General features: G+C 49.9%; 59 protein-coding genes and 2 pseudogenes (2 of these 61 only partly in view). 48 read left to right on the plus strand and 13 right to left on the minus strand.

What is annotated here, in order from left to right; translation table 11 throughout:
• The 10 genes from ISF27_RS08130 to ISF27_RS08175 form a co-directional block, all read left to right on the plus strand.
• Positions 1-2,714, plus strand: partial view of a DNA polymerase III subunit alpha gene (locus tag ISF27_RS08130; protein WP_194610992.1) — the 3' portion only. 844 nt of this gene lie to the left of the window's left edge; only the last 2,714 of its 3,558 coding nucleotides appear in the window; its start codon lies beyond the left edge, outside the window; its stop codon occupies positions 2,712-2,714.
• Between the two features lie 85 nt (positions 2,715-2,799).
• Positions 2,800-3,774, plus strand: a complete 975-nt coding sequence (gene pfkA, locus ISF27_RS08135; protein ID WP_194610994.1) for a 6-phosphofructokinase — start codon at positions 2,800-2,802, stop codon at positions 3,772-3,774.
• A gap of 17 nt (positions 3,775-3,791) precedes the next feature.
• Entirely contained in the window at positions 3,792-4,217 is a 426-nt protein-coding gene (locus ISF27_RS08140; protein WP_456236838.1) for a DUF6145 family protein, read from the plus strand.
• Positions 4,214-5,173, plus strand: a complete 960-nt coding sequence (gene dusB / locus ISF27_RS08145) for a tRNA dihydrouridine synthase DusB (RefSeq protein ID WP_328701563.1) — start codon at positions 4,214-4,216, stop codon at positions 5,171-5,173. Before ISF27_RS08140 ends, dusB begins: the two co-directional genes overlap by 4 nt.
• Positions 5,174-5,631: 458 nt before the next feature.
• Positions 5,632-6,111: a transcription elongation factor GreA gene (gene greA, locus ISF27_RS08150; protein ID WP_235986116.1), complete on the plus strand. Its 480-nt coding sequence runs from the start codon at positions 5,632-5,634 to the stop codon at positions 6,109-6,111.
• A gap of 9 nt (positions 6,112-6,120) precedes the next feature.
• Positions 6,121-7,629, plus strand: coding sequence for a lysine--tRNA ligase (lysS, locus tag ISF27_RS08155; RefSeq protein WP_194610998.1), 1,509 nt, complete (start codon positions 6,121-6,123; stop codon positions 7,627-7,629).
• 267 nt (positions 7,630-7,896) lie between these two features.
• Positions 7,897-9,306: a zinc-ribbon domain-containing protein gene (locus ISF27_RS08160; RefSeq protein WP_194611000.1), complete on the plus strand. Its 1,410-nt coding sequence runs from the start codon at positions 7,897-7,899 to the stop codon at positions 9,304-9,306.
• A gap of 3 nt (positions 9,307-9,309) precedes the next feature.
• Complete coding sequence (locus ISF27_RS08165; protein WP_194611002.1) at positions 9,310-9,471, plus strand: hypothetical protein; 162 nt, start codon at positions 9,310-9,312, stop codon at positions 9,469-9,471.
• A gap of 131 nt (positions 9,472-9,602) precedes the next feature.
• Positions 9,603-10,424 (plus strand): ParA family protein, encoded by an 822-nt coding sequence (locus ISF27_RS08170; protein ID WP_194611004.1) that lies wholly within the window; start codon positions 9,603-9,605, stop codon positions 10,422-10,424.
• On the plus strand, positions 10,381-11,310 hold the full coding sequence (locus ISF27_RS08175) for a ParB/RepB/Spo0J family partition protein (RefSeq protein ID WP_194611005.1): 930 nt from the start codon (positions 10,381-10,383) through the stop codon (positions 11,308-11,310). The genes ISF27_RS08170 and ISF27_RS08175 overlap by 44 nt, the downstream gene beginning before the upstream one ends.
• A 292-nt stretch (positions 11,311-11,602) precedes the next feature.
• On the opposite strand, the gene ISF27_RS08180 is transcribed toward ISF27_RS08175, so the two are convergent.
• Positions 11,603-12,019 carry a YjdF family protein gene (locus tag ISF27_RS08180; protein ID WP_194611007.1) on the minus strand — a complete coding sequence of 139 codons (417 nt, stop codon included), beginning with the start codon at positions 12,017-12,019 and terminating at the stop codon, positions 11,603-11,605.
• Positions 12,020-12,373: 354 nt separating this feature from the next.
• Here ISF27_RS08180 and ISF27_RS08185 point away from each other — a divergent pair, with 354 nt between their 5' ends.
• Together ISF27_RS08185 and ISF27_RS08190 are read left to right on the plus strand one after the other, a co-directional pair.
• Positions 12,374-12,829, plus strand: coding sequence for a GNAT family N-acetyltransferase (locus ISF27_RS08185; protein ID WP_194611009.1), 456 nt, complete (start codon positions 12,374-12,376; stop codon positions 12,827-12,829).
• 23 nt (positions 12,830-12,852) lie between these two features.
• Positions 12,853-13,119 carry a hypothetical protein gene (locus ISF27_RS08190; RefSeq protein ID WP_194611011.1) on the plus strand — a complete coding sequence of 89 codons (267 nt, stop codon included), beginning with the start codon at positions 12,853-12,855 and terminating at the stop codon, positions 13,117-13,119.
• A 60-nt stretch (positions 13,120-13,179) separates the two neighbouring features.
• Here the strand turns inward: ISF27_RS08190 and ISF27_RS08195 are convergent, their stop codons facing one another.
• Complete coding sequence (locus tag ISF27_RS08195; RefSeq protein ID WP_194611013.1) at positions 13,180-13,440, minus strand: hypothetical protein; 261 nt, start codon at positions 13,438-13,440, stop codon at positions 13,180-13,182.
• Positions 13,441-13,457: 17 nt separating this feature from the next.
• On the opposite strand from ISF27_RS08195, the gene ISF27_RS08200 reads away from it, so the two are divergent.
• The 13 genes from ISF27_RS08200 (at position 13,458) to ISF27_RS08250 (ending at position 29,265) form a co-directional block, all read left to right on the plus strand.
• Complete coding sequence (locus ISF27_RS08200; RefSeq protein ID WP_194611015.1) at positions 13,458-13,697, plus strand: hypothetical protein; 240 nt, start codon at positions 13,458-13,460, stop codon at positions 13,695-13,697.
• Position 13,698: 1 nt separating this feature from the next.
• Positions 13,699-14,346 carry a DUF7007 domain-containing protein gene (locus tag ISF27_RS13345; RefSeq protein WP_235986118.1) on the plus strand — a complete coding sequence of 216 codons (648 nt, stop codon included), beginning with the start codon at positions 13,699-13,701 and terminating at the stop codon, positions 14,344-14,346.
• Positions 14,343-15,290, plus strand: coding sequence for a hypothetical protein (locus ISF27_RS08210; protein ID WP_235986119.1), 948 nt, complete (start codon positions 14,343-14,345; stop codon positions 15,288-15,290). Before ISF27_RS13345 ends, ISF27_RS08210 begins: the two co-directional genes overlap by 4 nt.
• Entirely contained in the window at positions 15,287-15,832 is a 546-nt protein-coding gene (locus tag ISF27_RS08215; RefSeq protein WP_194611016.1) for a hypothetical protein, read from the plus strand. The genes ISF27_RS08210 and ISF27_RS08215 overlap by 4 nt, the downstream gene beginning before the upstream one ends.
• Before the next feature lie 857 nt (positions 15,833-16,689).
• Positions 16,690-17,043, plus strand: a complete 354-nt coding sequence (locus tag ISF27_RS13155; protein ID WP_207727419.1) for a TnpV protein — start codon at positions 16,690-16,692, stop codon at positions 17,041-17,043.
• Positions 17,044-17,093: 50 nt separating this feature from the next.
• Positions 17,094-24,134 carry an SNF2-related protein gene (locus tag ISF27_RS08220; RefSeq protein ID WP_235986126.1) on the plus strand — a complete coding sequence of 2,347 codons (7,041 nt, stop codon included), beginning with the start codon at positions 17,094-17,096 and terminating at the stop codon, positions 24,132-24,134.
• A 155-nt stretch (positions 24,135-24,289) separates the two neighbouring features.
• On the plus strand, positions 24,290-24,616 hold the full coding sequence (locus ISF27_RS08225; RefSeq protein WP_194611020.1) for a DUF6664 family protein: 327 nt from the start codon (positions 24,290-24,292) through the stop codon (positions 24,614-24,616).
• Between the two features lie 95 nt (positions 24,617-24,711).
• A complete protein-coding gene (locus tag ISF27_RS08230) occupies positions 24,712-25,161 on the plus strand; it encodes a helix-turn-helix domain-containing protein (RefSeq protein ID WP_194611022.1) in 450 nt (149 codons plus the stop codon).
• Between the two features lie 158 nt (positions 25,162-25,319).
• Positions 25,320-26,207, plus strand: coding sequence for a DMT family transporter (locus tag ISF27_RS08235; RefSeq protein ID WP_194611025.1), 888 nt, complete (start codon positions 25,320-25,322; stop codon positions 26,205-26,207).
• Between the two features lie 71 nt (positions 26,208-26,278).
• The gene (locus ISF27_RS08240; RefSeq protein ID WP_194611027.1) at positions 26,279-26,950 is read left to right on the plus strand and encodes an ankyrin repeat domain-containing protein; all 672 of its coding nucleotides are present in this window, start codon (positions 26,279-26,281) and stop codon (positions 26,948-26,950) included.
• A 221-nt stretch (positions 26,951-27,171) separates the two neighbouring features.
• Positions 27,172-28,611: an ATP-binding protein gene (locus tag ISF27_RS08245; RefSeq protein ID WP_194611029.1), complete on the plus strand. Its 1,440-nt coding sequence runs from the start codon at positions 27,172-27,174 to the stop codon at positions 28,609-28,611.
• A gap of 89 nt (positions 28,612-28,700) precedes the next feature.
• Positions 28,701-28,835 carry a hypothetical protein gene (locus ISF27_RS13450; RefSeq protein ID WP_268904253.1) on the plus strand — a complete coding sequence of 45 codons (135 nt, stop codon included), beginning with the start codon at positions 28,701-28,703 and terminating at the stop codon, positions 28,833-28,835.
• A complete protein-coding gene (locus tag ISF27_RS08250) occupies positions 28,828-29,265 on the plus strand; it encodes a helix-turn-helix domain-containing protein (protein WP_194611031.1) in 438 nt (145 codons plus the stop codon). Before ISF27_RS13450 ends, ISF27_RS08250 begins: the two co-directional genes overlap by 8 nt.
• A gap of 136 nt (positions 29,266-29,401) precedes the next feature.
• Here the strand turns inward: ISF27_RS08250 and ISF27_RS08255 are convergent, their stop codons facing one another.
• From ISF27_RS08255 to tnpA (ISF27_RS08270), 4 genes are all read right to left on the minus strand, one after another.
• The gene (locus tag ISF27_RS08255) at positions 29,402-31,633 is read right to left on the minus strand and encodes an IS1634 family transposase (RefSeq protein WP_194610061.1); all 2,232 of its coding nucleotides are present in this window, start codon (positions 31,631-31,633) and stop codon (positions 29,402-29,404) included.
• 224 nt (positions 31,634-31,857) lie between these two features.
• Positions 31,858-33,492, minus strand: coding sequence for an IS66 family transposase (gene tnpC, locus ISF27_RS08260; RefSeq protein WP_194611033.1), 1,635 nt, complete (start codon positions 33,490-33,492; stop codon positions 31,858-31,860).
• Between the two features lie 127 nt (positions 33,493-33,619).
• Positions 33,620-33,979 carry an IS66 family insertion sequence element accessory protein TnpB gene (tnpB, locus tag ISF27_RS08265; RefSeq protein WP_194611034.1) on the minus strand — a complete coding sequence of 120 codons (360 nt, stop codon included), beginning with the start codon at positions 33,977-33,979 and terminating at the stop codon, positions 33,620-33,622.
• Positions 33,973-34,386 (minus strand): IS66 family insertion sequence element accessory protein TnpA, encoded by a 414-nt coding sequence (tnpA, locus tag ISF27_RS08270; RefSeq protein ID WP_194611035.1) that lies wholly within the window; start codon positions 34,384-34,386, stop codon positions 33,973-33,975. Before tnpA (ISF27_RS08270) ends, tnpB (ISF27_RS08265) begins: the two co-directional genes overlap by 7 nt.
• 115 nt (positions 34,387-34,501) lie before the next feature.
• Between tnpA (ISF27_RS08270) and ISF27_RS08275 the strand changes: the two genes are divergently transcribed.
• Genes ISF27_RS08275 through ISF27_RS08285 form a run of 3 tightly spaced genes read left to right on the plus strand, consistent with a single transcriptional unit; the run spans position 34,502 to position 37,152 of the window.
• Entirely contained in the window at positions 34,502-35,170 is a 669-nt protein-coding gene (locus tag ISF27_RS08275; RefSeq protein WP_194611036.1) for a tyrosine-type recombinase/integrase, read from the plus strand.
• The gene (locus ISF27_RS08280; RefSeq protein ID WP_194611037.1) at positions 35,163-36,140 is read left to right on the plus strand and encodes a tyrosine-type recombinase/integrase; all 978 of its coding nucleotides are present in this window, start codon (positions 35,163-35,165) and stop codon (positions 36,138-36,140) included. The genes ISF27_RS08275 and ISF27_RS08280 overlap by 8 nt, the downstream gene beginning before the upstream one ends.
• Entirely contained in the window at positions 36,130-37,152 is a 1,023-nt protein-coding gene (locus ISF27_RS08285) for a tyrosine-type recombinase/integrase (RefSeq protein WP_194611038.1), read from the plus strand. Before ISF27_RS08280 ends, ISF27_RS08285 begins: the two co-directional genes overlap by 11 nt.
• 20 nt (positions 37,153-37,172) lie before the next feature.
• Here ISF27_RS08285 and ISF27_RS08290 read toward each other — a convergent pair whose 3' ends face one another.
• From ISF27_RS08290 to tnpA (ISF27_RS08300), 3 genes are all read right to left on the minus strand, one after another.
• A complete protein-coding gene (locus ISF27_RS08290; RefSeq protein WP_194611039.1) occupies positions 37,173-38,285 on the minus strand; it encodes an IS66 family transposase in 1,113 nt (370 codons plus the stop codon).
• Between the two features lie 273 nt (positions 38,286-38,558).
• Positions 38,559-38,915, minus strand: a complete 357-nt coding sequence (gene tnpB, locus ISF27_RS08295; RefSeq protein ID WP_194611040.1) for an IS66 family insertion sequence element accessory protein TnpB — start codon at positions 38,913-38,915, stop codon at positions 38,559-38,561.
• Positions 38,905-39,309: an IS66 family insertion sequence element accessory protein TnpA gene (gene tnpA / locus ISF27_RS08300; protein WP_194611041.1), complete on the minus strand. Its 405-nt coding sequence runs from the start codon at positions 39,307-39,309 to the stop codon at positions 38,905-38,907. Before tnpA (ISF27_RS08300) ends, tnpB (ISF27_RS08295) begins: the two co-directional genes overlap by 11 nt.
• 373 nt (positions 39,310-39,682) lie before the next feature.
• Here tnpA (ISF27_RS08300) and ISF27_RS08305 point away from each other — a divergent pair, with 373 nt between their 5' ends.
• Positions 39,683-39,889, plus strand: a complete 207-nt coding sequence (locus tag ISF27_RS08305) for a hypothetical protein (RefSeq protein WP_194611042.1) — start codon at positions 39,683-39,685, stop codon at positions 39,887-39,889.
• A 6-nt stretch (positions 39,890-39,895) separates the two neighbouring features.
• Positions 39,896-40,126 carry a DUF434 domain-containing protein gene (locus ISF27_RS08310; protein ID WP_235986128.1) on the plus strand — a complete coding sequence of 77 codons (231 nt, stop codon included), beginning with the start codon at positions 39,896-39,898 and terminating at the stop codon, positions 40,124-40,126.
• 71 nt (positions 40,127-40,197) lie between these two features.
• Here ISF27_RS08310 and ISF27_RS08315 read toward each other — a convergent pair whose 3' ends face one another.
• A complete protein-coding gene (locus ISF27_RS08315) occupies positions 40,198-40,431 on the minus strand; it encodes a hypothetical protein (protein ID WP_194609766.1) in 234 nt (77 codons plus the stop codon).
• The gene (locus tag ISF27_RS08320; protein ID WP_194609764.1) at positions 40,431-42,128 is read right to left on the minus strand and encodes an IS1634 family transposase; all 1,698 of its coding nucleotides are present in this window, start codon (positions 42,126-42,128) and stop codon (positions 40,431-40,433) included. The genes ISF27_RS08315 and ISF27_RS08320 overlap by 1 nt, the downstream gene beginning before the upstream one ends.
• Positions 42,129-42,205: 77 nt before the next feature.
• Between ISF27_RS08320 and ISF27_RS08325 the strand changes: the two genes are divergently transcribed.
• From ISF27_RS08325 to ISF27_RS08385, 13 genes and pseudogenes are all read left to right on the plus strand, one after another.
• A complete protein-coding gene (locus ISF27_RS08325; RefSeq protein WP_194611043.1) occupies positions 42,206-42,865 on the plus strand; it encodes a DUF5616 domain-containing protein in 660 nt (219 codons plus the stop codon).
• Positions 42,862-43,201 (plus strand): annotated as a pseudogene (locus ISF27_RS08330) (arsenate reductase family protein). Before ISF27_RS08325 ends, ISF27_RS08330 begins: the two are co-directional and overlap by 4 nt.
• A 53-nt stretch (positions 43,202-43,254) precedes the next feature.
• The gene (locus ISF27_RS08335) at positions 43,255-44,940 is read left to right on the plus strand and encodes an ATP-dependent nuclease (protein ID WP_194611044.1); all 1,686 of its coding nucleotides are present in this window, start codon (positions 43,255-43,257) and stop codon (positions 44,938-44,940) included.
• Complete coding sequence (locus ISF27_RS08340) at positions 44,941-45,858, plus strand: UvrD-helicase domain-containing protein (protein WP_194611045.1); 918 nt, start codon at positions 44,941-44,943, stop codon at positions 45,856-45,858. It begins immediately after the preceding gene.
• A gap of 548 nt (positions 45,859-46,406) precedes the next feature.
• Positions 46,407-46,721 carry a hypothetical protein gene (locus ISF27_RS08345; protein WP_194611046.1) on the plus strand — a complete coding sequence of 105 codons (315 nt, stop codon included), beginning with the start codon at positions 46,407-46,409 and terminating at the stop codon, positions 46,719-46,721.
• Between the two features lie 8 nt (positions 46,722-46,729).
• Complete coding sequence (gene crcB / locus ISF27_RS08350) at positions 46,730-47,089, plus strand: fluoride efflux transporter CrcB (RefSeq protein ID WP_194611047.1); 360 nt, start codon at positions 46,730-46,732, stop codon at positions 47,087-47,089.
• Between the two features lie 140 nt (positions 47,090-47,229).
• Positions 47,230-47,638 (plus strand): annotated as a pseudogene (locus ISF27_RS08355) (peptide deformylase).
• Positions 47,635-47,988, plus strand: a complete 354-nt coding sequence (locus ISF27_RS08360; protein WP_194611048.1) for an iron chaperone — start codon at positions 47,635-47,637, stop codon at positions 47,986-47,988. The pseudogene ISF27_RS08355 and the gene ISF27_RS08360 overlap by 4 nt, the downstream one beginning before the upstream one ends.
• Before the next feature lie 128 nt (positions 47,989-48,116).
• Positions 48,117-49,466, plus strand: a complete 1,350-nt coding sequence (locus ISF27_RS08365; RefSeq protein WP_194611049.1) for a hypothetical protein — start codon at positions 48,117-48,119, stop codon at positions 49,464-49,466.
• A 50-nt stretch (positions 49,467-49,516) separates the two neighbouring features.
• Positions 49,517-50,491 (plus strand): helix-turn-helix transcriptional regulator, encoded by a 975-nt coding sequence (locus ISF27_RS08370; RefSeq protein WP_194611050.1) that lies wholly within the window; start codon positions 49,517-49,519, stop codon positions 50,489-50,491.
• Between the two features lie 156 nt (positions 50,492-50,647).
• The gene (gene lexA, locus ISF27_RS08375) at positions 50,648-51,250 is read left to right on the plus strand and encodes a transcriptional repressor LexA (RefSeq protein WP_194611051.1); all 603 of its coding nucleotides are present in this window, start codon (positions 50,648-50,650) and stop codon (positions 51,248-51,250) included.
• Positions 51,251-51,402: 152 nt separating this feature from the next.
• Positions 51,403-51,723 (plus strand): hypothetical protein, encoded by a 321-nt coding sequence (locus tag ISF27_RS08380; RefSeq protein WP_194611052.1) that lies wholly within the window; start codon positions 51,403-51,405, stop codon positions 51,721-51,723.
• 503 nt (positions 51,724-52,226) lie between these two features.
• Positions 52,227-52,580, plus strand: coding sequence for a helix-turn-helix domain-containing protein (locus ISF27_RS08385; protein ID WP_194611053.1), 354 nt, complete (start codon positions 52,227-52,229; stop codon positions 52,578-52,580).
• A 4-nt stretch (positions 52,581-52,584) separates the two neighbouring features.
• Here ISF27_RS08385 and ISF27_RS08390 read toward each other — a convergent pair whose 3' ends face one another.
• Both ISF27_RS08390 and ISF27_RS08395 read right to left on the minus strand, forming a co-directional pair.
• The gene (locus ISF27_RS08390) at positions 52,585-53,157 is read right to left on the minus strand and encodes a Fic/DOC family protein (protein WP_194611054.1); all 573 of its coding nucleotides are present in this window, start codon (positions 53,155-53,157) and stop codon (positions 52,585-52,587) included.
• Entirely contained in the window at positions 53,150-53,494 is a 345-nt protein-coding gene (locus ISF27_RS08395) for a type II toxin-antitoxin system RelB/DinJ family antitoxin (RefSeq protein ID WP_194611055.1), read from the minus strand. The genes ISF27_RS08390 and ISF27_RS08395 overlap by 8 nt, the downstream gene beginning before the upstream one ends.
• A gap of 412 nt (positions 53,495-53,906) precedes the next feature.
• On the opposite strand from ISF27_RS08395, the gene ISF27_RS08400 reads away from it, so the two are divergent.
• The 5 genes from ISF27_RS08400 to ISF27_RS08420 form a co-directional block, all read left to right on the plus strand.
• Entirely contained in the window at positions 53,907-54,497 is a 591-nt protein-coding gene (locus ISF27_RS08400) for a hypothetical protein (RefSeq protein WP_194611056.1), read from the plus strand.
• Positions 54,494-54,700 carry a DUF6462 family protein gene (locus ISF27_RS08405; protein WP_194611057.1) on the plus strand — a complete coding sequence of 69 codons (207 nt, stop codon included), beginning with the start codon at positions 54,494-54,496 and terminating at the stop codon, positions 54,698-54,700. The genes ISF27_RS08400 and ISF27_RS08405 overlap by 4 nt, the downstream gene beginning before the upstream one ends.
• A gap of 151 nt (positions 54,701-54,851) precedes the next feature.
• A complete protein-coding gene (locus ISF27_RS08410; protein ID WP_194611058.1) occupies positions 54,852-56,090 on the plus strand; it encodes a tyrosine-type recombinase/integrase in 1,239 nt (412 codons plus the stop codon).
• Positions 56,091-56,423: 333 nt separating this feature from the next.
• Positions 56,424-56,777 carry a methionine--tRNA ligase subunit beta gene (locus ISF27_RS08415; RefSeq protein WP_330362081.1) on the plus strand — a complete coding sequence of 118 codons (354 nt, stop codon included), beginning with the start codon at positions 56,424-56,426 and terminating at the stop codon, positions 56,775-56,777.
• A 424-nt stretch (positions 56,778-57,201) separates the two neighbouring features.
• A protein-coding gene (locus tag ISF27_RS08420) for a group II intron maturase-specific domain-containing protein (protein WP_407926081.1) crosses the window boundary here: on the plus strand, positions 57,202-57,245 show its 5' end (the start). Its footprint extends 412 nt past the window's final position; 44 of the gene's 456 nt are visible here — the first part of the coding sequence; it begins with the start codon at positions 57,202-57,204; its stop codon lies off the right edge, out of view.

Below are 57,245 nucleotides of genomic sequence, written 5' to 3' on the forward strand. Positions count from 1 at the left end.
AGCTTCCGAAATTTGCGGTGCCAGAGGGGTTCACCTCCTGGCGCTATCTCCGGAAGCTCTGCTATGAGGGCTTCGTCCGCCGGTATCCGGATGCCGTAGTGCCGGGCGAGGAGGAATTTCTCGCTGCCGGCGACCGGATTGATGCGCCCGCAGCGTCCGCAGGATGCCCGGATTCCCGCCTGGCGCGCCTGGAGACGGAGCTCGGCGTCATCCACCGGATGGGCTTCGTCGATTACTTTCTGATCGTCTGGGATTACTGCCATTTTGCCCGGTCCCACGGGATCATGGTCGGGCCGGGGCGCGGCTCGGCGGCGGGGAGCATCGTCTCCTATTCCCTCGGGATCACGGACATCGATCCGATCCGCTACCAGCTGATTTTTGAGCGTTTCCTCAACCCGGAGCGTGTCTCCATGCCGGATATCGATGTGGACTTCGAGTACGAGCGGCGCCAGGAAGTGATCGACTATGTGACGGAAAAGTATGGCCGGGAGTGTGTCAGCCAGATTATCACCTTCGGGACCCTGGCGGCACGCGGCGTTGTCCGCGATGTCGGGCGCGTCCTCGACCTGCCCTACGCCAAATGCGACCAGATCGCCAAGATGATCCCGCAGGATCTCGGGATCACTCTCGACCAGGCGCTCTCGGCGAACCCGGAGCTGAAGCAGGCCTATGACAGCGACGCCGAGATTCACTACCTCATCGACATGAGCAGGCATCTCGAGGGGCTGCCGCGGCACACCTCGATCCACGCCGCCGGCGTCCTGATCTGCGCGGCGCCGGTGGACAATTACGTGCCGCTCTCCCGCGGCTCCGACGGCTCGCTCACCACGCAGTTTGAGGCGCCGATCCTGGAGGAGCTCGGTCTTCTCAAGATGGACTTCCTCGGCCTCAGGACCCTGACCGTCATCCAGGACGCGGTGAAGCTCGCGGAGAAGAGCAGCGGGAAGACGATCGACATCGCGGAAATCAACTATGACGACCGGAAGGTCCTCGACTACATCGGAACCGGGAAGGACGAGGGCATTTTCCAGCTCGAGAGCTCCGGGATGAAGGGGTTCATGAAAGAGCTGAAGCCGGAGGGGATCGAGGATTTGATCGCCGGCATTTCCCTCTACCGGCCAGGGCCGATGGACTTCATCCCCAAATACCTCAAGGGCAAAAATGACCGCTCGTCCATCACCTATGACTGCCCGCAGCTTGAGCATATCCTGGCGCCGACCTACGGCTGCATCGTTTACCAGGAGCAGGTCATGCAGATTGTCCGTGACCTCGGCGGGTACACCTGGGGGCGGAGCGATCTCGTGCGCCGCGCCATGTCCAAGAAAAAGGCGCATGTCATGGCGGAGGAGAGAAAGAATTTCGTCTACGGCAATCCGGAGATCGGCGTCTGCGGCTGCATCGCAAACGGGATCGACGAGAAGACGGCAAACCGAATCTATGACGAGATGACCGATTTTGCCAAGTACGCCTTTAATAAGTCCCACGCCGCCGCCTACGCGATCGTGGCGTATCAGACCGCCTGGCTGAAATATTACTATCCGGTGGAATTCATGGCGGCTCTCATGACTTCGGTGCGGGACAACAATTTCAAGGTCTCCCAGTACATCATGGACTGCCGAAAGATGGGCATCCGGATCCTCCCGCCGGACATTAACGTGGGCGAGGCGGAATTTTCCGCCTCTGACGGTGCCATCCGGTACGGCCTGACCGCTCTCCGCAGCGTCGGGGAAAATGTGGTCAGCCTCATCATCGGCGAGCGGGAAAAGCATGGAAAATACACCTCCCTGGAAAATTTCATCGACCGTGTCGGCGGCATGGAGGTGAACCGCCGCGCGCTGGACAGCTTTATCAAATCCGGGGCGATGGACTGCCTCGAGGGGACAAGAAAGCAGAAATGCATGGTCGCCGGGGATATGCTGGACAGGAAGAGCCGGGAGAAAAAGAACAGCATGGCCGGGCAGATGTCCCTGTTTGATTTTGTGGATGAGGAGACGAAGAAGAGCTTCCGGATAGCACTGCCGGACGTCGGGGAATTCAGCCGGGCTGAGCTTCTCGGCTTTGAGAAGGAGATGCTGGGCGTTTACATCAGCGGCCACCCGCTGGAGGCGGATGAGGATCTTCTCCGGAAAAACGCGACTGCCCAGACAGCGGACCTCGTGGTGGACGAGGAGACGGGCGAGTCCGCGCTCCGGGACGGCGAGAGCGCGGTTCTCGGCGGCATGATCACGGATAAGAAGATCAGGACGACCAAGAACAGCCAGGTCATGGCGGTGATTACGCTGGAGGATATGGCGGGAAGTATCGAGGTCCTGGTCTTCCCGAAGAGCTATGAGAAATACCGCGGCCTGCTCCAGGAGGATGCGAAGGTCTTCATCACCGGGAGGGCTTCCATCGGCGACGACCCGGCAGGGAAACTGATCTGCGACCGGGTGGTGTCCTTTGACGCGGTTCCGCGGGAGGTGTGGATCCAGTTCGCGGACATGGAAAGCTACCGCGCGGCGGAAGAAGAGCTTACCCGGCTTCTGGGACAATCCGCGGGGAAAGACCAGGTGGTCATTTACCTGAAAAAAGAGCGGGCAAAAAAAGTCCTGCCTGCCCAGTATGCGGTCCGCTCCGCGGATGAAGGTTTCCTGCGGGAGCTGGAGGAGGCGTTCGGGAAGGACAACGTCCGGACCTGCGCGAGGAAGATGAACCTCCTCCGGAAATATGGGTAATGCCGGAAGCTTTACTTTACAACCCGAGGCGGATGATTTAAAATCAGAAGCGGAATGTTAAAAAAAAATCAGGAGGTTGCGGCCCATGGCAAAGAAAATCAAGACGATCGGTGTGCTGACCAGCGGAGGCGACGCGCCCGGCATGAACGCCTGCATCCGGGCAGTCGTGAGGACAGCGATCAATAACGGTCTTAAGGTCAAGGGAATCATGCGCGGCTACGCGGGACTTCTCCAGGAAGAGATTGTGGATATGAACGGCCTCAGTGTCGCGGATATCATCGCCCGGGGCGGCACCATCCTCTATACCGCCAGGTGCCCGGAGTTTATGACCGAGGAAGGCCAGAAGCGCGGCGCGGAGATCTGCCGGAAGTACGGCATCGAGGGCCTCATCGTCATCGGCGGCGACGGTTCCTACCGCGGCGCCGGAAAGCTCTCCGCCCTCGGCATCAACACCATCGGGCTTCCGGGAACCATCGACCTGGACATCGCCTGCACGGACTATACCATCGGCTTCGATACCGCCATCAATACCGCCATGGAGGCCATTGACAAGGTCCGCGATACCTCGACCTCCCACGAGCGCTGCTCGATCATCGAGGTGATGGGCCGCCATGCGGGCTATATCGCCCTATGGTGCGGCATCGCCAACGGCGCTGAGGACATCCTCCTGCCGGAGAAATACGACGGTGATGAGCAGGCGCTGATCAATAAGATTATCGACAGCCGCAAGCGCGGCAAGAAGCACCATATCATCATCAACGCGGAGGGCATCGGCCATTCCGCTTCCATGGCCCGCCGGATCGAGGCCGCGACGGGCATCGAGACCCGGGCGACCATCCTCGGCTACATGCAGCGCGGCGGCTCGCCGACCTGCAAGGACAGGGTTTACGCCTCCATCATGGGATCCAAGGCGGTCGACCTGCTGATCCAGGGCAAGACCAACCGGGTGGTGGCGTACAAGCACGGCGAATTTGTCGATTTCGACATCCAGGAAGCGCTTGCCATGAAGAAGGAGCTGCCGCAGGATGAGTATGCGATCAGCCGGATCCTCATCCGATAAGGCAGGGCAGTCAGTTTATGGAAAATCACGGGACAGGCGGGGCAGACAGCACCCGCAGGGAGTTTGAAGAAAAAGCGGGGATGGAGGACGGCAATATCGTCCTCTGCGGCGCGAGCTCCTATACACAGAAATATTTTCTCAATCCGCTCTTTGCGAAGCTTCCCCAGGGCGTCCAGGACGATCTGAAAATCATGTGTGTGACGTTCACCGCGCAGATCGGCGGGACGATCCTCCTGGAATTCACCCCGGAGGGAAACCTGGAATTCCGCACCGAGGCGGAGGAGAATGATTACCTTTATGACGAGATCGGAAGCGGCCTCCTGATCGAGCGGATGAGAAAAGAGCGCCGGGAGCTGCTTCAGGCATTGGAAATGTTCTACCGCGTCTTTGTTCTCGGGGAACCTCTTGAGGATGACGGCGGGGAGGACGGAGAAAACGAGTGAAAATCGGAAATATCGAGTTGCAGAATAACGTGGCGCTGGCTCCCATGGCCGGCGTCACGGATCTGCCGTTCCGGCTCCTCTGCAGGGAGCAGGGATGCGGCCTCGCGTGCACGGAGATGGTGAGCGCGAAGGCCATTTTTTATCACAACAAAAATACGGCGCAGCTGATCGCCACGAGGCCGGAGGAGGCGCCGCTGGCGGTCCAGCTGTTCGGCTCGGATCCCGCCATCATGGCGGAGATGGCAGCCTTACTGGCGGACGGGCCTTATGACATCATTGATGTCAACATGGGCTGCCCGGTTCCGAAGGTGGTGAAGAACGGCGAGGGCTCCGCCCTTATGCGGAATCCCCGGCTGGCGGCGGAGATCATCCGCGCGATGGTGTCCCGGGTAAAAAAGCCGGTGACGGTCAAGTTCCGGAAAGGATTCAATGACCAGGAGGTCAATGCGGTCGATTTCGCGAAGTGCATGGAGGATGCCGGAGCAGCGGCAGTCGCGGTTCACGGGAGAACCCGGGAACAGTATTACCGGGGGAAGGCGGACTGGGACATCATCCGGCAGGTGAAGGAGGCGGTGAATATCCCCGTGTTCGGGAACGGGGATATATTCCAGCCGGAGGACGCGGTGCGGATGCTTCGGGAGACCGGCTGCGACGGGGTTATGATCGCCCGGGGAGCCAAGGGCAACCCGTGGATCTTCCGCCGGACGGTTCACCTGATCAGGACCGGGGAGCAGCTTCCCCTGCCCACGAAGGGCGAGGTGAAGGCGATGATTCAGCAGCACGCCGCGATGCTGGCGGAGTTCAAGGGCGAGCTGACCGCAATGCGGGAAATGCGGAGCCATGTGGCGTGGTACACGGCCGGGTTCCCCAACTCCGCCGCCCTCCGGAACGAGGTCAGTCAGGTGGAGACGATGGAGGAGCTGATGGGGCTGCTGGAAAAGTTCGCCGGGGAGTGATGCGGGAATCTGTAAAGATCAGGCAGGGAGGAAAAAATGCTGACAAACTTTAGGGAAATGCTGCAGAACGCCTGGAAAGGGCACTATGCGGTCATCCGGGAGGCAATTGAAGCCGATGGGAGGAAGAAAAATGAATAATCTGACAATCGGACTGGGCTTAACCATTGTCTGCATAATCATTGTGGCATTTCTGTGTGCCAGGGTTCCTGAAAAAAATGACGGAAAGAAGAACATCTGATCGCCGGGCAGAATCTTGATGACAGGGCAGTCCTGAACAGTTGCCCGGGGACATAGCTGTCCGGAACCCCGCGGTTTCTAGCTTGACAATCCGCGGCTAGTTCCCTATAATTTCAAAGTATGTAACTTTCCTGAAGGCAGGCATCCGGCAGCGAATGCCTGTCTTTCGTGCACGATTTCCCTTATTTCCGAATGGGGATGAAGTTTGGAGGAATGCTGTCTTGGATAAGAAAACCATTTTAACAAGTGCGGGTCTGAAAAAATATCAGGAAGAGCTCGAGGATCTCAAGGTTAACCGCCGTCATGAGATCGCCGAGAAGATCAAGGAAGCCAGAGAGCAGGGCGATCTGTCCGAGAACGCGGAGTACGATGCGGCGAAGGATGAGCAGCGCGATATCGAGGCCCGGATCGAGGAGCTTGAGGCGCTCCTGAAAAATGTCGAGGTCGTTGACGAGGGGGATGTCGGCACGGACAAGATCAGCGTCGGCTGCCAGGTCAAGATTCTGGACATTGACGAGGATGAGGAGATGGATCTCAGCATCGTCGGCTCCAGCGAGGCGAACAGCCTGCAGAACCGCATTTCCAACGAATCCCCGCTCGGGCGCGCCCTTCTCGGCAGAAGCAAGGACGAGGTTGTGGACGTGGAAACGCCGGCAGGGGTTTTCCAGTATAAAGTACTTGACATCAAGAAGGTATCTTAAGGAGCGGACATGGGCCAGAATGAGAATCAGCAGAATAAGAACAACGCGGCGCAGCAGGACATCAGCCAGCTTCTGAAAGTCCGCCGGGACAAGCTAGCCGAGCTTCAGGCGGCCGGAAAGGATCCCTTCAAGATCACGACCTATGATCAGACGGCGCACAGCGCTGAGATCAAGGAAAATTTCGATACGATGGAAGGGAAAGAGGTCTCCGTCGCCGGAAGGATGATGGCGAAGCGTGTGATGGGCAAGGCATCGTTCTGCAATGTGCAGGACAAAGAGGGAACCATCCAGTGCTATGTCGCCAGAGATGAGGTCGGCGAGGATCCCTATAAGGATTTCAAGAAGTTTGATATCGGCGATATTATCGGGGTGAAGGGCTATGTCTTCCGCACCAAAACGGGGGAGACCAGTGTCCATGCGAAAGAGATCACGCTGCTCTCCAAGAGCCTGCAGATTCTCCCGGAGAAATTCCACGGCCTGACCAACATGGATCAGCGCTATCGCCAGAGATATGTTGACCTGATCATGAACCCGGAAGTGCGGGACACCTTCATCAAGAGATCCCAGATCATCAAGGAGATCCGCAGTTTCCTGGACGGCAGGGGATTCATGGAAGTGGAAACCCCGATGCTGGTGGAAAATGCCGGCGGTGCCGCGGCGCGCCCGTTTGTGACCCATTACAATGCGCTGAATGAAGACCGGAAGCTGCGCATTTCCCTGGAGCTTTATCTGAAGCGCCTGATCGTCGGCGGTCTTGAGCGTGTTTATGAGATCGGCCGTGTATTCCGCAATGAGGGACTGGACACCAAGCACAATCCGGAGTTCACCCTGATGGAGCTCTATCAGGCATACACCGATTATAACGGGATGATGGAACTGACCGAGAGCATGTTCCGCTATCTCGCACAGAAGGTTGTCGGCAGCGAGAAGTTCCAGTACAACGACACCGTCATTGACTTCGAGAGCCCGTTCCGCAGGGTTACGATGACTGAGGCGGTAAAGGAATACTCCGGTGTGGATTTCGACCAGGTCGAGACGGACGAGGACGCGAAAAAGATCGCCGCGGAGCACGGTATCGCGTATGAGGACCGCCACAAGAAGGGTGACATCCTCAACCTGTTCTTCGACGAGTATTGCGAGGCAAGGATGATCCAGCCGACGTTTGTCACAGATCACCCGATTGAGATTTCCCCGCTGACCAAGAAGAAGCCGCAGGATCCCACCAAGGTGGAGCGCTTCGAGCTCTACATCTACGGCAGGGAAATGTGCAACGCCTACTCGGAGCTGAACGATCCGATTGACCAGCGCGAGCGCTTTGCCGCGCAGGATGCCCTGTCTGCGGCCGGTGATGAGGAAGCGCAGCACACGGACGAGGATTTCCTGAACGCCTTGGAGATCGGCATGCCGCCCACAGGCGGTATTGGCTACGGAATCGACCGTCTTGTCATGCTGCTGACCAATGCGCAGGCCATCCGGGACGTTATCCTGTTCCCGACAATGAAGTCCATCAGGGAGTGATGATGCCCGGAAAACCAGTGTTTATGCGGGTTTGAGAAGATGAAGGAGCCGCAGATTTCTACATCTTACATCAAACTTACATCAAACGGTGCAGAAAACCATGCAAGAGAAAAACAATCGTACATTTGCTTTCAAGAAAGCCCTGAGAAATCAATATTCTCGGGGCTTTTTCAGGCTTGAAAATACATGCCGGAAGAATTCGCAGACTATATCCTCCCCTCATATTCCTCTATACTCTGTATAGAACGATAGGGGAGGTGTGAATCTATGGACAACAGTTTTGCTTCGGTTCACCCGGAGCTTGTTGGTGAATGGTCAGAGCGAAATACTCAGCTGTCTCCGGATAAGGTTACATATGGATCAAATAAAATAGTATGGTGGAAAGCAAGCTGCGGCCACGAATGGCAGGCAAGCCTGAAAAGCCGTTCTGCCGGTGAGAGTTGCCCGATCTGTTCCGGGAAAAGAGTCGTTCCGGGAATCAATGACCTGTCTACCCTAAAGCCGAGGCTGGTACAAGAGTGGTCTGATCTGAACGAAATAAAACCAACCGAAGTTGGCGTCGGATCACATAAGAAAATTTTGTGGCATGGCGTCTGCGGACACGAATGGACGGCTTCCGTAAAGAGTCGTGTTAATGGCAGCGGCTGTCCATACTGTTCACACAATAAAGTACTGGCTGGTTTCAACGATCTCGCTTCTCGGTATCCTGATGTCGCGGCGGAATGGTCTGATAGAAATGCTCCTTTGCAGCCGACAGAGGTAACCGCATTTGCCAACCGAAAGGTCTGGTGGAGATGCCGGGAGGGTCACGAGTGGCATACGCTGATTTCGACCCGCTCTGGAGGAAGCAAATGTCCATATTGCAGTGGGATCAGGCTGTTAACTGGATTTAACGATCTTGCGACAAGGTATCCGAGACTTGCGGATGAATGGTCCGGAAAAAACGAGCCGCTGATGCCGAATATGATCAATGAAAAATCCAGGAAGAACATATGGTGGCATTGCAAGAAATGCGGCTTTGAATGGAAAGCAGTCGTGTATTCACGTGTCAGGGGCAGCGGCTGTCCGGTATGCGCCGACAGACAGATCATGAGTGGGTACAACGATCTTGCAACGACAAACCCACATCTTCTTTCTGAGTGGGATTATGAAAAGAATACGACGATCAGTCCGGAAATGGTTTCAGCAAACTCTTTGAAAAGTGTTTGGTGGAGGTGCGGCTGTGGACATTCGTGGAAAGAAAAAATCCAAAAGCGGGTATTTGAAGGTGAGGGATGTAAAGTATGTGAGCATGAGTTTCAAAGCGTATTACCCCAGCTGGCAATCAAGTATTATGCCGAAAGGAACGGGCTGAGAACCCGGTTTTATGCCGCTGAAGTTATCGGATTACCTCTTGATGCTTATATTCCGGAAGAAAGACTTGCTATTTCTGTCCATACAGAAACGGAGGCAATGGAAAGAGTAAAAGAGTATTTATGCCGACAGAGGGGAATTCGTTATATAAAGATGCCATATAGGAATCGTAGAGATGTATCAGGCTACATGCATGATATTATGACGGTGTTTCAGATAGCGCATATTTACTTTTCAACGGATGTTGACAGAGACCTTGTTTATATCAGAACCCGATTTATGGAATGGAGAATCAAACAGAAGCTTTTGCAGACAGGAGGATAAATTATGTGGTGGAAAAAGAAAGAAAAGTATTATCTCTATCTTACATACAATGAACTGCGGGTCGTCATGGCCAGCCTGGTCCATTGCAAAAACAAGCTGATCCGCGAAGGCAGGTACACCGACTGTATCGACGAAATGATCGTGAAGATAGCCAGCCTGATGTGAAAGCCTACAATTACATACCGTTTCTTTGAGAGCCGCTTATTCTAACGCAGAGTAAGCGGCTTTTTCCATTTCCGTACATAGCCGCCTGTTGCCGCAGGCGGCTAAATCTATGAAAAGGAGGAAGTCATGCAATGGCAAACACAAAGGTTATCGTCGTAGCCAATCAGAAAGGCGGTGTCGGCAAAAGTACGTCTGTGTACTGTATCGGCGCGGGGCTTGTCACCGCTGGGCACAAAGTCCTGCTTGTGGATGTGGACCCGCAGGGCGATCTGACAAAGATGCTGGGCCAGCGTAAGCCCCATGAGCTGTCGCTGACCCTGGCAAACAAGATGAATGATGTTGTTGCAGGTATCAACGCTGCGGAACATCCGGAAGTTATGCACCATGCGGAGGGCTTTGATTTCATCCCGGCCAACCGGACGCTCTCTGCCGTAGAGGTGGGGCTGGTCAACGTGATGAGCCGGGAAACCGTGCTGCGGCAATATCTGGACAACGTAAAGAAGAATTACGACTATGTGCTGCTGGATTGTCGTCCGTCCCTCGGTATTCTGGTCATTAACGCCCTGTCCGCCTCAGATTATGTTCTGATTCCTGTGCAGGCAGATTACCTTGCGGCGGAGGATATGACGGAGCTGATCGGCACGGTGCAGAGTATTAAAAGACAGATCAATCCCAAGCTAAAGGTGGGCGGCGTGTTCCTGACGATGGCGAATGAAACAAATTTCCGCAGGGATATTGTGAAATCCGTCCGTGAGAACTTCGGAAAATATCTTCCAGTCTTGCAAACCGTTATCCCCTCTACGGTGCGTCTGGCAGAGATCAGCACCGCAGACAAAAGTATCTTTTTACATGAACCAAAAGGGAAAGCGGCGGACGCCTATCGCAGTCTGGTGAAGGAGGTGATGAGCATTGGAGAAAAAGAGCGCAGCCGAGCTTCTGACCTCGATAGATGATCTTTTTACCACGCAGGCAGAACGGGACGAGGCAAAACGGGAAACAGTAAAGAGTATTCCCATATCAAAAATCAGTGACTTCCCGAATCACCCCTTTAAGGTGCGGATGGATGAAGCCATGTTGGAAATGGCAGAAAGTGTAAAGCAGTACGGGGTGCTTGTTCCGGCAATGGTACGTCCCAAGCCAGAGGGCGGCTATGAGATGGTGGCCGGACACCGGCGCAAGCTGGCCGCGGAATTGGCGCAGCAAACGGAAATCCCATGCCTTGTCCGCGAACTTACCGATGATGAAGCCGTAATTATCATGGTGGACAGCAACTTGCAACGGGAAAAGATCCTGCCATCGGAGAAAGCCTTTGCATACAAAATGAAGCTGGAAGCTATGAAACGACAAGGACAACGCGGCGACTTAACTTCGGACCCATCGGGGCCGAAGTTGCATTCACGATCAAATGAGGAATTGGCAGCAAGTAGTCCGGATGGAAAAACACAAATACAACGCTATATACGCCTGACATATCTTATCCCACCTTTGTTAGACATGGTGGACGAAGGCAAGATCGCCATGAGGCCAGCCGTGGAGCTGTCCTACCTACCCGAAAACGAGCAGACCGCCTTACATGAAACGATGGGAATGGAGGATTGCACCCCTTCCCACGCACAGGCCATCAAGCTGCGTAGATTCTCAGAGGAAGGGAAGCTGAATGAGGAGGTGGTCCTGTCCATCATGCAGGAAGAAAAGCCAAATCAGAAGGAACAGGTGCGGATACCGAGAGACCGTATCAGCAAGTATTTCTCGCCGGGGACGCCCGCAAAGACCATTGAAGATACCATCATCAAGGCGTTGGAGCTTTACCGAAAGCGCCAGAGAGACAGGGAGAGATAAGACCATTACCGCCAAGGGGGACGTGTGCCCTGTTGTTGGAAAACGTCTGTGTTTTGTTTCCCCCTCTCCACACCTCACCCCCTGTTACCAGCTGTACCAGCTGAAAAAAGAAAACTGACGACTTTCACTTCCTGCGGGATTGCCGACACGGAGGCTTTTCTTTTTCAGCCGGTAGGCAACATTGGCAAGACAAATGCCAGACCACCCACCAGAGAACGATGCGCAGAAAAACAGCGGCCATACCAGCAAGAGGATGGTCGCTGTTTTGAGCAAAGAAAATGGGATTTTGCAGTCAATGACCTCTGTGCTTCTGCTTACGCTTTTGCTGCTTCAGGTCAAACTGACGCTGCTTTTCCGCTTCCTTCTGTTCCTTGCTCTGTTGTTTGCGTTCGGTTTTGGATTCCTCCAACTGCAACTGTAAAGCCTGCTGTGATTTTGTCCCGACACCGTTGTTCTGCAACTGCTTTCTTGCGTTTCTCTGTCTGCGTTTCGGATTGTCAGCAACCTGCTTTACGTTAGTGGAGACGGGTGGGCTGAATTTGAGTTCGTAGTAGTGGTGAAGTATGAAGTCGTACACTTCATAATTCTTTGGCTCTGCGCCAAACGTGACTTTGGAAACCGTCAGCTTTCCGTTCTCGATCCGCTCAAAGACTCCGACCCAAAACGGTGGATCGAAAAATACGGTCAGCTTTCCACTTGCCTGTTCCATGAAGATCCCTCCTTAGATGTGGTACAGGCAAAGAACGGACAACCCAAGGAGGGAGGGTTACTTACCCTGTCAGGATGGACAGGACGGCCGGGCTACCTACCGGCTCTGGCACGCGGAAAAGGCGTGCGTTGCGTTTTTATCTTTGCTTTGCAGCTTCCGTCCGGCATTACCATACCTGGAATCTGCAAGATCATTATAACAGGAAAACAGGGACAATTCTATATGAGAATTAGCAATAGTTCCGATGCTCCAATGCCCTATCCCGGGACGCCAGAGGCCAAAGGATAGAATTGTTCACATTTCTATGCTATACTAACTAAAATATTGGCAAACTGGGACCTGAGAGGATCACTCATGGATATAAGATTTGAAAAAGGGATAAGCAAAGACAACGTTCTACTTTTGTGTGAGTGGTCTAATGAAAAGGGAAAAGAATTTCAAGAGCAATGGATGGGACCAAAGATTTCTTATCTCCTGAATTATGAAAAGATTAAAGAACTGGAAAATGTTTTTTCTATCTTCGATGAAGAGAAGTTTATCGGGATGATACAAGAAGTACGAATCGACAAGGATAATGTTCACATAGGGAGATTCGTATTGGATCCCCGAAAAACCGGATTAGGTCTTGGAACAGAGGCGATGAAGGGATTTGTGGACTTCATTTTTGAGGATGCCAATATTAAAAGTATCTCTTTAACAGTTTTTGATTTCAATCAAAGCGCAAAGAGACTCTATGAGAAACTTGGTTTTGAAATTGAAGAGGTAATTGAAACTCCAAAACGGAAATACATTATGAAAAGGTTTAGATAAATCGTCAATTTGAGGAGGACGTAATGAACAACAAGTTTAGTACAATAGCATTGATTCTCGCTGGGTTAGTTTGCGGGTTTCTAATACTTGAATGGTTCAATCCTACATCATCACTTACAATATTTCTGTCAATGGTAGCTGTTGCTGTGATAGATATTGCCCTTGCCATAATGGGTATAAGAAAACAGAAATCTGCACTAAGCATAATTGCATTAGTAGCCGCTACGGTATCGGCAGGAATTATGATTATAATACTTGGGATAATGCTCATTATGGGGAGGGGGGCATAATAGCAAATTCCAGTTGAACTATCAACATAGGGGTGGCGGTCAATAATGCTGTTGTCCTCTCTAATTAAAAATTGAAAATTCACCGCCCATCATGGCGGCACACGAAGCAGTAAGTCTTTTAAGAAGATTTACTGCTTTTTTGTTGCCCTGCAAAGAAGGTAATTTCACGGAAAGGAGGCTGTCAGAATGGATACGAAAACCATCGTTGGAATCGTGCTTGTTGTCGCGGTTGCCGGTGCGCTGGCGTTCCTGAAGATCAGGTCCAGACGCAAGTAAACACCCTGGGCGGCGTACTTTGCCGCCCATTACATATCCCATCAAGAAAGGAGATTTTCGATATGAAACGAGAACGATTTGAGCAACGACTTTTTCGTATCTTTGCCGAGGCCGGGTATTCCCCGGTGCAGCTTCTGACCGTCACACCGGAGGAGATGATGGAGATACCGGGGATCACGGTGCCGAATATCCGTGCTGTCCTCTGTGTACAGAACAAGGTGCTGTCGGAAAAGAACCGGAACCGGGCAGGCAGCCTTCTGGAAAAGGCTCTGCGGGAGATCAAAGAAAGCGAGGGACAATGACATGAGTTTACGAATCAATGAAGGATATATCATCACCGACTCCATCCATATCGGTGACTATGAGTTTGTGCTTGGCGTCAGCCAGCATATCGCCAATGACTTTGTGACATGGCGCTGCAATAACGGCAACTATTACTATTGGGGGCACTACCACAATGACCTGTTCAGCGCAGAAAAAGACCTTGTGGAGCGCGCCGCAGAGAAGGTGCGGGAGCTACAGGAGGTGCTTGACGCAAAAAAAGCAATGGAGCCGACCTTCTCCCCGTGGGGTGAGGTGCAGACCTGCAAGGAACTCTGCCGCGGCGTTTATTCCGTCAGCACGGCGGGACATGGCGGCCTTATGGCACATCTGGATGTGGCGGACAAGGTTTTTTCCGTAGCTGCCCAGAAATGCGGCTTTACAGAGGGACGCTATCTCTGCTTTGAGGAGGACTGTGACGAACAGGTGGCACTACGGGAGCTGATGGATAAAAAGCTGTTCAAAGCGCCGGTCAATGACCAGTTTTCTCCGGGACAGTACGAAAAGGTGATCGACTCCAGCATTCAGGCATATCATCCGGATTACTGGAACTTCCGTAAAACCCACTTGCTGAAAGCTTTGGAGAATGGTGGAAACATGAAAAAGAAGGAAAAGGAGCGTGAGCGATGATGGAACTGCAAATCAGAGAAATGACGCCTCAGGAGCGGCATTACTGCTATTCCCAGAGCGCCCAGATCGAGGCGCAGACCGGCTGCATCGGCCATCTGCGGGCAGATATGGACAGCAACGGCAAGGGATTCTTCTCCTCTTGGACGGATCACCGCGACGACCTGAAAACACAGTCATTCAAGGATGAATTTGATGAAGTTCTCAATGCTCTTCGCTTTGAGAGCGACTATGGCGGCATCCTGAAAGACCGGAACAGCCTTTCACGCTACTGCTACAGCCACCCGGAAGCCAGCTTTGGGAATGACCGGGAGTGGGGCTTCCGTGCGGATACGCCCGATTATACCTATATGCTCCGGCTAAATCCCCATAAAGGCGAGTACAACCTGTACTGCTACTGCTTCCAGCGCGTTTGGCTGGAGCAACATATGAAGTGCGCAGAGAAAGGCATCCGCTTTATTACCCCGGATTACCGGGAGAGGTTTAAGATCGCGGACGGCGAGCAGATCCGGATCACGGGCCAGGATGGCACAAAACGAGACTGCGTCTGCCGGTATATTGACGACTACCACCTGGAAGTCGGAAGCAACCTTTATCATATCTGTGAGCTTGCCGAGCGTCTGGAACAGGCAGGTAATACAGTCATCCCTCTGCGTGCAGACCTCCCGGAGAAATGCTTTGTCTATGTGGAATCCACAAACGAGATCGGGATCGTCACGAAAGGCGAAAAAGGATATATCCCGCTTGGACAGAAACCGGAGGGCGTTTCTGTCCGGGAGGGCGCTGCGCTTCTCAACGAGACACAGGGCGTCACCAAAGCACAGGCGGAGGCCATGAAAGCCGGTTCCCTGTTTGGCTGGGATACGCCTGCTGCGGACCCGAAGAACTATGACGGTGCCGGGAAACCCCTCCGGCCAAAGCACAGAGAGCGAGGCGAGGCGCGATGAAAGCAGAAAAGCATATCATCTGGAGCAACTACTTTCTGGACTATGACGACTGGAAGGCTGACCTTGAGGAACTGTATCCGGACTTGTCCGAGGACGAGCGCATCTCCCTGATGTATGAGATCAACAACGACTATCTGAGCGATGAGCGCATCAACCTCAACATCCAGCTGGACCGCCCGATTTTAGTAATCGGGGATCTGGGCCTCTGGAATGGTCGTCGCAGCGGATATAAGGAGATCGAAAGCGGCAACATCCGGGATTGCCTGTATGCCGACACGGATTACAGCACCTGGTACGTGGATAAGCTGGGCGACCTGCGGTGTGACGCCATCCACCATGACGGCACCAACCACTACCTCTACCGAGCCTATAAGGACGGTGTGAGTGAGTCCCAGATCGACTTGCTGAAAGAAAAACTATACTACGGAACGGCGACCCGCGCCGATATAACGAGAGTGACCCGCAGACTGGGCGACGACATCGCCAAAGTCTACGGGTTTTCCATTCCCCGGCAGCGGCAGAGCACGGAACTGCAACGATAAGGAGGCGTAAGCGATGGCAAGAAGATACGAGCTGATCACAGAGCTGTATGAACGCACAAGGGCGGCAGTTACGTCACCTCAGGAGTGGCAGAAATTCCTCGCCACGGCCTGCCGGAACTATAAGCTCCCCTTTGACGAGCAGCTCCTGCTTTTCGCCCAGCGCCCGGATGCCACCGCTGTATTGGAGATCGAGCGATGGAACAAACAGTTTGGGCGCTGGGTCAACCGTGGCTCGACGGGGATTGCGGTCTTTGACCGGAACGCTCCCGGACGGGCACGGCTGAAATACTACTTTGACATCTCCGACACCCATCCGGGACGCTTTGCAAGGCGCGTTCCGCTCTGGCAGGTTCGCTCGGAGCATGAGGCGGAGATCACGGAGGCTCTGGAAAACAGCTTTGGCGAGCTGGCGGACAAGAGCAGCTTTGCCGAAGCCCTGCTGTCTGCAGCGAAGAACGCCGTGGAGGACAATCTTCCGGATTACTTCTCGGAGCTGAAATATTACAAGGAAAACAGTCTGCTGGAAGAGTTGGACGATTTCAATCTGGAGGTCTCCTACCGGAACGCGGTGAGAAACAGCGTGGGCTATATGCTCCTTGCCCGGTGCGGTATCAATCCGGCCCTATACTTTACCGATGATGATTTTCGAGACGTGATTGATTTCGATACGCCGCAGGTCTTAAACGCTTTGGGCGTGGCTACCGGCGACATCGGGCAGATGTGTCTTTCAGAGATTGCCCGTACCGTTACGGCGCTGGAGCGGCAGGTAAGTTTGAATCGCACAGTTGCAGAACTTCCGGAGGATGCTTATCCTATAACCGGAAACAGGACTATAACACAGGAAAGGAGCGATCTACATGAACGGGATCACATACAGAACGCAGGACGGCTATCGGCTTCCGAACCTGCTTCCTCCGCAGGAGCCGGAGGTAACGATTGGGAAATACGGCCTGCTGCGCAGGAGGTTCCTGCAGGAGCATCGCAGGGTGATGTTCACCAACCTGTTGACCAGCGGCAAGCTGACAGAGCATCTGCAGGAAATCGAACAGGCGGCCAGGAGCCGGGTGGAACAGATCACGGAACAGATGGCGAAAGCCGAGGGCGTGACGGAGCAGATGAAGGCCGCCGACCAGATGAAGTGGGTGGGGCTGATGAACAGCATCCGGCAGGCCGCGGAGGAGACCGTACTGGAGGAACTGATCTACAGCTAAAGGAAGAAACACCGGAGGAAAACGCGGGAGGCGGCGGGCTTCCCGCGTTTTTGGATGAGGAATTGATCAATGCCATCCTCTCCAATCCGGACGATGACCTGAAATACAAGAAGGCGCAGATCGAGATGTATTTTGCCGCCCATCCGGATACTGCGGAACGGGCGGAATATCTCAAAAGCGCCTACCCGGACCGCTTCACGGAGCTGCTTGTGGGCGCATCCCGCAAGCGTGTAGGCTACCATGCGCAGAAGGACGGACTTCTTTTGTGGGAGGGTTCCTACCTCTCCCGCACCAGTGAAAGCGTTTTTTCCTGGCAGGTCGTGGCAGAACTGTCCGCGCAGATCATCGACAAAGGCGAATACCGCATCAACAGGGACAGCAAGGGGCTGAAAACACAGGAGGCTCAGCAGCTGTCCCTGTTTGATTTTGCAGACTTTACCGAGCCGGAGCAGACGGCACCGGCACAGCCCGTGTCCTACGGCCTCCGCTATCCACAGCAGGTGATCGACGAAGCCCTCTGTATCGGAGCCAATGACCGGAACAGCCGTCTGATCATCTGTGCGTACTTTATGAAAAACAAGTCCCTTGCGGAGAACGCTCATTTTCTCATGGAACACTACGGCGAAAACGGCGCGGGGTTCTATCTGAACGACCGACAGTATGCCATCTGGTACAACGCCGAGGGTATCCGCCTCTCCTCCGGGGACAGCGTGCGGGGCAACACCGCCATGCTGATCTCCTGGGAGGACGCAGCCAGACGTATCCGGGAACTGTTGGACGCCGGGCGTTACATGCCCCAGGCGGAACTTGACCAGGTGGAGGACTTTGAACTTCAGGAAGTGGCAAACAGCCTCTGGTATCTCCGTCAGGACTTTTCCGAAGACGCAAGGGAGCAAAACCTGTTGCCGGAGATCGGCCGCATTTATGCGTCAGGCGGCGGTTTCCCGGAGCAGACGGCACAGATCAAGGAGCTGCTGAAACAGTCGGAGACCTTGGAGGGTCTTGTGGAGGAAGTGCAGAGCTTTATCTCCGCCCACGAGGGAAACCGTGATCTTCTGCGTTTTCACTTCCACCGTCCGAAACGAATACTGGAACGGCTGACCGATCTGCAGCGTGAACCTGTTCGCTTTACCGCCGCCGAGGATTACGATCCCCAGTGGCGTTTCTTTATCTCCATGGATGAGATCGACAAGCTCCTGCGGGGCGGAAACTCCCATTACAGGCTCGGCGTCTATTCTTTTTATCTGGAGCATCCGGATACAAATGAACGGGCAAAATATCTGGCAAACTACCACGGCGACAGCGGGTACTACGGCGGCAATGACGGTATCAGTTACGGCAGTAAAGGACTTTCCTTCAGCCACGGCGATATTACAGCCCCCTACGCCAAACTGGACTGGAGCTGGAACAAAACCGCACGGCGTATCGCGGCGCTGATTGAGAACGGCAGCTTTCTGTCCGAGGAAGACCGAGCCGCTATGCCGGATTATGAACGTCGGGAACTATCAGCAGTCATTCTCCGCGCTTTTTATGATCTTCCGGAGGAGCATCCCCGTCCGTTCAACGGCAACCCGATCAGCGACTATTGGGAGGCTGTCCGGGAAATCCAGGAGCAGCTCACCGACCCGGTGAAGGTAGAAGCGATCTATCAGATGCTGATCTCCGCCGCGGATGGGACAAATCCGGAGGATCGGTACTATCAGGACCGTCAGGACGCTTTATCTGCTTTTGACTCCTACCGGGAGGGAACCTATTCCCTGTTTGGAGAGAAGCGGGAGCCGATCCCGGTCCCGTTGCAGGCCCAGGAGATTCAGCTGGAAACAAAAGAACAGACGGACTTTGAGAAGGCCATCTGGCTGATCAACGACTACTGTCAGGAGACCTTTGAGAGCGACGCAGACTTTGACGATCTCTCCCATGTGGATCTGGCTTATTCCAGCACCGGAGACGGCGAGCATCCGATTGAGGTCTATGCGGACCTTGTGGATTTCCGCCTTGTCTATGCCGTGGATGGAGAAGCGGTCTATATCAACGAGTGTCAAAGCCTTGCGGAGCTGAATGGCTATCTTGCGGGTCTGAGTTTTGACACCATGATCGCGGATGCGGAAGAAGCATTTTCAGAGCGAGAACAAGAACTGGCAGAGGCGATAGCGACAAAAACAGAAAGTCTATCAAAGCTGGATGAGCGGGAAGAAATTGCCCCTCTTGCTCCACCAAAACCACGCCGTGAGCGAATGGCCTTTACCATACTGCATCCTGAGATATCAGCTGAAAAAAGACACGACTTCCGTATTACCGACCCGGAGCTGGGCTATGGCACCCGGAGCGAAAAGTACGCCGCCAATGTCGCCGCGATCCGCACCTTAAAGCAGATCGAAGCAGAGGAGCGGCTGGCTACGCCGGAGGAGCAGGAAATCTTATCCCGTTACGTGGGCTGGGGCGGCCTGTCCGACTGCTTTGACGAGCGCCACGGCAAGTATCTGGAACTGAAAAGCCTGCTAAACGACGAAGAATACGCTGCAGCAAGGGCAAGCTCCCTTACTGCCTTTTACACTTCCCCGGTCATCATCGGTGCCATGTATGACGCACTCTCCCATATGGAATTTCAGGGCGGCAATATTTTAGAGCCAGCCTGTGGCGTGGGCAACTTCATCGGGATGCTGCCGGAGGGCATGGCAGGAAGCCGCACCTACGGTGTGGAGATTGACAGTATCTCCGGGCGAATCGCTGGACAGCTCTACCAGAACAGCCAGATCGCGGTCAACGGCTTTGAAAAGGTACAGATGCCGGACAGCTTCTTTGATGTGGCTGTGGGCAACGTGCCATTTGGTGACTTCAAGGTGCTGGACAAAAAGTACGACAAGCACCACTGGCTGATCCACGATTACTTTTTCGGCAAGACACTGGACAAGGTGCGTCCGGGCGGCATCGTTGCCTTCATTACCAGCAAAGGGACGATGGACAAGGAAAACTCCGCTGTCCGCAAATACCTTGCTCAGCGCGCCGACCTGATCGGGGCCATCCGCCTGCCGGATAACGCTTTCAAGCAGAACGCCGGGACGGAAGTCACCAGTGACATCCTCTTTCTCCAGAAGCGGGACCGAATGACGGACATCGAACCGGATTGGGTACATCTGGAAACGGATCGAAACGGCATCCGGATGAACGCATACTTTGTGCAGCACCCGGAGATGGTTTTGGGCAACATGGTCATGGAGACAGGCCGCTTTGGAGAAGAAAGCGCCTGTAAAGCCTATGAGGACGGCGACCTGGCCGAACAGCTTCGGGACGCCATCAGCAACCTCCATGCGGAGATCACCGCCTATGAGATGGAGGACTTGGAGGAGGACGAGGAAGACCGCTCCATCCCGGCCGATCCCACGGTACGCAACTTCAGCTTTTGCCTCACGGAGGGCGAGCTGTACTTCCGTGAAAACTCCCGCATGTACCCGGTATCTGTTTCTGTCACGGCGGAGAACCGCATCCGCGGCATGATCGCCATACGGGACTGCGTGCGGCGGCTCATTGAGCTTCAGACCGAGGACTACCCGGAAGCCGACATTCAGGCCGAACAGGGAAAGCTAAACCGGCTTTACGATGACTACACCGCCAAGTATGGCCGGATCACCAGCCGGGGCAACAGCCTTGCCTTCGGGGAGGACGCCAGCTACTGCCTGCTCTGTTCTCTGGAGGTTTTAGACGAGGAGAGCAACTTTGAGCGCAAGGCGGACATGTTCACCAAGCGCACCATCCGGCCCCATGTGCCGGTGACGACGGTAGACACCGCCAGTGAAGCCCTTGCCGTCTCCATTTCGGAAAAGGCGCGGGTAGACATGGCGTACATGGCGGACCTCTCCGGCAAGAGCGAGGCGGAGCTGGAAGCAGAACTTTCCGGCGTTATCTTCCGGGACATCCAGTGCGCGGAGGAAGCCGCGGCCATTCCCAGAGCCTTTGTGGACCTGGAACGTTTCTCCTTTGTGACGGCGGATGAGTACCTGTCCGGAAACGTGCGGCGGAAGCTCCGCATGGTAAAGGCACTGGCGGCGGCAAGACCTGACCTGGCCGAAAAGGTGCAAGGTAACATTACGGCGCTGGAGGCCGTGCAGCCGGTAGACCTGACCGCAGGCGAGATCGGCGTGCGCATTGGCGTCAACTGGATACCCACGGAGATCTACGAGCAGTTCATGTATGAGCTGTTCGGAACCGGCTATTATGGTCGCGACCGCATCCACGTACTCCACTCCAAAGCCACCGGCGAATGGAACATCACCAATAAGAACGCTGACAGCAGCAACGTCAAGAGCTTTACCACCTATGGTACCAAACGGGTCAGTGCCTATCATATCCTGGAGCAGACCCTGAATCAGAAGGATGTACGGGTCTTTGACTACATCTATGACGAGAACGGAAACAAGAAAGCGGTTCTCAACAAGAAGGAGACCGCCATTGCCCAGGACCGGCAGGAGCTGATCAAGGCGCAGTTTGCCGAGTGGATCTGGAAGGACATCGACCGGCGTGAGCAGTTATGCCGCATTTACAACGAGACCTTTAACAGTATCCGGCCACGGGAATACGACGGGCAGCACATCCGTTTTTCCGGCATGAACCCGGAGATCACGCTCAGGAAACACCAGATCGACGCCATTGCCCACATCATGTACGGCGGGAATACCTTGTTGGCACACGAAGTGGGTGCAGGCAAGACCTACGAGATGGTTGCGGCGGCGATGGAATCAAAACGCCTGGGCCTCTGCACGAAATCCCTGATCGTGGTGCCGAACCACATCACAGAGCAGTGGTCCGGCGAGTGGCTCCAGCTCTACCCGTCTGCCAACATCCTTGTGGCGACAAAAAAGGACTTTGAGACGAAAAACCGCAAGAAATTCTGCGCGCGGATCGCCACCGGGGATTACGACGCGGTGATCATTGGCCACAGCCAGTTTGAGAAAATCCCCATGTCCGCCGAGCGTCAGGAGATCATCATCCAGCGACAGATCGATGAGATCATGGATGGTATCGACGAAGCTAAGCGCGCCAAAGCCGAGCGTTATACGGTAAAGCAGCTGGAGCGCACCAAGAAGTCACTGGAAAACAAGATGGCCAGACTCAATGACCAGAGTAGAAAAGACAGCCTCGTGACCTTTGAAGAACTGGGCGTGGACCGTGTGTTCATCGACGAAAGTCACTATTTTAAGAACCTCTTTCTGGCGACGAAAATGCGCAACGTGGGCGGCATCGCCCAGACCGAGGCCCAGAAATCCAGTGACCTTTTTATGAAGTGTCAGTATTTAGATGAGATTACCAATGGGCGCGGCGTGGTGTTTGCCACCGGTACGCCGATCAGTAACTCCATGGTAGAGCTATACACCATCCAGCGGTACTTGCAGTACCACACGCTGGAGGAAATGGACATGCTCCACTTTGACGACTGGGCGGCGGCCTTTGGAGAAACCATCACGGCCATTGAGCTGTCCCCGGAAGGCTCCGGCTACCGCGCCAAGACGCGGTTTGCGAAGTTTTATAACCTACCTGAGCTGATGAGCACCTTCAAGTTGGTGGCAGACATCCAGACAGCGGATATGCTGAAGCTCCCGGTGCCGAAGGCCAACTTCCACACGGAGGTCATCAAGCCGTCCGAAATCCAGCAGGAAATGATAAAGGGCCTTGCGGAGCGTGCCGAGAAGATTCGGGCGGGCGGCGTAGACCCCAAAGTAGACAATATGCTGCGGATCACCAACGACGGGCGGAAGCTGGCGCTGGACATGCGGCTCATCAACCCGCTGGCGGCGGACGACCCGGAGGGAAAGGTGTCTGTCTGTGCCGGGAACGTGCATCGTATCTGGGAGCAGACTACCGGGCAGCGCGGAACGCAGCTTGTGTTCTGCGATCTGTCCACGCCGAAGGGTGACGGTAGCTTCAATGTCTATGACGACCTGAAGCAGAAGCTCATGGCAGAAGGCGTCCCGGAAGGCGAGATCGCCTATATCCACGATGCCAACACCGAAGCCAGAAAGAAGGAGCTGTTCGCAAAGGTGCGGGCCGGGCAGGTGCGTATCCTGATGGGCTCCACCCAGAAGATGGGTGCCGGAACCAACGTGCAGGATCGCCTTGTGGCACTCCATGATCTGGACTGCCCGTGGCGGCCCTCTGATCTTGCCCAGCGGCTGGGGCGTATCGTCCGGCAGGGTAACAACAATGACGAAGTGGATATTTACCGCTACGTCACGGAGGGAACCTTTGACGCATATTTGTATCAGCTGGTGGAAAATAAGCAGAAGTTCATTGCGCAGATCATGACCAGCAAGAGCCCGGTCCGGGTGGCGGACGACATCGACGAGACCGCTCTTTCCTACTCCGAGATCAAGGCGCTGGCTACCGGCAACCCGCTGATCATTGAAAAGTGCAACCTGGACATGGAGGTAGGCAAGCTGAATGTGCTGAAAGCCAGCCATTTGAGCCAGAAATACGCACTGGAGGAAATGGTGCTGAAGAAATACCCGAAGATGATACAGGACTTAAAACAGCGTATCCTCGGATATGAGCAGGACGCCCATCTTGCGGGGCTGCACCCCAAACCGAAGGAAGGCTTTGCAGGCATCACACTTATGGGGAAAGAGCTTGCGGATAAGGAGGCCGCGGGAAAAGCCATCATAGACGTATGCAGCACAATGACAGGCTCCGGGACTGCCGAGATGATCGGTGAGTACCGGGGCTTTTTCCTTTCCGTCACCTATGACGGTGCAAAGAACGAGTACCAGATGCACCTGAAGGGTACGCTCTCCCACACGGCGGTGCTGGGCGCGGACGTGTTCGGCAACATCACCCGTATAGACAACGTGATCGACGGCATTGCCGGGAAGCTGGACAAGGTGCAATCCGAGCTTGAGGACACCGAAACACAGATGAAGAACGCCAAGGAACAGATGAACGCACCCTTTGTAAAGGAGGCGGAGCTGAAGGAAAAAGAGGCGCGGCTGAAGGAACTGAATATCCTGCTCAACATGGACGAGAAGGATCGCTCCCTGATCGATGAGGTGCCGGAAGATGAACCGATGTCAGTTAGAGACCGGAACAATGCGCTTACCCGATGAGCAGGTATTTTATCAAGGAGACGGGAGGAATCCGATGATTGGCGCTATCATGGTCAATAACGCGAGAGGCAGGTGTGCCCTGTCTCTTGCATATCCCACAGTTGTCGGAATGGACAGGGATGGTATGCTAAGAAGAAAAAGGAGTGCATGGCGCAATGAAAAATGAGATGTTTACTGACCTTCCCAGGCGGATCGAGGAAGGCTTTCCGGAAATGGAAAATGAAATGCTGATGGAGTTGCGGCGGAAAGATGACGAATATGCCCAAATTCACAAGTACTTTTACAGCCTACAGGAACAGCATCCTTTTATTCTGGAGGTCCTGGAAGGAAAAGGGAAAACTTCTCTTACGGAAGAAGAACACGATATCCTGCTGGAATATCTGGATCTGTATCGAAAGATGGACGAGAGAGAGCGTATCCACATCTACTTCCGTGGTCATACGGACGCGTTGGCCTATTTGAAGCGAATTGGGGTAGTGTGATTTCTTAATTGATATTTGTTCACTTTTCTGATTCTATTGACATTAGGTCGGCGCGCCGATATAATGAGGATGAACAAAAATCGGGAGGCGACAATATGGACTTACAGACACTGCTTGATCAGAGACAGATCACCAAATATCATCTTTCTAAAATCAGCGGCGTACCAAAGACTACGATTATGGATATATGTGCAGGACGGAGCGAGATCAAACGCTGTTCGGCAAAAACAGTCCAGCAGCTTGCGAAAGCGTTGGATTGCACAATGGAAGACATCATGGAATTGTCCTCTCCTTGTGATGGTAAGGCAGGACTTCCGAAAGATGAAGATTCCTTTGAGTGCGATCTGCCGCCGTTTCTCACAACATCCATTGAAGCGATGAAGAAAGCGCAGGCGAAGCTGGACCGTGGCGAGGAATACGATGAGTGGGACTGTGACTTTTGCGATCTGCAATCCAGCATAAATGTCGCTGAGACGGAGCAGATCATAAGTCCTGATCAGGCGTGGTATCTCAGAGAGAAATATTTGGGACTGAAAAGGGCATAATAAATGCAGATTTCATGCTTTGCAGTTCTTGGCTCATCCATGTGATGCCAAAAAGTCTAATAAAATGTAAGTGGAAGGAATGAAATTCCATGCTTAGAGCAGGAGTTCCGCCTGGTCGATGATGTTGACAGATTCCGTATATTTTGGGAGAAAGAACAATGTCAGGAGAAAACAAAAGCCTGGTGTCTGCTGAAACTGCAGGTGGAAAGAAAAAAAGAAGAAACCATTTGATAAGACATGTCATTCTGGGCGTGTTGTTCTTCTTTGCTATGCTATTTTGTTCAACTATGGCAGCCGGGCTCCTGGCTCATAGTTTCGTAACAGAAAATATTTTGGCTATTGTCGGCCTTATGTTTGCTGCAATATTCATCATTCCTTTTGAAAAATGGCTGGTATATAGGGAGGCACATTCAAGACACAAGGTTTTGCTTCCTGTTTTTCTTATTCTGGCTGTTTTTGCTGCCACGTTTGCAATGATGTTCCATCAACTTGACAAATCCTCGTCAGCCACTGTTTTGGGAAAGAATGTAAACGCATGTGGGTATCATCATGATTTTACGGATTTCGGGAGCAGAAATCTGGAGAAACTGATACAGGAGAAGTGCAGTAAATCTGAAGGCATTCTGGTGACGCGGATTGATTTAAAGGACTATCATGAAGTTTTTCTATTCAAAGAAAATGAAATTACAGCACATGAGTTTGTGGAGCAAAATAGAAGATATTTTTACATCGGAACACGAAAACTTGTGTATCATGCTGCCTATTATCCAATTGATTCTTATAGCTGGCAGGAAACAGTGTTTGCGGATGCGTCAGAAAGTTGTCTGTCTCATGGAATCCGATTTTTCAAGAACGGTGACAGTGACCCTGCGTGGGGAGTAACAGATTTCAATCCAAAGAAAACCATTCAAATTAAGGGAAAATACCCGGATCAGGTAAAAAAGCTGGAGACAGATGGTGGATCAGCAATATATCTGTGGATTTATGACGATCTGAATAATACGGCAAAACTGAAACATGAAGACATAACGGTGACGAATCAATAAGGCGTTTCTATGTAAATCAGGGATTCCTGTGTTTTGCATGGAAAAACAGGCATGGGAGGCTTGAACGAAAAGTGAAAAAACTGTTTATAATGATTCGCCAGGGGAATTTGAACGAAGTAAAAAGAATCATTGAACGAAAGCCGGATGAAGTAAATTGTGTTTCCGGATCGTCACCGAAGAAAGATCATGGCCAGTCTCCCCTGCAGATTGCATTTAAAACGGGAAACTTTGAAATTGCAGGCTACCTGATCGACCACGGTGCTGACATCAACTTCATGGAGAGCGAAGATGAGGATACCGGCCTTCGTGCACCGGTCCTGTTTGATGCAATTAATGCCGTGATCATGTCCCTCTGCTACAAAGATTTTAACGCTTCAGAGCTTGCATTTATTTACGTTGAAAGGTTGGTCAGGGAAGGGGCGGATGTGAATCAAACAGCCTCCAACGGATGGAACGCCATCGAGTGGACGATTACCCGGGCGGAGCAAATAATTGAAAGGCCGACCGTATACACAGAGTCGCAGGATGCGGTACGAAGGCAATGTGCAAAAATCCTGGATATGCTGATACAGAATGGTGCAGATTATATTGCCTGGGCCAATAAAGAACAATATCCGGGGATTACCAACAAGGCTTTATATATTGATGATTTTGTTCCGAAGAATGAGAATGATATTGACCGCCACCGGGGAATGAGGAATTTTATGCAGAACTATTTTCTCGGCAGGAATCTGCATACTTGATTCATGCTATCCTTCATGAGTTATAGGTTTTTATGCCGAAATTGCCAAACAGCCGATTTAATGTCGTGCAGGGAATGCCGCAGGAGCCGTCTTTTTGCAACGATAATTATTGGCGTCCTGATGACAAACAATCACGGGCGGAAACTGCGAGAAGCAAAATGTAGTTGTTGAGAAAAAATGAAACAAAAAGTTAAACGTAATCATTGAACTGGAGTGATAAGATGTCGGGATTCAACGAAATCGAAAAATTAATCGGTGAAGCGACCGAGTATGATAAAAAACAGGCGGTGGAGCTTAAGAAGCCCAAAAGCTGGTGCAAAAGTGTCAGTGCCTTTGCCAATACATCTGGAGGCACTCTGATCTTTGGGATTGCCGATGACGATTCTGTCGTTGGTCTGTCGGATGCAGAGCATGACGCGGAAGCAGTCAGTAATATTATGAAAAACCGTCTGTCCCCTGTTCCGGAGTTCAACCTGTCTTTTCATGTGACAGAAAATGGGAAGAAGCTATTGCTGCTTCATATTTTCAAAGGGGAGGAGACACCGTATTACTATTCTGCTGATGGGACAACAGAAGCCTATATTCGCATCGGCAATGAAAGTGTCCCTGCTGATTCGACCGATTTGAAGCGGTTAGTGCTCAGAGGACGTAATGCAAGTTATGATTCGCAGAATTCACCTTTCGAGGTTGCGGATTATTCTTTTACTAAACTGAGAGAACGATTCAAAATCTGGACCGGGAAGAGCTTGGAAGAGAAAGACTTCTCATCCTTTGGAATGATCGGGACGAATGGGAATCTCACAAATGCGGGCGCGCTTCTTGCGGATGAATCCCCCATTCGGTGGTCAAGAGTGTTCTGCACCCGCTGGAATGGCAAAACAAAAAGCGGTGGGATTGTGGATGCGCTGAATCATGCAGAGTATTCCGGAAGCCTCATTTCTCTGTTGAACGATGCGGAATCCTTTATTAAAAGCAACTCTAAAACCATTTGGAAGAAACTGCCTGATTCAAGGCTGGAGCTGCCGGAATATGTGCATCGCAGCTATTTTGAAGCATTGGTCAATGCCTTGATTCACCGGGACTACCTGATCAATGGCAGTGAGGTGCATATAGATATCTTCGATGATCGCATGGAGATCTATTCTCCCGGCGGAATGCCGGACGGAACGCTCATACAGGAGCGAAATATTAAAGGGGTTCCTTCCATCCGTCGGAACCCGGTCCTTGCGGACATCTTTGCGAGACTTGGCTATATGGAACGCTCCGGGAGCGGATTGAGCAAGATACGGGACGCCTATGAGTTCTCAGCCAATTATTCACAAGACAAGGCACCTGTCTTTTATTCAGATCGGTCTCAATTCCTCGTAACACTGCCTAATTTGAACTATCTGCAAGAGCTTCCGGCAGATAGACCGGCAGATCCGGCAGATAGACCGGCAGATCCGGCAGATAAAAACAAAATGCTAAATGCACGGCAAAAAGAAATTCTTAGTAAAATGGAGTACGGGGTAGAATATAGCGCTGCAGAGCTTGCGGAAATTCTTGGAATTAAAGGTTCACGCACAAGAGAATTATTAAATGATCTTGTGGATAAGGGATTATTGAATAAAACGGCAGAAACGAACAGAAGGCGTTATCTGAAGATTCCCTTAGATAAATAAGCTTCGGTTGGTTTAGCTGGGCGTATGAGAATTAGAATTGGCTGAACTCTTTAGAGCGTGGGGTGCTTATTGACCATAAGGTTAATAAAATGGAAATAGAAGACGATAATAAATCGAAAGTTGCAGATCTAAAAGCAGTCATGCTAATATGCGTTGCTTGTGGCAACGGCTCATTCGATTTTAGAATTGAGTCATCAAAACAAGGAGGCATAGATTATGCTTAATGAAAACATTAAAAAACTTCGACAAGCAAAAGGACTATCACAGGAAGAACTTGCTATTAAGTTGAATGTAGTAAGGCAGACCGTATCGAAGTGGGAGAATGGGTTATCAGTTCCAGATTCAAGTATGCTGATTGCATTGGCAGATGAGTTGGATACATCTGTAGGTATATTGCTTGGAGAACCTGTGACGGAATCTACGCCAGAAGACCTAAAGACAATCTCAGAAAAGTTAGAGGTAATTAATTTACAGTTGGCTAAAAGAAATATGACTAAAGTGAAAACTATCCGTTGGGGACTTCTCTTGTTATGTGCACTGATAGTAATTGTATTTATTGCTCTCGCAGCTATGCAGAGTTCTTATTTGAATTGGGATTATAATAATCCGGAATTAGCAGTAGCAGGAATAATCTCTAATTCCCGGGTATGTTGATAACTTTACACTTTTCAACTTTCCATCAACCGCGGGCTTTTTGGAACTTCGCCCGCGGAAAATAATGGGCTAAATATTACGGATCCATGGTAATCGGCTCCTGTTTTTGGAACTCAATGATAACTTCGCTTGTTGCTCAGGCCCCGTCTCGCTTTGTCCCGGAAAGATCTGCTTCCCTGGCCTCACGCTCAAGTGTCTTCTTGTTCTTGGATTCCGGTGGCCTGCCTGGCTTTCTCTTGACGTGTACGATACCTGCAGCTGCCTCGGCTGCCTCTCGCTCGAGGGTCTTCTTGTTCTTGGATCCAGGCGGTCTGCCCCGGCCTCTCTTTTTCGTTATTCCGTCTGAAGAGTCGGCTGTCCGCGGTACAGAAGTTGCATCCTGCTTTCCTTTGTCCGGAGCAGGTATTGCACCATTGCCATCTGTGATGACATCTGTTGGCTTTTCACCTGAGACGCCGGCTTCTGGTACTGTCAACGGATCGCTGCTATTCGTGTCGAAAGAAGCAACGGATTTTCCACTGGCATCATCCTCAGCAATCCTGAGCCCTGCCTTATCCGCCGCTTTTCTCACGCGAATCAGCTCGTTTGCCTTGCGCTTTTTCTCGATTTCATCATCCGAGAGATAAGCTTTGCGTGCAAATGCGTACTTCCTTGTGAGTTTGTTTTTCTCACCCTCTTTGAAGACATAGGTGAGCGCATTGTCCTTCCGATTGATCTTGAAAGGGCTGGCAATCCGGAAGGCATCGTAGAAATCTCTGGCCTGTCGGATCGGAATCTCCGGGAGAATGACTTCGTCGAAGACCTCCGCCTTCTGACCACGCAGTTCCAGAAACAGGCTGGAGGGAGATTCCCTGAAAACCTGCCCAACTGGGATCTGTTCAAGAAAGCTCTTCCCGCTTTTGTCGGTCATGGCATCCTCGGAAGGTTCATCCAGAGCCTTGGCGAGTGCCGGGGATACCTCCACATACCTGCTGTCCACCATGCCGAGCCGATTCTTGATAACGATGACAAGAAACGTGGCAATGAACGCAATCAGCATGTGTCCTTTCAGGGTCTCCATGTTGTGCTGCCGTACCGGAAGGAACTTTGCATAGTTCTTGCCAAAGTCAAAGTACTGCTCGATATCCTGGCGGACATAGTATTCCGGAAGGACCTCCTCTACAGGAAGGTCTCTTGTAGTGACGATGGCAAAAACACCAAGCTGCTCAGAAATCTCGAGGATCTGGTCACAGGTCATCTTCCTGGCAGACTTCGTCTTCATCAGCCGTGTGTACTTGAAGGAGCTGCTGTCGCGGTCTCTGCAGAGATAAACAAACCCTGTGACGTCCTTCCCAGTTTCCTGATCGACGGCGATCTTCGTCTCGACCTTGACGATATAGAGAATGCGGTCCCTGTACCGAATCGCATTTGTGTCATCTTTAAGCTCCGCGGCATGCTCATCCAGGATCTGCTTGTACAGATCATAGGTGGGATTCAGTCGGGTCATGAAGTCAATGCCAGAGAGAACAAGTTTCTCCATGGTAGAGGGACAGCAGTATCCTGCATCACCAATGGCATAAGAAACATCGCAGTGATACTGTTTCGCCAGCTCAATGATGCGCTGTGTCGTGGAAACATCCACGATGTTGCCCGGGATGATCTCATAGAAGATCGGCAGTCCGGTAGACCGCTGAACAAGGGCAATCATCCGGAACTCGATATTGATATCGCCCTCATGGTTGCTGACACGGGTGACCGGGAGATCACACTTGTTTGGCATTCCGGTGCTGTCGATCAGGATAGAAACCTCCTGATCCGTTGAATTCAGCAGATACTTGATATGCGCAAGAAGGAAGTCCCTGCGCTGGCTGTCGTCGCCGAGCTTTGCCAGCATATCACTGATCCGCTGGCTGTAAATGTTGGCCTTCGGGAACAGGTACGATGCATAGTTCTGTCGATACCACCTGTCGGCATTCACGTTCGCCTTTCCCTCAAGGATGTAATAGAAAAGGAGGGCGTACAGAGTGTCCCGATTCACATATTTGAGAGAGTCAAGGACTTCGTTATAGCCGATCGAATCGATCAGTGTTTTCAGGAAGTAGGAGTCGCCGAAGTCCACAAGCACATGCCGCTCTTTTCGCGCTCCGTCAGGGTTCTGTTCCGCGTTCGGGACATCCTTTGCCTCAAGTGCAGTGATGCTCTGATCATCCGGATTGAAATGGAAGTAACCTTCATCCCGTTTCCAGAAGATAAGGCGGTCCTTGTCGATCACCTTTCCGAGGTACTTCTGCCCCTGCTTCCTGGGGCCCTGATCCGTCTGAATCGTAGAGCCTGGCCATACAGCAACAAGTGTGCCGGATGAGTTATTGCGATAAGAAATGCTAGGCATTTATTCGTCCTCAAGTTATTGTTTATGATAACTTATTGTACGATATTTTGCCCGGCTTCGCAATAGTAGTAGCCAAGAAACACCGTGCTTTAGGCACTTTTTTGAAAATATTGTGCAGAAATATTCCCGAGAGTTATCAAGTTACCCGGGAAATAGAGTTAACAGTTGGAGCAAAACGCTCCAAAATTGAGAGTTGGAGTATTTCGCTCCAACTCTTTCGCTATTCATTGTCCTTTCTTAACATCGGGATTGAACCTGGACTGCATCTCTGCCGACCATGGGAGGATCTCATCTATGCGTACGGACCCATTCTGGTGATCCCGCATATATGACAGTACCTCTGTCAGGTACGGCTTGATTTTCAGACCGTTCAGTCTTGCTGTCTCGATCAGACTGTAGATCGCAGCGCTGGCGACAGCGCCGTTGACAGAATCAGAGAAAAGCCAGTTCCGGCGGCCGACCGCAAACGGGCGGACACTGTTCTCACTGGTCTGATTTGAGATCTCAATCCTGCCGTCCAGGAGATAATTCTCCATGAACCGGCGCTGATTCTGCGCATAAGTCACGGCTTTGTCCAGCCGCGAACCCGATGTCGGATTCTGCTGGTCCAGCCATGACCAGAAAGCCTCGAGCACAGGTTTTTCATGCTCCAGGCGTTCAGTTTTTCTTGTCTCAGGGTCATGTCCTGCAAAACTGCGTTCCCACGCGAAGAGCTTATCGCAAAACTCTTTTCCCTGAAGTCCGGGTGTTCCGGGAACCGGCTTCCCGTCCTTCTTCTGGATCGCATCCACAAACTTTCTTCTGATGTGCGCCAGACAGGAGCAGCGGATCAGTCCTTTCAGGGAATTGTATCCCTGATATCCGTCGCATACGAGATAGTGTCCGCTGAATCCATCCAGAAGTTCAGCCGCATTCTTCCCTGCGCGGGTCGGCCGGTAGCTGTAGATCACGATTGGCGGATCTTTCTCTTTCCTGCCGCTGCAGGTAAGCCACATATACGATTTCTGTGTGGCCGTCCGGCCATCCTCATGGAGAACCTGCACCGGCGTTTCATCGCAGTAGACGATATCCCGCTTCATCAGTTCCTCATGCAGGCGGTTGACTACTTTCAGGATATATTTGATCCCGCAGGTGATGCACCAGTTGGCCAGCGTTGTCCGGTTGACCAGGACTCCGAGCTGGTTCCAGTCCTTCTCCTGACGGTACAGCGGCATGCCCATAAAGTACTTGTCATACATAACCAGTGATACCACACTGGGTGTGGCATACGAGTTCGGGATCAGGGGCTCCGGAAAAGGTGCCTTGATGATCGTGCCGGAATCCGATTCTGCTTTGCATTTCGGACATCCGTAAACTCTGCGGTATACCTTGAAACGGATGACCTGCCTCGGAATGACCTCGATTTCATCACGGACGAATTCTTTGCCGATACATTCCATCGGGGTGCCGCATTTCGGGCAGATTTTTTCAGCATCGGGAAGGTCGACAAAACGTTCCTTCTCTTCAAGATTCCCCATCAGTTCCTGGTGTGTAGACTTCCGCTTTCTTTTGTACGTAACGGTGATCGTATCGCCTTTGGCGGAAGCTTCCACATCAGCCTCTTTCTCTGCTTCATCAAAGAGGCTGAGCTGGCCTTCAATCTGTTTTGTCTTCTCGCTCTTCGGGGCGAAAAGCTGCTTTGTCAGATACGCATTCTGTTCACGGAGGTTTTCGTTCTCCTGCTGAAGCTTCTGAATCGTATTCTGAAAACTGTCGACCATCTTCAGAAGCTGGTCGATCCGCTGGTTCAGCTGTTCAATTGTCCTGATGAGAACCTCGTCCTGAGGAGCGGATCCGGCCGCTTTTCCTGTCGTTTTCATGTCTCTATTATACTATATATCGAGGCATGATTCAGCAGAATGACGAACGCAAAAATGCCGAATTTAAGCCGTTTTCCGGCATTTTAAGCATTCGGGTTTGTGCACTTCTCGTCACTTTTTCATCCAGTCAGAAGTCTTTTTTCTGCCCCGGGATCATAGCCTTGGGCTGCTCGATATCGAGGCCGTCCATGAGATAGCTGAACTGCTTGCGGGTGATCAGCTTTGCCTCCTTCTCCGTGCGCGGCCACTGAAAGCGGCCGTTTTCAACATTCAGTCTTTTATAGAAGAGCACGAATCCGGTCGGCTCATAGTGAAGCGCTTTGATCCTGTCGCAGCGGCGTCCGCAGAAAAGATACAGGTTGTTTGCATACGGATCCAGAGAGAACGTATGCTGGACCAGAGCGGCCAGGCCGTCGATCTGCTTGCGCATGTCTGTGTACCCGGTCACAATGTAGATGCTGCGGACACCGGAAAGATCGCCTAACATACCTGGTGCAGTGCCCGGACAAGCGACTGGATCATCCACTCGTCAGCACCGCTCATGATGTCTGCGGTAAGTGCTCCGGAACGAATCCGAATAACAGGTTCAGGCTTCACTGCCGGTGTTCGATTCGCCGGGGATGCTTCAACAATATCGATCGTCCGGTCCGGAACTTTCACGTCCTGTTCTGCTGCGGCAAAATCAAGTTTTACTACTTCCTGTTTTGCCGCTGATGGGAGCTTCTGTTTCTCTCTGATCTCGATAGCCTGCTTTTTCAGCCGGCGGAGATTGTAATAAAACGTGCTGACCGGTATGCGATTCTCTTTGCACCAGGCATAGTCGGAAAGCCCGCTGACTCTGGCAGCGTTGATGCGCTCCAGCCAGATCCTGTCTGTTTCCTGCTTAAGCTGCATGAAGTCCTCCAATCCGATGCTGGAGCAATTCACTCCAACATCTGCTTCAATGTTTGGAGTAATTATCTCAAACGGATTGGAGTGAAACAATCCAACGAATTACTTCGCGCTTACGATGGATCTTTCCGGGATCGTCCCGCATTACAGGAGGAGAAAACCCCTTCCCACGACATATACTCCGGAAGAAATCGCCAGAGTCGAAGCCGTCGTCGATGCCAGTACGGACACAGGGAAGAGGAATCTCGCCATAATCCAGCTTGCAACACGCATGGGACTCCGTTCAGGCGATATAGCCAAGCTGAAATTGACAGAAATAGACTTTGGCCCTGGAATTATCAACATAACTCAGGAAAAGACGGGACTGCCCATTTCCCTACAGATGCCTTCCGACGTATACGATACCCTTGCGGCGCATGTTAAAAATGATATACGTACATCAACTGACGGGTATGTTTTCCACTGCATGGTAGCTCCGTATGGACGCATTTCCACGAGTATAATACGACATGCCGTTAATGATAGTTTCTCTGCAGCGAAAATCGACACAACTGGTAAAAAGCATGGGCCGCATGCTTTCCGTTCGTCACTTGCAAGTTCCATGGTGAACGATGGCACTCCATATGAGGTGGTCAGAAGAATACTGGGGCATTCGGACCCTGACGTCATCAGGCATTATGCAAAAGTCGACATTGAAAACCTGAGGATGTGCTCAATAGATCCACCAGTCCCAACCGGACGTTTTGGAAATTACCTCTCCGGCAAGGAGGTGGTACACCATGTTTGAAAGTATCTACTCGGATCATTTATCACAGTATTACAGCTTGAGGAGTGACACTCTTAGCGATAGTGCAAGAAAACACGAGTTGTGTTACCTTCGCCGGTTCGACGCATATGTCGCCAAACATCTGAAAACTTATGGAGGTATTACGGAAGCATTCGTCAGCGAGTGGGTGGGATCGCTTTCAGGGAAAAGCGGCTCTGTCGAAAACGAAGTGGTCGTAATACGCCAGTTCCTAACTTACCTTGGGCTGTCCGGCGAATGTGTCTTCCTGCCAGTTGTCCCAAAGGTACGTGATGACTATGTACCTTACATTTTCAGTGACAAGGAATTAAGTGTCATTTTTGATTCGGCAGATAACATCGTTCTGAAGGATCCGAAAGCGGACCCATACATAACGGTAGAGTTCCCGGTAATCATTAGATTACTATACAGCTGCGGCCTTAGAGTTGGTGAAACGGTAAAAATAAGCATGCCGGATGTCGATCTGGACAACGGTATTCTCAGGATGCTTAATACGAAGAGGGACAAACACCGCCTCGTACCGATGTCATCTGCTATGGCGGACATCCTGACCAGGTACTGTATGGCTATGGGACTCTATGGTAAAGGCTCCGGATGGCTTTTCCCTTCCTCAAGGAACAACAAGCATATATCGGCCGAAGCGGTCAAGCGCAGATTTAGTTCGATACTTATGGCTAATGGCATCCGTCTGGAAAACCGTAAAAAACATGAGAGAGGGCCATGTCTGCACTGTTTTCGACACGTTTTCGCGTTCAAGTCGTTCTCCCAGGCAGAACGACAGGGAAGACATCTGGATGACTCCATTCCGTTCCTGTCCATATATCTTGGTCATGACGGGATCAACGAAACTGCCAAATATCTGAAATTCAGCAACGAGCTGTTTCCGGAATCCATCGATGCCTTCGGGGACTTTATGAGCGGGCTGCTTCCGGAGGTGGATTATGAAACGTAAAAAGAATTCGTTCTTAGACCACCTTGAATCCTATCTTAGTACCTATCTCCCAAAGGCAAAAGGCTTGTCGGATGCTACTATTGTCTCCTACAAAGCTACGTTCCGTATACTAATGGAGTTTATGTACCAGGTAAAGGGCGTTCCCGCAGATAAGGTGAGTTTCAGTATGCTTGATGAGAAACTCATTATTGAGTTTCTGAACTGGCTGGAGACATCTCGAGAATGCAGTATTTCAACCCGTAACCAGAGGCTTTCAGCCATTGCTGCATTCTCCATGTATGCGCAGAACAGGGACTTTGATGCGGCGGCTGGATTCAGGAACAGTGTTCTAAAAGTGCCGAGAAAGAAAACTTCCCAAAAACGCAGGAGCGCCTTCACGCGGGACGAGGTCAAAATCCTCTTTGAGCTTCCCAACTCCAGAACGGAAATAGGCCTGAGGGACAAGACTTTGTTATGCTTCATGTATGCCAGTGGGACAAGAGCCAAGGAGGCTTGCGATCTTACAGTTGGCGATATTCATTTTTACCCAGACAGGGCAGGCATCAACATACACGGAAAAGGGCAGAAAGTGCGCCGAATCGGTATCCCCCTTGAGGCGTCTTCAATGTTAAAGAAATACATCGTTCACAGAGGTTTAACCAACGATTACGGAGCACATGTATTTTCCAGCCAAACACATGAACAAATGACTGTTTCATGTGTCGAAGAAATCTTTGCCAAATACATTATCAAAGCAAAGCGTGAACATCCAGACCGGTTCAGATACGATTACACGCCACACTCAATGAGGCATACGACTGCTACCCACATGCTTGAAGCTGGAGTTCCGCTCATAGTGGTGAAAAACTTTCTCGGGCATGTGTCCCTGCAGACCACACAGATTTACACTGAAATCTCACAAGACACTGTAAACAGGCAACTCAAATCGTGGAACGATAAATGGTTTCTCAAGGATAATTCCAGTCATAGGGCAGCTACAAGGGCAAGCAATGTTCCGGCTTTCCTGCTTTAAAGTTTGTATCGTTATTTAAGCTAAATAAGGAGAGGCTGTTGGTTCATGCGAATGGTAGGCAGCCCTCCTGGAATAACAATACTCCTTGAATAATGCGCCCAGCAATTCGCTGAGGTGATTCCCGGACTCTTATCTGCCAGGATGTGGTATTGCTGCAAGGCATCACTTTCGATCACCCCTTGATAGCCTTCATAGTAGGCTAACGGAACTTCGGATCCTCTCGATTTGTTGTATTCGTAGAGGATGATCGGGCGGTCCCGATAGAACTCTCCGGACCGGTGGACCCACATGTAACTCTTGGATCGTTTCACAGAAGGATCTGTTTTCTCGCCCGCATAATGGAGAACCTGGACCGGTGTTTCATCGGACTGATTCACGTGGCAGGTAAAAAGCTCTGTTTTCAGCCGCGCACAGAAAGGACGGAAATAATTCTTATAAACGTTCATGACCCAGTTGGCAAGATCCTGTTTGGAAACATGGATCCCATCCTCCTGGAACTGGCCGGCGATCCTTTCATAAGGGAGGCCCAGAACATACTTACCGTTCAGGACCGCACCAATGAGGGAAGGAGTCGAGATGCTGTTTTCAATTGGTTCCGCAGGGTGATCTCCACGAAGGAACTCATCCTGATGATCGCCGCCGGTGCCGACATAGACCCTGACCACATGGTTCTCTACAACCTTTTCCGAGGGAATGTATCTCAGCCTCTTAAAGGTATCATCGCCAAAGTAGCGCCAGTTGCCCGGTCCGAAGTATCGGTCCAGATCTTCTCTGGAGACATCATGTGCCGGGATATCCTCCTGCTTAAAGCCCTTTAGATCCTCTTCCCGTTTGCCGCGCGGTCTCCTCTTTCGAGTGACCGCAGGAAGGATCTCTTCTTCCGAAGGCTCCGGGATGGAAGGGTCGTATAGGAACTCTGTTTCATCAAAAAGGTTCATCTGACCGGTGATCTGGTCCAGCTTTTCCGTATGACGTCCGAAACGCTGCTGTTCAAAGACACGGAACTGCTCCAGGAGCTGTTCATAATTCCTCTGGAGAGCGTGGATCTCGTCCTGCATTCCGAGGATTAGCGTATCCTTTTCACTCGAGGTCAGGCTGTGAAGTTCTTCCTTTTTGAATGACTGCTTCGGCATGAAAAAAGTCCTTTCCGATAAGATTATTATATCGGAAATCCGCTTCCAGAGCCACTTTGCAGGCTTTTGTCATTCGTCATTCTGCCTATGGATCAGGCTCTGCCTGGACCCATTTCAGGAAGGAGTCAAGAGTTGGTTTTTCAATTTCATCTGCTCCAAAACAGGGAACACAGGGCCCGTTTCCATACGCTCTGCCGGCATTCTGTAACCAATAAAAGCACCGGATGGATCGCCCAAAAACGGTGTTTGAATTTCTCTGTTTTGCACAATCCGTTAGTAGATACGCTGGGGCTGTACCTCTCGAATCTTTTGAGCAAGGGGATCATATCCCATCATGAGGAGCCGGTACTGCTCCCTGGTAAGTTCCGCAGCTTCCGCCTGGTTTCTCGGCCAGGAAAAGGCTCCGCCTTCCAGCCGCTTATAAAGGAGAAGAAAGCCGTCTCCTTCCCAGAGGAGCCCTTTGATCCGATCCGTCCTGCGCCCGCAGAACAGGAAGAGGACATTCTTTTCCAGCGGATCCAGCTGATAGTTCGAGCGGATGAGCTCCGCAAGTCCGTCGATCCCTTTTCGAAGGTCTGTGTATCCGCATGCGATAACGATCTTATGGACGTGATAAGCTTCAGCGAGCATCACGAGCCTCCTTCAGGATCACCCGGAGAAGTGCCGGAGAAATCGTGTTGGAGATCTCCACCGTGTTTCCTCCGATGTGAATGACAGCGTCAGCGTGAAACGAAGACTCTTTAGGCTCCGGCTCTGTAGACTGGATCTGTTCCTGCGGCAGCTCCGCAAATGTCACCGGAAGAGAAGCTGCGTCAGAAGGAGCAGCGATCATGGAGGAAGCGCCTGTTTTCTGTTCCAGATAAGCCGCCTGCCGCACCTTACGCTGCCAATAGTAATACTGATCACGAGTAATGCCGTTTTCTTCCAGCCACTCCTTCTGAGTCACACCAGATGGTCTGGCACTGCAGGAGCGGACGATCTTGGCCCAGCTCTCCAGCCGGACTTCTTGAGTAATCTGATCCAATTTTTTACACCTCACTTGAAAAAGCTTGCCCACGAAATGAGTTTTTTGAGTTTTTTCAAGTATGGCAGAAATCGGGTCACACTAACAGGCGCAGGATTTGACGCTTACGTATTATTACTGGCTCCGTCTGATCCACTTTAAAGCATATGAAGAGATGAAAGACCGATCCCTTCCTGCGGCGCAGAATGAATCTCCGGTAACTTTTGCCGAGGTTCCAGTCCAGCAGAAGTCAGCTGTACAGCCTTCACTCCCCGGCTTTCAGCCGGATGCGGTTCTCTGTGCCAGAGGACTATTTGACGTTTACCAGTGGACTGACTGCGATTGAGCAATGGCGATGTTTTGACGTTTATTTTATTAACGAGGGGTGGAACATATGAAATACGGAATGAGAAAACCAAGCTTAAAGAAATCTCTCAGCGCCAGAACGAAGGGCAGAGCAACCCGCGCCGTGAAAAAAGCACTGATTCCCGGTTATGGCAAGAAGGGAATGGGAATTCTTCATCCGAAGAGGGCACTCTATAACAAGGTCCATCGGAAGACTACCTTTGGTTTAGGAGATCTGTTCAAGCTTTTTAAATGACGTGAAATGCCGGAGATGAAATCGAGCAACGAAGTGAAAAAGAATGTCCGGCGCGGCTTTGCGCCAGAAGATGAGAGGCAGTTTTCTGCAGAGTCTGTGCTACTCCTCAGAACAGCAGGCACAGAAGTAAGATATCTTCTTAACCACGGATATCATTTGAAACCGGTCACACAATTTGTGGGGGATCATTATCTGTTTTCAGAGCGGCAGCGTTTGGCGCTTGCAAGATCAATGTGAACTTCCAGAGATTTTACAACTAAAGCACCAGATAACGAGCTTCTTTGCAGTCTCTGGAAGTTTTTCCCGTTTCAGTCTTCCTCTTCTGGCAAGCTGCCCTTGATGTAACGGAGGATATCCTCATAGCTTCGGGAGCTTTCAGCGATTGCCTTCATCAGTTCCTCGCTCTGCAGTGCTTTCTTCTTGTCCAGCAGCTCTTTCAGTTCCTGCGTCAATTGATCATACTGTTGCCTGTTCTTACTGATTGCCGTTTCAAGCTTACTGATCTTTTGCTCCAGTGCATCTCTGCTAATTGTTCTTGCCATTACTTTGTTCCCTCCTTTAGCGCACTATTGATGCAGGCAGCCTTATATTTCACATAAGATGCATCAATTCCAAAGGCGCTCAGGATTTCTTTCTGTGTCTTGGTCACCGCATGATCCATCCTGTACACGTTATCCAACTGCCTGCACATCTCGATTTTTTCCAGCTCCCGGATAGCTGCAGGCACCGTGAAATAATTTGGCTTTTTTAGCATAGTGCCTGCCTTGTCTTTTAACGCGGTATAAATTCTGCAGCGAATGATTAGCGCAATAAATCCGATAAAGATCTTGTTATTTGCCGCTTCTTCCGAGGCAACCCGGAGCGCCCCATTGCCAAGGTAGGACTTATCTGCGCGGAACAGTTTTTCTGACGCATCACGGTTTTTATACAGGCTGATTGCCTGCTTTGCATTCATCTTTTCCGATGTGATGATGGCAAAATAACCGCACAATTCCAGCTCGTCCCGGATCACCTGAAGCTTCGGCTCTGCGTAAACAAACATGCCGCTTTCCTTATCCCTGTGCAGGAAGAAGTATTTTTCAAATGTCGGGCCAAACTCCCGGTCTTCATCGCGGTGTGCATCCAGGAAGCTCTGCATCTGCTGGATCTTCTCTTCAAATCTGGCGCGTTCACCGGCCGCTTTCGCCGCGCTATAATACATATGTACATACCGCTTCCTGGTATCTGATGCATACACAAAAGTGTGAACCGTCTTCCCGTACACGCCGAATTCCGCGATCTGATTACCCCAGTCGTTCTCAAAGGAGCCTTTCTGCTGACGGATCTGATCATGAATAAAGTCCTTGATGCCTTTCACCATAATAATAAATGCAAATCCGTTTTCATCCATAAACTTCAGATTTTCTTTGCTGAAATAGCCCCGATCCAAAATAAAACCAATGTTGTTGTACCCGTACCCTTTTGCCTTCGCGATCATGTACTGCAGCTGCGAAACGTCATTGATGCTTCCCGGATACTTCTCATACATCAGTGGCTCACGGTTGTTCACATCGTAACCAATGGCATAATTAAAGATCGGCAGGCCGGCATCGACCTTCGCTGCGCCATACTCAATCATGCTGATGTCACCGGCTTCACAATTCTTGTTTGTAGAATCGTAGGAGATATAGACCCGTTCACGCTTATTCCGTTCCTCATTCCAAAGATTCAGAAAGTTCTGCCGCTGGTCTTCACTGAGATCCCGCAGGAAATCAGAAATCGTTGAATCACTGTAGATCCTCATATTTGGTGTGAAGAGTGGATGGTTATACGCATAATCCGGATAGTACTGTGCCGCATTATTTTCTGTAATGACGGAGTAGGCAGCCAGGTCAAGAATCATCCCGCTGTTTCTGACGCCAAAAGCAGCCTCCAGTTTCTCGCCCAGCCCGAGATCCTTCACCACCTGATTGATCACCATATATGTGCCGGCTTTCAGTGCGCTGCTCCGGCCGGCATCACCACGTTCCCCGGCTGCTTCCACCTCCGGAAAGAACTTTCGAAAGTTCTCATTCGGGCACATCTTATCCGGATCTTCATCCGACAGTTTTCCGATCGTCGATCTTTTCACGATCGTATACTTGCGTTTTGGATCATAGGCGCGATCGTATTCATAGTACACGTACTTCGCATTTCCCTTCTGTCGGAAAGTGATTTTTCCCTTTTCATCCGGCACATCAACAAGGTAACCAAGATACATAGCTTTCTCCAAAATTAAATAGTGGTATTTACGACTAAATATAGTGTATCAAAAAATCCGCACAATTGCAAGCAAAAATGCGGAATTATCCAGTGTTTTCAAGGCTTTTGGGGCGTTGTATTGCGCGCAGTTTTTCTCTAGTTGCACGTTTTATTGGAAGTCAACAATCAATCGCTTCGGATGATAAAGTCACAGCGAGAAAAAGTAGGCAAATCGATTTCGTAGGCATTGAGAAAAATGGAGACAGGCCTGCGCTGCCTGAGATCAACATAGATGGGTTCAACACGGTCATTACGCTGGAGACGGCACTGTCGGGCTCACCTGTTTTCAAAGGAATGGATGGCTGCATCAGGGATCTTGCCGGCCTGCGCGGAACATATCGGATTATTGATGTGACAAAGAAGGCAATTGATCTGCTCCTTCTTGCGGTGGACAACCTGCATGTGGGCCGGGTGAATGTTTTCCTGGATGCTCCGGTCTCCAATTCCGGCAGGCTGAAGACGCTTTTCTATGAGCGGAGAGAGAAGCTTGGATGCGGCTTTTCTCTGGAGATTTCCGTCATTAACGATGTGGATGCGGTGTTGAAGCAGTCCGGATATGTGGTGAGTTCGGATTCGGTCATTCTGGATTACTGCAGGAGCTGGATTAATCTCGTGCCGGAATTACTGAAGAAATGCGGCGGGGTGTGGCTGATCGATCTGGATTTAACAGGGGTAGATGAAAGGCAGTTGATATGAACATACAGATTTTCGGCACGAAAAAGAGCGCGGACACAAGAAAAGCAGAGCGCTATTTCAAGGAGCGGGGGATTAAGTTTCAGGCGATTGACCTTGCACAGAAGGGCTTCAGTAAAGGAGAACTGACCTCGATCCTGCAGGCAGTAGGCGGGATGGACGAACTCTTGGACGAGAAGACGAAGGACCAGGAGGCATATCTCCTGATTAAGTACCTTGCAGACGAGGATAAGTTCGATAAGGTTATTGAGCACCCCGCTTGTAGTAAAACAGCCGGTGGTTCGGAACGGCCGGCAGGCTACGATTGGATACCAGCCGGATGTATGGAAGAATTGGTAGTTTAGAGAGAGTTTTATGCATTCCTAACATCGTGATTAATTTGAGGATATAAAATGAAAATCCTTTCTCTTGAAATAAGGAATTTTAGAGGAATAAGAGAAGCGACGATTTCTTATCCGGCAAAATCAAAAATTGGGATAATGATTGGCGCAGGTGATTCAACGAAAACGACAATCATCAATGCAATTCAATGGAATCTTTGGCCAACATGGAATTTGCAGGTTATAGACACGGATTTCTATAACAGGAATATCGATGAAAAAATTATTATTACAGGAACATACTGTGACCTGCCAAAGGAACTTCTTTCTGAAGAAAAATTTGGTCTCTATTTGAGAAATCCAGATATTCCATATGATGGTATAAGCGATGATGAACCTAAGGACGGGCAGCGACCATGTGTTTCCGTACAGTTATCTATTGACAAAACATTAGAACCCAAATGGGAAATTGTTTGCAATCGCAAAGATCCATTGACTTTGAATACAGCAGACAGGAAAAAATTCCCATTCAACGTTGTTGGAGATGATGCGAAAACAGATCTTCAATGGGGAAAGTATTCTGTTTTGCAGAAATATGCTGATTCTCGTGGCGTCCTACATGACGCTTACATTAATGCAATGCGAGAGGTCGCTAATCATGCTGATTTGACAGCATTAGACACGGTTGTTGATATCGTAAAAAATACTGGGAAGGAATATGGAGTCGGCTTTAATAGCGAGATCACAAATAAGCTGATTTATCAGAATGGAAGTTTCTCTACTTCGGTTGGGTTGTTTGACGGAAATATTCCGCTTAACATGCGTGGCCTTGGAAGCAGACGACTTCTTTCGATGGGACTAAATATTAATGCCTCAGAGGGTGATTCATTACTGATGATAGATGAAATAGAAAATGGCTTGGAACCCTATAGAATAAAAAGCCTTATAAATGAGTTTAGAACCAAAGGCTCTGAGGCTGGGCAAATCCTTTTTACTACCCACTCATCAACAGCAGTGGCAGAAGCAAAACTAGATGAGCTGTTGATCGTAAATTCAAAGGATGGGTTGACGAAAGTTAGCCGATTTCCGGAAGAACGTAATTTACATGATTTTTTACAAAGGCAAGTAAGATCAAATGCAGAAGCTATTTTGTCAAAGCGGTTATTGGTATGTGAAGGTAAGACAGAAATAGGGTACATTCGGGCTTTGGATAACTACCTTGATCAAGAATCAAATGAACGACTTGCATATTATGGCGTTGGAACATTCCTTGGAGAAGGTGAAAATATCTTTAAATGCGTGGATTTGCTTAAAGAGTTCGGATATGACCTTTGTGTATTTATGGATTCAGATAAGCTTGATGAAGAGGAGATAAAGAGAAAGTACCGTGCGGAAGGTATAAGAATCATTGACTGGGAACAGCCATATGCAATTGAAGAGCAACTGTTCATGGAATGTCCTTTACATATAGTACAAACATTTCTGGACATAGCAGTTACAGAGAAGGGAACACAGTCAATTTGTTCTCAGCTGAAGGATATCGCTTATAAAGTAGAGAATGATCAAATAGTTCTGGAAGAGTTAGATAGGGAACATAGGGCCAAACTGGGGAAAATAGCTAAAAACAAAAACTGGTTTAAACGAATAGATCTTGGAGAACAGATAGGAGATGTTGTTTTTCAAAGTTTTGATGAGTTTGAAGTGACTAATCGTATCAAAAAAGTATTTGATGAGATCATGGATTGGACAAAAAATTGAATGGATTTTGAGGAAATACAAAATTTAATTAGTCGCAGCAATGCATATGTGATTGCTCCAGCTGGACATGGAAAAACGGAAATGCTTGCTGATATCGTAAGTGCATGTGAGAAAAAAGTGCTTGTGCTAACGCATACGAATGCAGGCGTAGATGCGATCAAGCATAGATTCCGTAAAAAGGGCATACCACTGAAGAAAGCTAACGTTGGAACTATTGCAGGCTTCTGCCAAAGGTGGTGCTATTCCTATCCCAATACGGCAAATTTTGATGTTTCATTATCCAGAATTCGTGAGTCAAAAGAATTCTATAGACAACTATATTCAGGAGCAAAGGCTATTTTTGAAAAAGCATGGGCTGGTAAAGTGATTTCAGAGTCATATGCCGCAATAATTGTTGATGAGTATCAAGATTGCATTATTGAACAGCATAGGATATTTCTGACGCTTAATTCGTATTTGCCAGTATGGGTACTTGGCGATCCGCTGCAGGGCATATTCGATTGGGGAGATAATAATCTTGTCGATTGGGAGAAATTGCCTTGGACGGAAGTGAAAATAAAAACTTATCCATGGAGGTGGAAAAACACCAATCCAATTCTTGGATCCTATCTTGGAAAAGTAAGAGAAGAGATATTGCCAATATTGAAACATCATGCTGTTACGGTTCGTTTGAAGCCAAACGATTCGTATCTGAAAATGGTAGATCCTTCTCTTTGTACGAAATCCGAACTGTTAAGAGAATGGTCAAAATATAATTCGGTGCTATATATAGCAGATTTTGAAAGATCACAATTAGCATTCTGTCAGCAGATGGGTGGGATATTTCAAGCTGATGAGAAGCAAGACTGTACTGCCTTGTATGATTTTGCTTCTCGGTTGACAGTAGTAATGGTGCCGAGCTTTTACTTTATGTATTAACTTTTGCGAGCACGTGTGCATCGCATGTATCAACGAAATTAAAGAGTTACGCATCGCACTTGCAAAAAGGGAGTAAAGACTTTTCCCGAATAAAAAAGTATACGGAAATAGGGAAAGCGTTATCCTGCCCAGATGATGTCTCATATGATGATCTTCTTCGTATATTGAAGGTGATATCAGAATGTAAGTCATTCAATTTTTATCGAAAAGAATTATATGAAGAGATGAGACGCAGCATTAAATATGCTCGAGATAGTCATATGTCAATACTTGAGGCTGCTAAGCATATCAGATCAGATGCCAGTCTCCAGAAAAGATATACGGGATTTAGGTTTTTGTCCTCAAGGACAGTATTGTCTAAAGGTTTGGAATATGAATGCGTTGTGATTGATATGCGTGGAAATTTGAAGGCCAAAGATTTTTATGTTGCAATGACGCGAGCTACAAAGATGGTTTATGTTATCTCATCGAATACGACATTGTATTTTAGGAAGTAAAGCATTTATGAGATGGTAATTTTCACATTAAAGGAAGGCGAAAGATTACTGATGAACAGAGCTTCCACGGGCGAAGTCATGAAGCTGATCCATCCCTTTGTCCATACGAAATTTCTGGCTGTGTCCTATGTGAATTTTGAAGATGTGGGGAAGATCAAGGTGGCCTTATCTCCTTTTGAAAATGTGTCAGTGAAACTGAAGGACAAGCATGACGGCTACGCTTATCTGGTCATCCGGATCAGCCGCACCTTGACCGGAAAAAAGCTGGAATATGAGCTCAGGGATCATAATCGCCGGAAGAAGATCTATGACGATCTGGGCTGGATCGATGCGATCGAAGGGTATGACGCTCTGTTTCATGACTGAGGAAAAATATGAACGTTATTATTGTCGGGCTTGGCGGAGCCCTCGGCGCAATCTGCAGATATCTGATTACTTTGCTACCCATTAATCCGGAAAATGGATTTCCGATGAAGACCTTCCTGATCAATGTCATCGGATCCTTTGTCATCGGCCTGGTGACCGCTCTTGCAGCAAAGAATGCTTTGAATCCTAGGGCAGTGCTTTTCTTAAAGGTAGGCATCTGCGGAGGCTTTACAACATTCTCTTCCCTTGCCCTCGAGACGGAAGGACTGCTTGAGAAAGGAAGCACCGGGATTGCTATGCTGTACGTCATTCTGAGTCTTGTCTGCGGAGTTCTGGCAGTTTTCGCTGCAGAACGGCTGATTGGGTGAAATGGCAAGGTATCAATGAATGTTCGGATTGCTGGATATTTATCAGCGGACTTTTAGAGATAAGCAGCCTGTGGTCCGGAATGGCCGGCAGGCTACGGTTGGTTACCAGCAGGATGTTTGGAAGAACTGGGAGTAAGCGTATGGTCAGAGAAATCATGAGGGATATATTCTTCCTCGCACAGAAATCGGAGCCGGCGACGGAAGCCGATCTGCAGGTCGCCCGTGATCTTCTGGATACGCTGTCTGCGCATGCGGAAGAGTGCGTCGGAATGGCGGCAAACATGATCGGCGTAAAGAAGCGGATTATTGTCGTCAATATGGGACTTGTCAATGTGGCAATGCTGAATCTGTTATTCTGAAGAAAAGTGGTCTATTCGAAACAGAGGAGGGCTGCCTTTCTCTAACCGGAACACGGAAGACAAAGCAATTCCGTGAGATTGAACTGGAATACTAGGATCTTGACATAAAAAAGCATGTTCAGAGTTTACCGGCTGGACCGCACAGATCATTCAGCATGAGTGCGATCATCTGGAAGGGATTATCATATGACCTCGACGAATCCGATTGACAAATATATTGAAGGACAGAACCCGATTCATAAAGATAATCTTTGTGCTGTGCGGGATGCGATCCGGAAGGAGCTTCCTGGAGCGGAAGAGCGGATTTCGTGGTCAATGCCCACATGGTGGAAGGGGTATAACCTCATCCATTTCGCGGCGGCGAAGAAGCATATCGGCATCTATCCGGGAACAGAGGCAGTGGAGCACTTCGCGGACGAATTCACGAAACGCGGACTGAAGTTCAGCAAGGGCTCGATTCAAATTCCGTATGGGGAGGATCTTCCACTCGATCTGATCGCGGAGATCGCACGCTGGTGTGGAGAACATAACACGAAATAAACAACAAAGGAGTTCGGCACAATAGTGGCTTGTTGATCCCGACATTTATCAGGATGAAGAAATAACAGACCTTATTGTCATGACTGAAATCAATTTCTTGAGGCGCATACAAGGAGGCAGCTTTACAGATGAAAACCTTAACCTGGGAGGACATCAAAGATTTATACAATAAAGCGCGGTATTGCCTGTGTTGCCCTCGGCATGTCTCACAGTGGAGCCGCGATGAAGAAAATGGAATGTTCTACTTATGGAGTGCCTATCATTATGCGAGGACAACGGAAGACCAGGCAACAGATCATTTGACTTATGCCAGAATTCTTCGGCTTATGGCCAGTGAGACAGCAATAGATCATTCAGAATATGAACGATATCACAATTTCATCTTACCAGCCTTACAGGAGTACGAGGCAGCCGTAAAATCTGGTCAAAAGGTGGGCGATAAAGAATTCGATTCTGCAAAGTTTGATAAAGAGCATCTTGGCTATCAATTGAATCATGAATCCTGCTCAGAAGAGAATTGGAATGAAGCAATAGCTCTGATTGAGAACGGAGATATGATCAATAAGACAGATTTCGGATTCCATGACAGCAAACCTGTAGGATTTGAGCTGATCTCTGATAAACAAGCTGTGTTGAAACTTAATTATGATAATCTTCTTGCTGTCCTGCGGTTTGAAAATATTGCATACATAGAGATAGCTACAGATCCGGAAACGGATTGGATTTCGGATTTTTACTGCTATAAGGTAAAGGACTCCGATCTCGTAACGTTTGATATAGAGTACTACCGTATAATCTGCAGGAAAGTTGTTCTGGAAAAGATCGTTGATTTTAATAAATATAAGGATCCCACTCCGGATGCATTCTTCTGGAGTAAGCCCCTTCAGATATGGTGCTGCCAGCAGGCTGTTAACGAAAAATATCTGACAAACAGGGTAAGGAAGGCGAAAGAGCAAATGAGCTTGAAACCGGCTGAAGTAAGCCGCGTCATCAGGCTTACCAATGAAATATTAGCCGCTGATGGAATTCAGGAAATTCAAAATCCCGTTATCCGGGGGAAAGCTCTTGAAAAATTCACCTCTGCGGATAATACAACAAGAAAAGAAGCCTATGAAGCAGTAAAAAACAGATTCGGGATGGCATCTGTGAAACATCTATTATGGCTGCGATTTACTCAAGATGGTCATCTTGCAACTGTTACTGCTTCTGATGATATAAATTTCGGCAGGGAAAGTAAGTCATACGATATCATTCACACATGCGGATTGGAATGGGACACCTCATTTATTTTGCTGTTTCCGATTACTCCAATAACCGGGAGGTACCAGTTGCAGGCAAATGAAAGAGATGAACTTGAAACAGCAGTTGGCAATTATCTGATTGCAAATGGAGTTCCAATAATCGATTACTATTCGCATAATTACAATGAAAGAGGTAATCAGATTGTAAAGAAGTGGCCGGCACCAGGTCAGGCATAACGGTTTATTGCGTAATCGGATTGATTTTTACTGGGGAGGGAATAACAGAAATGGAGAACAAAAGCAATAAGGGCCGTCTGCTGTTCCTGCTCCGGTATCTGCAGCAGAATACGGACGATCAGCATCTGGTCACGACACCGGCTTTGCTTTCAGTATTGGAGTCCGCCGGCTATCCGGTTGATCGGAAGACACTCTACGATGATATCAATGTTCTAAAAGAAGATTTTGATATCGATATTATCACGGAGAAGCACCGCGGAAACGAATACTTCATCGGCGGCAGGGAATTCGAGTTGCCGGAGCTGAAGCTCCTGATCGATGCGGTGGCTTCATCCAGATTTATTTCCGCCAAGGAGAGCCGGAAGCTGATCGATAAACTGTCCTCACAGGCGAGTATCTGGCAGAAGGGGGATCTGAAGCCGCGGATTACGATCGGCGAGAGGATCAAGGCGCCGGAGACAAGGATCTATTACACAATTGACAGGCTGAATTCCGCAATCAAGCACAGAAAGCAGGTCCGGTTCCAGTATACGGAATACGATTCCAGGAGAAGGAAAATCCTCCGGAATGGCGGCGAAGTTTACACGAACAGCCCTTATGACTGCCTCTGGAATGATGATAAGTATTACCTGATCGGGTATTCCGAGAAGCATCAGGGCCTTGTGACGTTCCGGATCGACCGGATCGTGAACCTTGAGATTCTGGAAGAGAAGAGCCTGCCGAAGCCGAGGAATTATCGGATCTCGGATTTTGCGAATAAGGTTTTCAGGATGTATGACGGCACGCTGCAGGAAGTGGAGCTTTTCTGCAAAGAGCCCATGATGAAGCAGCTGGTAGATCACTTCGGTACGGATTTCGAGGTCCTGCCTGCAGAAGAAGGATATTTTACTGCAAAAATAAAAGTATCCGTGAGCCGTACATTTTTCAGCTGGCTATTTCAATTCGGCAGTGATGTACGGATCATCGGACCGGAGCAGGTCAGGGAGCAGTACCGCCGGATGCTGGAGGATGCGCTCCGGGATTGAGGATGAGAAACTGAATGATCCAAGATTGTATGAGCTGGGAGTAATATTTCCCAGCTCATTACTTTTCGAACAAATGTTCTTGACACCTGAACCGAATCAAATATAATGAAAATCAGGAAGCGAAGCAGACTGCTTCCTTTAGAAAGGAGCGGCGTTATGAGACATAAATCCGAAATCATCATGCAGTCGATCAAGGATTATGCTGAGAATTTCTATTTAAGCCGCCGCCGTTCTCCGTCCACGACGGAAATCGCTGATGCAGTCGGAATTGCCCGCGGAACTGCTTACAAGTATCTGGTCGCCATGAAGGATAAGGGGCTGATCCGGTATGATGGGAAGCAGATCATCACGGACAGGACTGAAAAGACGAACATGGAGCTGACAAATGTGGCAGTCCTCGGATCTGTTTCCTGCGGCAGACCTCTCCTGGAAGAGGAGCAGATCGAGGAATATGTGCAGCTGCCGGTCTCCCTGTTTGGCAGAGGAAGCTTCTATATCGTAAGAGCAAACGGTACGTCTATGATCGATGCCGGTATCAGTGACGGGGATCTCGTCCTGATCCGGCAGACAAAGGATGCCGAAGATGGGGATATCGTTGTTGCTCTTGTCGATAATGAGAACACGCTGAAGCGGTTTTATCGGGATCAGGAGAACCATTGTATAAGGCTTCACCCGGAGAATAAGAGCATGAAGGACCTGCTCGTCACGGAGTGTGAGATCCAGGGGGTAGCCGTCGATGTGATCAAGGCTTTAGGGTAAGCCGCTGACCATATCTGCCGTTCCGCATTGTGTGGTGTTTGGCAGCACGTCGGAAAAGCCGGTGCGGAAGAATTCAGGAGGGAGTTCTTTCCCTTTCTTCTTTCTGGAAGTAACGTTGGTTTTGGATCGTAAATCGGAGGGAAGATCTTATTATGAGGGAGACGGAATCCAGAATGGGCTACATTGCCAGCTGCTGTTATTGTGGCTCATTTCTGCAGGAAACCAGGGGAGAATGCTGCACGAGGGTAATCTGCCCGAAGTGCGGCCGGCAGATGGTTGTGATCATTAAGAAGGGCAAGGTGACAACGTTTATGGACCGGAGAAACGGGACGAGGGACGAGGCGGATCCGGAGCAGGAGAAGAAACAGTGCCAGCGGCTGATCCATTATGAGCGGATCAGCAGAAGCGGCATCGGCGACCATGCGGTTTCGATGGTGGCTGAGAAGACGCAGGAATATGGAAAGAGGTCCTGAGCTAAGGACCGTAGAATACCTGCATCCTGAGGACAGGAGGTTCCTGGGATAAGGCATTAAGCATTTAGGCAGTTAAGACAATTTCATAGAGTGAGATTTCCTGCGGGCGCTGCTGAACCGGCCGCCGTTCTCTGAGAAAGAGCTGCAGCTTTTTGAAAAGTGCGGTACAGAGGCATCCGGCGTGAAAGGACGATACGGACGAGCAGGGCGCAGGAAATCAGGAGTTTGCCAAGAGCTGAACTATACGGTTGGGCATATCGATGTGCCAGGGCTGAGCGCGTAGAGAAAATGAAGCGCCAGCTGTACGACTTAAAAATGTAAAGAGGAGCCTGCAAAACGGAAGCTGACCTGAAGAGATGTTACGGACATCTTCGGGCTTCATGCAGATGCGTTTTGCAGGTTCCTTTTTTGTACCCATTTTTCGGGGAAAATCTCGCTCTCTGGTATTCCTGCACTCTTTTCCGGAAGGCTTCCGTTCTGGAAGGCACCGGAAAGGTGCAGAGATGAATCAGAAGAATACAGAAATCGATACAAGTACCATGGGCGGGAGAATCCGGGCACTGCGACTGCAGAAGGGATGGTCCCAGGAGGAGCTGGGATTCCGGATCGGGGTGAATAACAAGTCCGTTATTTCCTTTTATGAGAACAACAGCAGGGCGGTAAGTCTGCCTGTTCTGCAGATGCTGTCCAGAGAATTCGGGACAACGCTGGACTATCTTGTGAATGGCACGGAGCCGGCACTGAACGAGATGGATCCGGACATCCTGATGGCAATCAAACTGCTGAAAGACCTGAAGACAGAGAAGGGAAGAAAAGTGGCGATCGAGCATATACGGTTGGTGGGGATGCTGGAATGATATTTCATCGTATTACTGCCTTACTCATCAAGTGGGTTAGCCTGTCATATTTCAGCACAAATGAATCTCTGCTGGCTTCTACCATCTCTTCTTCACCGATGGATGAATAGTTGATTTCGTGGTCGGCGTGAATGGCAAGTTCGCGGAAGAATTCCCGCTGGGTGCGCCCGTTCCCTTCGCGAAAAGGATGGAGCGCATTTATCTCACCGAAATAATATACGACTCGTTGAATGAACTCGTCTTTCGATAGACCTGTCAGTAGAGATTCACGCTTTAATTTTGAAAAAATCATGCTGGCCTGATCTGAGAGAAAGGCAGCTCTACAGAACATGTCTGATTTTGCTATGTCCACGGTCCTTTCTTTCCCTGCCCAGAGATAAAGATCCTGAAACAGGAATTTATGGATGCGTTTCAGGTGATTGTAATCAAACTTACCCTTGATAGGCTCTTGTTCGAGCTGCAATAGTCGCCTGGCTGTCAGATCTCTTTCTGCATCATGAAGAATATCGGGATCGTGTATATCCAGCTTGTTAATCAGAACATCAGTACCTGGATAGCAGTAAATGGAATCAGGCATGCTGCTTCTCCTTTAATCGATACATATTTTTCAGGTCTTCGATTTCCTGTTCCTGTTCGGATGGCGTTTTTCTGGAGAATTTTTCCAGGGACTGAAGTCCTTCCTGATCAAGAGGCATATTTTCCATAGACATGCTGGCGGCTACATCAAGTGTTCTTGTGGATGGAGCAGTCTCTGCCGGCAGTGCGACATCGAAAGGAATCCTTTTCTGCAGAATAATTTGTTTTATGGTCATGTTAAGAACTGCTGAAAGATTGGTGCCAAGGGCTTTCAAGATTTCACTGGCTTCCTTTTTGTCTTCTTCATCGGTTCTGATCTGGATATATGTACTTGCCATGTAATCACCTCCTTCAAAAATTATACCACAATACAGTGACAATACATATACAAAATATGAAATATGGGGATTGAGAAAATGGGAAAATGGGACGCTTTTTAGAAGATGCTTTCAGTTGATAAACATAAAAGTCCCCACATTATTTATTCGTAAATCGGCGAAAACACAAAATGCCGCAATATAACTAAATCTAATTTGAGGCAGGAGATATGTCAGATATAGCAGCACTCCCCAAGGATCAGAAGATTTTTCCATTAAATCTTCTGATCTCGGAAGTTTACAGCTTTGCTAACTCGGTTTACAGATACGGTAACGAGAAAAACGTTCGGATAATCTAAGATAAATCCTGTCAGACAGATACAAAAGCAGCGCTGCTTCAGTATCCACACGCATCACAGAAAGGAGTGACCGGATGGAGACTGAAGTGATTTATCAGAACCAGTTCCAGAAAGAATATTTCCTGGCGGATTCCAGGGGGAAAATTGACATCATTCTTTCTAATTATGTCACATTCCAGCATCAGCTGAGCGGCATCGAGAAAGGAATCAAGCTGGACATCAAGGTGGATCAGGATTTCCGCTTCCGGAAAGAGAGGGGAGATCTTGGTGTCAGGGTCCGGACCTCAGGCTACTCAGATCCGACTGCCAGAGAGGCAATCAGAAATGTAGAGCTTGACCGGGCCTTCGATGAAAACGATCTTGAAGGGGAGCTGGAGAAGACCAGCGAGCCCGATGTTTTCCGAGGGCAGATCCGGATGCTGCATTCCATGGAGGAGGATTTTCTGATCATCCAGGCAGTCATAGAAATGCTGACGCTGCAGGATGGAAATACGCTGAAGGATTATTTCGCCTGTCAGCGGAACCAGATCTGTCTCCAGAATGTGGCAGATGACAAGGATATCAATGTAAAGACGATTTACCAGAAGGTATGGCGGGTCAAGAGCAAGATCCGCATGAATGCGATGGAAAAGTTCGAGCGTAAGTATGGGAGGAGAACAGCATGAGAGCACGGAAGAGAGTGGAGATTACCAGAGCACAGGGAAAGAAGTATGTAAAGTATGATGAGGGTGCAGCCCTCTACAGTATGGGTCTGAATACATTTCAGAGACTGGCGAAGGAAGCCCAGGCAACAGTCCGGGTCGGGAGATCCGTATGGGTAAATCTGGATCTCTTTGAGAAATACTTCCAGACATTTGCCGAATTCTGATCGATGATATCGCATGATATCACGTGAAATAGAAATAGTGCACAAAGATTTAAAAAGCTATTGAGTAATGGATCCAGGTCAGCTACACTGACGATAGTGGTATCTCGAGCTGTCCTGGATTCATCTTTGTTTATTAGGAGGAGATGAATGCATGGCACAATCGAGAAAAGATAATCGAGGCAGAACTCTCCGGAAAGGAGAAGTTCAGCGTTCCTCTGATCTGCGTTACCTGTACACCTACACGGATCCGCTGGGAAAAAGAAGATTTGTCTATGCGAAGGATCTGATGTCGCTTCGGGAGAAGGAGAAGGAACTGTTCCGGGACCAGCTGGACGGGCTTGACCGTTACACGGCAGGACGGGCCAGTGTCAATGATGCCTTTGACCGGTATATGGCGACTAAACGGAACCTCCGCGATTCCACGAAGAGCAATTACTGCTATACGTACAATCATTTTGTGCGGGATAATTTTGGCCAGAAGAAGCTCCTGGAAGTGAGGTATTCAGATGTGATGCAGTATTATCTGTATCTTCTGAATGACAAGGAGCTGTCACTGTCCACGGTGGATACGATTCACTGTCTTCTGCATCCGGCCTTTCAACTGGCTGTGCGGGATGATGTGATCCGGAAGAACCCGACAGACGGAGTGATGAAGGAACTGACCAAACGGACGGGAATGCACAGAGGTATCCGGCATGCCCTTACCGTAGAGCAGCAGAGAGCCTTTATGGAGTATATTGCGGGTCATCCTGTGTATGTACACTGGTGGCCGCTGTTCACAGTGCTTTTGGGGACTGGCTGTCGGATCGGGGAAGCAATCGGACTTAGATGGGAGGATCTGGATTTCGAGAAAGGAACCATCAACATCAATCATACCGTTACCTATTATCCGTCCTCGGATACAAGAGAATGTGTTTACCACTTTCATAAGCCGAAGACAGAATCCGGAATCAGGGTCATCCCGATGCTGGATCTCGTCAGGGATGCATTCGATATTCTGAGGGAAGACGAGAAGGAATACGGACCGAATGAGCAGGTGATCGATGGTCAGTCCGGTTTTATCTTTCAGAACCGGTACGGAAAGATTCCGAATCCCCAGACAATCAATGCTTCCATTAAAAGGATCGTTGCGAGCTATAATGATGAGGAAATGCTGAAGGCCAGCAGAGAGAAGAGAGAACCATTGCTTCTGCCCGATTTCTCCTGCCATCACTTAAGACATACTTTTGCTACAAGGCTGTGTGAGGCGGAGAGCAATCTGAAGGTGATCCAGTCTATCATGGGTCACAAGAACATTGAAACAACGATGGATGTATATGCTGAGGCCACGGACCGGAAAAAGGAGGAGACTTTTGGCCGACTGGCCGGCAAACTGGATAATCTGTTCTAAAGATGACATGATTTTTGTTGTCGTGTAACACGGAATCCGGTTTGCAACAGAGGCACAACAAATGCCCCAGGATAGATAAAGACGGTATCAGACCGGATAAAATCTATTGGAAATCGCGAGATATCGCCAGTCAGGGGCAGTTATCAAGAGATAAGTCCGGAGAGATTTTATGAAAAATCAATCCCGACACTCAAGTCCCTCGGCTCCAAAAACAATGAAGCACATGCGGACGAAAAGGCCGGCGAAGAGAAGGCTTCCGAGGCTGTTTCCGATCAATCCGGGTTCTTCACACCGAACGAGAAGATCGATTTCAGCAATGTAAAGATCGAGCCCCTGTTCGAAGAGCAGGTTGATTTTGATACCTTCTCCAAGTCTGATTTCAGAGCTGTAAAGGTAAAGGATTGCGTGGCAGTACCGAAGTCCAAGAAGCTGCTTCAGTTCACACTGGACGACGGAACAGGCACAGACCGCACGATTTTAAGCGGTATTCACGCATACTACGAGCCTGAAGAGCTGATCGGAAAGACCTTGATTGCAATCGTAAATCTGCCCCCTCGTAAGATGATGGGCATCGATTCCTGTGGTATGCTTCTGTCCGCAGTAAGCAACTACAAGGATTCGGAGGATGAGGAGCTTCACCTTCTGATGGTGGACAACCACATCCCGGCAGGTGCGAAGTTGTATTGAGAATTGGCGCTGAGCCTGACAACAAAGTGAGTTTAAAAAATGTGTTGTAGTGGCCGATTTACAACAATCTGACCACAAAAACCCATCTGAAGTCACTTTGTGACAGGCGGTGTCAACAAGTTGCAGAATTGAATAGTCATTAGACTTCTCAAGGAGTCGCTTTTCTTAAAAGAAATTTTAAGAGGGGCGGCTCCTTTTTGTGTGTTCTACGAGCGGTGCAGATATGGAGCAGAGACGTCGGCGGGAGCTTGCTCACGCAAGACGGCTTCTGCGAACAGATCTATAGCGCGGCGCACGATGTCCAGTGGACATCGGTTCTGCGCGGACCGAAGCGGAGCGTAGACCAGCGCGACATCGAGGAAAGCGAAGCTTTGCGAGATGTACCGCCGTAGAGCACCCATGGTTTCACCAGTTTCACACCTGAATCAGTAAACAGACAGATCACAAAGCATACAAAGCCAGACCACA

Source organism: Clostridium vitabionis (assembly GCF_015351765.1).
Taxonomy (GTDB): Bacteria; Bacillota; Clostridia; order Lachnospirales; family Lachnospiraceae; genus Clostridium_R; species Clostridium_R vitabionis.

Excerpts from the sequence above, each read along its gene's own strand:
- tnpC (WP_194611033.1), bottom strand. The coding sequence starts at position 33,492 with ATGAAAACGACAGGAAAAGCGGCCGGATCCGCTCCTCAGGACGAGGTT.
- tnpA (WP_194611035.1), bottom strand. The coding sequence starts at position 34,386 with ATGCAGCTTAAGCAGGAAACAGACAGGATCTGGCTGGAGCGCATCAAC.
- ISF27_RS08180 (WP_194611007.1), bottom strand. The coding sequence starts at position 12,019 with ATGGAACAGGCAAGTGGAAAGCTGACCGTATTTTTCGATCCACCGTTT.
- ISF27_RS08290 (WP_194611039.1), bottom strand. The coding sequence starts at position 38,285 with ATGCCGAAGCAGTCATTCAAAAAGGAAGAACTTCACAGCCTGACCTCG.
- ISF27_RS08390 (WP_194611054.1), bottom strand. The coding sequence starts at position 53,157 with ATGCCTGATTCCATTTACTGCTATCCAGGTACTGATGTTCTGATTAAC.
- ISF27_RS08400 (WP_194611056.1), top strand. The coding sequence starts at position 53,907 with ATGGAGACTGAAGTGATTTATCAGAACCAGTTCCAGAAAGAATATTTC.
- ISF27_RS08335 (WP_194611044.1), top strand. The coding sequence starts at position 43,255 with ATGAAAATCCTTTCTCTTGAAATAAGGAATTTTAGAGGAATAAGAGAA.
- ISF27_RS08165 (WP_194611002.1), top strand. The coding sequence starts at position 9,310 with ATGTGGTGGAAAAAGAAAGAAAAGTATTATCTCTATCTTACATACAAT.
- ISF27_RS08215 (WP_194611016.1), top strand. The coding sequence starts at position 15,287 with ATGAAAGCAGAAAAGCATATCATCTGGAGCAACTACTTTCTGGACTAT.
- ISF27_RS08405 (WP_194611057.1), top strand. The coding sequence starts at position 54,494 with ATGAGAGCACGGAAGAGAGTGGAGATTACCAGAGCACAGGGAAAGAAG.
- ISF27_RS08325 (WP_194611043.1), top strand. The coding sequence starts at position 42,206 with ATGCGGAATTATCCAGTGTTTTCAAGGCTTTTGGGGCGTTGTATTGCG.
- ISF27_RS08210 (WP_235986119.1), top strand. The coding sequence starts at position 14,343 with ATGATGGAACTGCAAATCAGAGAAATGACGCCTCAGGAGCGGCATTAC.
- ISF27_RS08185 (WP_194611009.1), top strand. The coding sequence starts at position 12,374 with ATGGATATAAGATTTGAAAAAGGGATAAGCAAAGACAACGTTCTACTT.
- ISF27_RS08320 (WP_194609764.1), bottom strand. The coding sequence starts at position 42,128 with ATGTATCTTGGTTACCTTGTTGATGTGCCGGATGAAAAGGGAAAAATC.
- ISF27_RS08140 (WP_456236838.1), top strand. The coding sequence starts at position 3,792 with ATGGAAAATCACGGGACAGGCGGGGCAGACAGCACCCGCAGGGAGTTT.
- ISF27_RS08285 (WP_194611038.1), top strand. The coding sequence starts at position 36,130 with ATGAAACGTAAAAAGAATTCGTTCTTAGACCACCTTGAATCCTATCTT.
- ISF27_RS08395 (WP_194611055.1), bottom strand. The coding sequence starts at position 53,494 with ATGGCAAGTACATATATCCAGATCAGAACCGATGAAGAAGACAAAAAG.
- ISF27_RS08160 (WP_194611000.1), top strand. The coding sequence starts at position 7,897 with ATGGACAACAGTTTTGCTTCGGTTCACCCGGAGCTTGTTGGTGAATGG.
- ISF27_RS08385 (WP_194611053.1), top strand. The coding sequence starts at position 52,227 with ATGAATCAGAAGAATACAGAAATCGATACAAGTACCATGGGCGGGAGA.
- ISF27_RS08230 (WP_194611022.1), top strand. The coding sequence starts at position 24,712 with ATGGACTTACAGACACTGCTTGATCAGAGACAGATCACCAAATATCAT.
- ISF27_RS13155 (WP_207727419.1), top strand. The coding sequence starts at position 16,690 with ATGAACGGGATCACATACAGAACGCAGGACGGCTATCGGCTTCCGAAC.
- ISF27_RS08370 (WP_194611050.1), top strand. The coding sequence starts at position 49,517 with ATGGAGAACAAAAGCAATAAGGGCCGTCTGCTGTTCCTGCTCCGGTAT.
- ISF27_RS13345 (WP_235986118.1), top strand. The coding sequence starts at position 13,699 with ATGAGTTTACGAATCAATGAAGGATATATCATCACCGACTCCATCCAT.
- ISF27_RS08380 (WP_194611052.1), top strand. The coding sequence starts at position 51,403 with ATGAGGGAGACGGAATCCAGAATGGGCTACATTGCCAGCTGCTGTTAT.
- crcB (WP_194611047.1), top strand. The coding sequence starts at position 46,730 with ATGAACGTTATTATTGTCGGGCTTGGCGGAGCCCTCGGCGCAATCTGC.
- tnpB (WP_194611034.1), bottom strand. The coding sequence starts at position 33,979 with ATGTTAGGCGATCTTTCCGGTGTCCGCAGCATCTACATTGTGACCGGG.
- ISF27_RS08225 (WP_194611020.1), top strand. The coding sequence starts at position 24,290 with ATGAAAAATGAGATGTTTACTGACCTTCCCAGGCGGATCGAGGAAGGC.
- ISF27_RS08365 (WP_194611049.1), top strand. The coding sequence starts at position 48,117 with ATGAAAACCTTAACCTGGGAGGACATCAAAGATTTATACAATAAAGCG.
- ISF27_RS08340 (WP_194611045.1), top strand. The coding sequence starts at position 44,941 with ATGGATTTTGAGGAAATACAAAATTTAATTAGTCGCAGCAATGCATAT.
- ISF27_RS08410 (WP_194611058.1), top strand. The coding sequence starts at position 54,852 with ATGGCACAATCGAGAAAAGATAATCGAGGCAGAACTCTCCGGAAAGGA.
- lexA (WP_194611051.1), top strand. The coding sequence starts at position 50,648 with ATGAGACATAAATCCGAAATCATCATGCAGTCGATCAAGGATTATGCT.
- ISF27_RS08170 (WP_194611004.1), top strand. The coding sequence starts at position 9,603 with ATGGCAAACACAAAGGTTATCGTCGTAGCCAATCAGAAAGGCGGTGTC.
- ISF27_RS08315 (WP_194609766.1), bottom strand. The coding sequence starts at position 40,431 with ATGGCAAGAACAATTAGCAGAGATGCACTGGAGCAAAAGATCAGTAAG.
- ISF27_RS08305 (WP_194611042.1), top strand. The coding sequence starts at position 39,683 with ATGAAATACGGAATGAGAAAACCAAGCTTAAAGAAATCTCTCAGCGCC.
- ISF27_RS08235 (WP_194611025.1), top strand. The coding sequence starts at position 25,320 with ATGTCAGGAGAAAACAAAAGCCTGGTGTCTGCTGAAACTGCAGGTGGA.
- ISF27_RS08200 (WP_194611015.1), top strand. The coding sequence starts at position 13,458 with ATGAAACGAGAACGATTTGAGCAACGACTTTTTCGTATCTTTGCCGAG.
- ISF27_RS13450 (WP_268904253.1), top strand. The coding sequence starts at position 28,701 with ATGGAAATAGAAGACGATAATAAATCGAAAGTTGCAGATCTAAAAGCA.
- ISF27_RS08245 (WP_194611029.1), top strand. The coding sequence starts at position 27,172 with ATGTCGGGATTCAACGAAATCGAAAAATTAATCGGTGAAGCGACCGAG.
- ISF27_RS08360 (WP_194611048.1), top strand. The coding sequence starts at position 47,635 with ATGACCTCGACGAATCCGATTGACAAATATATTGAAGGACAGAACCCG.
- ISF27_RS08345 (WP_194611046.1), top strand. The coding sequence starts at position 46,407 with ATGAACAGAGCTTCCACGGGCGAAGTCATGAAGCTGATCCATCCCTTT.
- ISF27_RS08275 (WP_194611036.1), top strand. The coding sequence starts at position 34,502 with ATGGATCTTTCCGGGATCGTCCCGCATTACAGGAGGAGAAAACCCCTT.
- lysS (WP_194610998.1), top strand. The coding sequence starts at position 6,121 with ATGGGCCAGAATGAGAATCAGCAGAATAAGAACAACGCGGCGCAGCAG.
- ISF27_RS08280 (WP_194611037.1), top strand. The coding sequence starts at position 35,163 with ATGTTTGAAAGTATCTACTCGGATCATTTATCACAGTATTACAGCTTG.
- ISF27_RS08190 (WP_194611011.1), top strand. The coding sequence starts at position 12,853 with ATGAACAACAAGTTTAGTACAATAGCATTGATTCTCGCTGGGTTAGTT.
- pfkA (WP_194610994.1), top strand. The coding sequence starts at position 2,800 with ATGGCAAAGAAAATCAAGACGATCGGTGTGCTGACCAGCGGAGGCGAC.
- ISF27_RS08255 (WP_194610061.1), bottom strand. The coding sequence starts at position 31,633 with ATGCCTAGCATTTCTTATCGCAATAACTCATCCGGCACACTTGTTGCT.
- tnpB (WP_194611040.1), bottom strand. The coding sequence starts at position 38,915 with ATGCTCGCTGAAGCTTATCACGTCCATAAGATCGTTATCGCATGCGGA.
- ISF27_RS08250 (WP_194611031.1), top strand. The coding sequence starts at position 28,828 with ATGCTTAATGAAAACATTAAAAAACTTCGACAAGCAAAAGGACTATCA.
- ISF27_RS08310 (WP_235986128.1), top strand. The coding sequence starts at position 39,896 with ATGCCGGAGATGAAATCGAGCAACGAAGTGAAAAAGAATGTCCGGCGC.